Source organism: Paraburkholderia podalyriae (assembly GCF_014397785.1).
In the GTDB taxonomy this organism is placed as follows: Bacteria; Pseudomonadota; Gammaproteobacteria; order Burkholderiales; family Burkholderiaceae; genus Paraburkholderia; species Paraburkholderia podalyriae.
Map to the genome: position 1 here is coordinate 115,344 of NZ_VZQQ01000003.1, position 57,671 is coordinate 173,014.

Consider the following 57,671-nt stretch of genomic DNA (forward strand, 5'->3'; position numbering starts at 1 on the left):
GCACCACGCTGTACGCGCTCGAGGCCTATCAGCGTGCGAGCGGCAAGTCGCTGATCGCGTCAGGCACCGGTGTGACCATCGCCGACGCGGTCGCGGTGGTCGGCGACTCGCAGAACACGACGCCGTCGTCCGGTCCATCGCAGTTCGTCGGGATGGTGGGGCTGCGGCACGCGTTCTAAACGATACCGTTGCCGTCAGTGGCGCGACCGGCGCGACCGGTTCCATCGTGTCGACTCGTTGCGGGTTGCGTTGAACAGCGGTCCGCGTCTTCAGTTGTGGCGGCGCGTCGATCACGCCGTACCTCGCTTGCAGCGGATCGCGCTCGTACGTGCGCAGCGTGCCGAGCGCATCCGACCCGTCGGTACCGATCCGGCTGCCGACGCGATAACCAATCCGCGTCGGCGCCAGCGCTCACGCGTCGTTGGCTGCGACGCGAAAATCCTAAATCGTCCCAAACCAGAACGCATCGGCTTATAACTATTTTTATTGACTAGCTCCGCGAAGGCAGCATGTATTCAAACAACTCGCGGTCGTTGGCAAAGCCGAGCTTTTTCATCCCCTGCTTGCGCTGGGTACTGACGGTTTGCAGGCTCCGATGACTTAATGCCGCGATTTCGCTGATACTCATGCCGCTGACATACAGACGCAGCACTTCTCCTTCACGCGCCGACAGACGTCCGACTTTCCTCGCGTCGAGTTCTTCGCAATGGTTAATACCGGCGATGCGCCGCACCGATGGCGCGACATAGGATTGGCCGCGTGAAACGGAACGCACCGCGCTAACCAGTTCTTCCGGCGTGTCGCTTTTCAGCAGCACGCCATGCGCCCGCGATCTGATTACCGCTCTCAACAACGGAGGATTGGTGAGCGTGGTGACGAAGATGACTTTCGTGGACGGATAGGTCCTGCGCAGCAGTGCCATCAGGGAGGTACCGTCCCTGTATATTTTCCCCGGGATCTCGAAATCGCTGAGCAGCACGTCGACCTCTTTTTCCCGAAGCAATTCGACGATTGCGGTGGAGTTCTCCGCCTCGCCAACCACGCTCAAGCCAGCTTGCCTTCCGAAAATACATCGCATTCCTATCCGCAGAATCGAATTGCCATCCGCGATAGCGATCTTAGTAAGCAAAACTCACCTCCAGACGATGGTTATCGATCACCACTGCATCTTTTCAGACTGACTTCCACATCTCTACTGAAAATCATAACGCCCCTTCATTCATAAAATCAGCATCGACAAATGGATAAAAACACCTTGTTTAGACGACTGGAATTCGAGATGAACTTATGCAATCAGCATCAACATAGCTGATCTTTACTTGCCCGGATAGCTGGATGAAGGTGGTGACCGCCCGCGATGCCCTACTAGCGCGTATTGTGAGGTGCGCCCGGCAAAATGCGAGATAGTATAAGCACGAAATATCTGTCAATAAGTGCAAACGTCGGACTGACATCGATTGATGTACACAGACACAATTTGTGTTCACGCGTTGATATTTGATTGGTGCTGCATCGCAGCTTAAAAATTTATCGCGAAATTTGAATGAACTTGCGGACAGCCGCATTGCGTCCGTAGAGGACTGTGCGTAAAGCAACACCTGCGGGTGCATCGGGAGTCTGCGCAGGCCGGACGGGTAGATGCAGCGTGTAGGTCCGGTGAGTGCGACGCGGCATTTGCGCCACGAGGCGAATGATGCTCGGCGCAACGCCATACAGATGCCACTACCTTTCGAGTTTGTCTGTGGACCGGCTTGGCGCGCCAACGGCGCCACGTATCGATCAGTAGACCTGCATATCAACGCGGGACATAGTCATACGTGGCGGCGAGATCAAAACCCAAAAAAGACCCCGCAAAAACAAAAACCCCGCAGAGCCTAGACTCTGCGGGGTTCCACCGCCACTTCTGGCGGAGACGGAGGGATCGCGATGTTCGAGGCAAACCCATGCTGGGTTTGACTCCCAACTTTTCAGTCGGAGGCCACCCCTACTCACACCCCCACTTCGTCCAGCCACTGATTTTCCCACAATATGAAAAAATCGGACCTGCATGCTCGCTCACACCACGCTTCGCAACCACCTGCCGCAGTCTGGCGCAACACCTTATTTACCAAACGACGAGACTTGGCGGCGACCAAGGGTGCGCTGGCCAACGCCCGAAATAAAACAGCCCGCACATAGGCGGGCTGTCAAAAAGGCGGGGCGGAGAATACTGCGGAACAACGTCCAGGCCAGCAAACCCTGACCCCTTTTTTCTGTCGCTGAAGCGATAAGCCTCAACTGCGAGGCTAGAATAACGCTTTTCTCCAGACCTTGCAAGCCAATGCGTCTTGACCTCCGCATCGCCGCCGCTCACGGACTCACGCGCCGTCAGCACTTCTTCTGCGAGTGCTGGTTCAACCTCGTTCATGAAGCGTCCCTCGACGCATTCCGCGTAAGGGCAATGAACCCGCTCAATGTTCTGCGCGAACTGCTCAAAATGATCAACGTTGATCATGCGGGCGAAAGCGACATAGGCCGGGTGGCCGCCGAAGCACAGGCAATCCTAGCCGAATCAATTGTACTGAAAGACGTAGCGTTTGTTCCGAGTCACACCCACCTGGTGGCCCTGCTTGATGGAGCCAAGCCGGCGAACTTCAACCAGGCAAGCGAGGGCGACGCGAGCAAAGCCTGGGGAGTAGCGTTGATGAAGCAGCGCTCGCTCGTGGACGCCTTCGGTCGAGAGCTTGAGAAAGCGATTGAGATCCACTTCGTTCCGGCCAGCGTAGCGTGGTTGACTCGCGAACTGGCAGTACCGGAAGCCGCCGGCGGACTTGGCACAACCCCGCAGGAATTCGAGAAAATCGAAAGCGTGCTGGGGATGCTCCTCAGTACGCTGATCAACCGGGGCTGGAGCATTGAATCGTTGTTTATGCTGTACCGCCTGATGCTTCTGCCCAATCCCAACAGCAATGATGGTGCGACGCCCTATCGTTTTGATACGGCATTCCAGGCGGTATGCGAGCGGCTCAGCGCCTCCCCCAAGCCTTATCGCATCACGTTTGCGATCAGTAACGTGAGCAAACCGGAACAGTTTCCGGAACAAGTCGGCGACATCGAATTTCAACCTACGCCGCCCGACCTTGGGATCAATTCCAGCAACTACGTGAAGCGCTACGCAAAGTCCGGCGGAGGAAGACTTTTCGCGTCAATGACCGTCCCGGCACAGGATGGGCGCATTGCCGGATCGATTGCGAGCGACCGGATCGGGCAGGTACTGGACGTCGTCCGGTACGACTATGAGCGCAAAAACGTTCAACTCGCGGACAGCTTCCTCGTACAGAAGCAGGACAAGCATATGTTACTGCGTCTGCCCGGCACGGTGCCGAATCCTGACTCGTCGCTCAGCGCGGCACAACTGGACGAATTTATGCGTCGGCTACAGGATCTGGTCGGCAGCGGCACACTGTCCTCTGACGCGAAGGACCGGATCTATTCCGCGTTTCGACTCTACCGCATTGGCGCCGATACGCCGAATTTTGAGAACAAGCTCGTGAACTGGTGGACGGCCGTGGAATTCCTGATCAAGGGAAGCGGCGCAGGCGGAGGAGGCATCGGTGCTGGCGTCGAGCAATCGCTTGCACCGACGGTGACGCTTTCCTACCTACCGAAACACCTGCTCGCCCTCCGCGCGGTACTAATTGACCTCGGAATCGACCTGCGAGACAGCGCTGGACAGCCGATCGAACTCAAGCGTATTGGGCTCGCGAGATTCTATGAGCTGCTTCACGAAAAAGCGCATCGCGATGAGATCGAGCGAATCTGCCGCGATCGGCCATTCATCTGGTTTCGGACAACCCGTTTCCTTGGCGTCGCGCTGGATTGCAAAAAACTGGCTGCAGCTCTTGCGAACCACGAGCGCCGTGTACGCTGGCATGTGCAGCGAATCTATCGTGCTCGATGCGACATCGTTCACAGCGCGCAAAGGATGGTGGATGCAACGCTCTTGTGCGCGAATCTGGAGTTCTACCTCAAGACGGTTCTGTCGACTTTTCTCGAGGCATTACACCGCCATTCCACACTGCGCAGCCCGCGAGAGTTTTTCGACCGGCAGGAATACGCCTATCGGCAAATTGTTACCGATCTGAAGGCCGATAGTACTGCTTCACTGGCAACAATGCTGGCCAACAAAGACGCCGTTAGTGCAGCCACCGCGTAGACTCGCGCTCGACCAAGGCTAGGTTCGCATATTACTTTCAGGAGAGGCTGTGGCACTTGAAGATGACCTCAGGAGTTGGGTGAAGGATACGTTTCGCCTTCAATGGGACGAAGAAACAACCACTGCAGTGCCCAACGCTGAGGATCTCAGGCTCAACACAAACCATGCAAAGGATCTCGAAGAGGCTGTCGTACTCTACGCAGATCTCGACGGCTCAACAGACATGGTCGACAACTATAAGTGGTGGTTCAGCGCGGAGATCTACAAGACGTTTCTCAAGTGTTCGGCCGACATCATCAAAAGTGAGGGCGGCACGATTACAGCATACGACGGTGATCGCGTCATGGCCGTCTATACCGGCGATTCAAAAAATACGTCGGCTGCTCGTACTGCGCTCAAGATCAACTATTGCGTGAGCCAGATCATCCAGCCAGCGCTCGAAGAGCAATACAGCACGACGGATTTTGTGCTCAGACACGTGGTCGGAATCGATCGGAGTCAACTGCGTGCCGCACGAATCGGCGTGCGTGGCGACAACGACATCGTGTGGGTCGGGAGAGCCGCAAACTATGCCGCGAAGCTGACGAATCTTCCGGGAAAGCCCACCCGCATTACGGAAGCCGTCTACAACAGACTGAGCAATGATCTGAAAGAGACGGACGGCCAGAACATGTGGATCTGCGAGTACTGGAAGGAAAAGGACATGAATATCTACACGTCCACATGGCGCTGGGGCAGTTGCTAGGCGGCACTTCACAGCACCCGCCCGCTGGTTTCCACGAGAGCTCCCAAGCCCCGGGGCCAGACAGGTTGCAATCTCAAATTGGGGTAATGCGCCATCACGCCTAAAGTCAGATTCGCGGTCCCATCTGCTGGATATACTTACGCAATTCGTTACACGCAGGGGCAAACCTCGCCTCCGTATCTCGTTTCTGGTCGAACACGTACGGAATGGTTGTGATGCCCTTCATATCACTGGGGAGCTTGACACCCTCCCCGCGCGGCTCCATCAGGATGGCCCGGTTCAAACCCAGTTTCCCCATGGCAAGCCCAAGCTCGAAAATGACGTTGTCACGCGGCGCCGGCCAGTCGACGCCGCGGCTGGTCGTAACGTCATCTGTGTGAGCGATGGCAATCGCGAAATCACATTGCTCGAGTTCGCTTTCCAGAGACGTGAGCGTGTAAAACGTGACCCTGAACACGCCCTGGTGCCAGGGGACGATCACAAACGGATCGTGAGCAAACTGATCCTGTAACGCCCGAGTCACCGGGATAGCCTCCGCCGACGAGATGAGGAGAACGCGAACGAGGTCGCGCTTCTTGCTGACGAACCGGTTGCGCTCGCGCAATCGCTCGGCGAGTTCTTTCGCCATCCGGCGCCAGAGGTCCGGATAGCGGGCACCGAGATCACTTAGCTGTGGCTCCGTGACCCTAGCGACGAGCGAGTCCTCAGCCGCAACTACCGTAGCTGCACGCTTCGCAGTCGGATCGATCGCCGCCATCTCCCCGACCGCGACTCCGGCGGATCGCTGCTGAACGACTGTCGCATTCACGACCACGTCGAGCTTACCCGCGATAATGAAGTAGATGTCGTTATCGAGAGCGTCCTGCTCGATAACGGCCGCTCCCTGCTCCACTGCGAGAAACTCTGCGACATCCGCAAGCTCCGTCGCCAGGGCCTGATCGCCCCCGACCAGCTTCTGCGTCGAAAAAGCCTCAACGCGATGACGCTTTCCCTGCTCCCCTAAAAAACGCTCCAGCATCGTCTATCCTCTCCTGTATCGCCACCCCGGATCCTGGAATCCACCCCCACGCGATCTGTGACCCCAGCCGATCGCCTTCAACCGCCAGACGCGTCCACCGCACGGAACCTCCATCCTGCGCATCACGACGGCTGGCATCGTCGCATTCGGACCCCGCGGGCGCCTTCCAGTTCGTTCAACTCGGCCGTGGGATCCAGCGGCAAAAGCATCAAGCCACCCGCCGTCGTTCCCGGGTTCGCACCGACTATCCGACAATGTAGTGAATGTCTTGCGACTGCAGCACGCCCAGAAATTCGTCCGGCACGCTGGAAAAGATCACGAGGCCATCGATCCCGGCGCTCTCAGGTGGCTCGGAGACAATCGTCCACCCCTGCCCGCGGCGCCACGCTACGAAGATCTCCCGCACCCGCCTTGCCTGACTCGCATCAACGGATATTCTCGACATCACAAGTCCCTCTTCCTAGCCCATCTTGCCCATAACGTCGGCCACAAGCGCGTTGATCCGACCTGCGGCACGCTTCAATGCATTGATAGCATCACCCGGCTGCTGGTTCTCGGCCGCCAGGTGAGCCACCTGCAACTCTGCTTCGGCGTTCGACAGCAACTGCCTACGGCTCTCATCAAGTGCGCCAGCCGCCGCGAATTCACGTTCTGCCCGCACCCACGCGGCTCGAAGCGCCATGTGTATCTGCCCAACATCGGCCTTCTCAACGTTTCCATACAGCTGGTTAAAGACGTCGGCCAGTTCACTGGCCACCGCCACGGCTGATCTTTGAGCAGCACCGTTATACATGTCTTACTCCCTGTCACGTTCATTTCGATAGCGCCGCTGCATCACGCCTTCACGGATGCACAAAATCACGCAACGCGCCAACCTGCCTCTCCATCCTCTTTGCGTCAACACAAGTGACGCCCGCTTGCAGTGGCCATTGTTCCGACCTCGAAAATCGAGCATGACCGCAGCGGAAAAACGGGATAAAGCATAGCCTGAAAGCTCAAGGACTGCCCCCAATGATGCCACGCCCATAGTCGGCAAATTCATCCCGAAAGAGTTGCTCCGAAATCCGGACCGCTTCCGGGTACCGGGATTGAACCTGCCCGCCCAGTTGCCATTCCCCGCCTCGCGCGCTGAACACAGGACCTGTTACATCATTGATACTGCTACTGTTGATTGCACAACAAAATTCCTCGAATGCTTCTACGGAGACGATTGCGTAAGGGACCTCACTCTGGATCCCAGACAACCCCTTCCTTTCGAGCTGCTCTTCAATCCTGGCATGCAGATCAAACCAGGCTTGCGGACTAAGCAGATTCCAGTCTGCCAAAGTGACAACAAGGTTCATCGACGGCAACGCATTTTTCTTCCAATGCGTCTGTCCGTGCAACGCCAGCCGGATATTCCGATAGTTTTGAACGACAGCGCCCGCCAGAACGTCGAGTTCCTCGTCGAGATCGTTCTGGCTCGCGGCCACGCGTCCGCGCAGTGCCAGGCGTTTCGTCTTGCATTCCACAAACACGTTACCCGTAGCGTCGGAAAGGATGAAGTCCGCTCCGTGATTGATTTTCTTTCCGACGAAAAATGGGCGCTCACGATCGACGACAATATGGCCGGACGAGCACGCCCTCTCGATTACCCGACCTGCGTATCCTTCGAACGCACATCCGAACGCATTGCCAAACTCCGGCTGCCCGAGCAGCAGATAAAAAATGCCATCCGTGAATCGGGCCATTGCCCTTTCCGGCTCGGGACAGTACACCCGCTCGGGGTGCAACGAATCCAGGCTGACCAGCGGCTTGTCATCGAGAAAATTGAAGGTGTACTGCCAGGTATGGTCGAAGCGCCGTGCGTCGTCAAGCGACGCACGAGCCAAAGAAAAATGGCCACTCATCCGATCGAAGAACTTGTCTCTTGACGAGTCGCGAACTCCCAGTCGCGTCAGGTCAAGGTTCGTCACGAATCGCGGCCCCTTGGAAAACTGTGTATATGTCACGAAGCCGAGGATCGAGTACTCCCGCGCGGACATCTCTAGCGCTTTTTCAAACATGGGGGCTACTGCAGCATGCTCATAAAGCAGGACATACCGCATGAACTTCGAAACGGAAAACCGTCTCTGCGAAGGCAATTGCTGCTGGCCGATACGGTGCAGTTCGAGCTGAAACGTATCCTGGGTTACGCCCGACACCTTGTCGCTGAAGGCCATGATCGCATTCACCGCGGCGGCAAGATCCTGCCAGCGAGACAGATTCCGACCTTCGCCTCGCAGTGTCCCGTTCAACAGCAGCTCGCGACACAGCAAACTCAACTGAAAAGGAAAGATTTTCGTGCGGAGATCGGGAAAAGGGCATCCGCTGATGCCGTGATCCCCGTAGCCCGACACGTGGCGAGATAGCTGCCAGACGACGGGCAGAGAATCTTCCAGAGGAAATCCCCGCATCAGATGGCGCAGCGGCTCGTATTCGGCGTCCACGACGCAGTGCTCGCCTTCCATCTACAGTGCCCAGCCAATTTCACGCAGAACAAAGCTGGTCGCGTGGACCGCAAGCGCTGCGTCCTCGTCAGAAATTTCGCGCAGACCATAACGATGACGCTCGTTGTCCTTTGCACGCGGATGAAGCGAGTTGACAACCTCCAGCGTCGAGCGCAGCAGCCACCGGCTGTCCTGGCCAAACTGCCGCTGGATGGCCTTGATACAACGTGCAAGGTCCTCGCAGAGCAGCCCACTGTCACCGGAGAGCTGGTACAGCCATCGCGAAACCAGGACAACACAGAGATTCCGGCACTGGTCCACGACCGACGTCGGTAACTCCCGATATGCGGCATTCAGCACGCGTTCGAACGCCTGCTTCACCTGCGCAAGGTTCTCGGGATGAATTTTCGATTCATCCAGCGCGGGGAGAATTCCCATCGCCGACTCGGCGCGCAGCGTGACGAGCACGTCCTGGCTGACCGTCGACTCGGTTTGCAGCACGCGCCACATCGAGAACGATCCGGCATCACCGATTGCCAGTCGCATCCCCTCGCCCCCTCGCGGCCGGCTCAATAGCTCGGAGCAGTGAATGTAGACGCATAATTGCTTCGGGACGCGCCCATCGCTTCGACCTGCCCCGTAGTCAGACGATGCAAAGGGATGGACGTCGACCAGCACCGATTCCCAGCCCGAGTTGCCAAACGATTGAAAGATCCGGCCGCGCCGCACGCGAGAAACTGGATCGAACGATTCCTCCCGGAAGATCCAGGAAAAGGGATCATGGTCCAGGCCCCTGGGCATATTGCCCAGGTCCGACAGGGATTCAATGAGCCTGCATTGCGACACGACAGGCGTCGGTACCGCGAGATATCGTGGCGCGTCCTTTCCCTCGTAGACTTGCCCCGTATTCCGTTCAATCCCCAATCGAGACATGACCGTTATCTCCCCTAGAACTTTGTGTAGCTCGCCAGCGCCAACGCCCATGGAACGATCGCGAAGGCGGACCAGACATACGCCCGACGCAGCGACGCGAATTTCTGCGTCAGGATGACCGAGTTGCGCCAGCTCTGCGAGAGGAGATCCTCCGTCAGGGCAGTTGAACTGAGTCGCGAGAACGCCGCGATAAAGTCCTGTTCGCCACGGGCTGAAATCTCGCGAAAATAGACGAGTGAGCCCGCGCCGCCTGCCAGGTTCGGGAACGAGCCGCGGTACAGATGGTACGAACTGAACCCCAGCAGCATCACGAACAGGACGATCAGCCCCCAAAGCACATAGGGCGGAAACGTCGCAGTGCCGACTGCTGTCACTCGCGTGAACAGCACGCCCAGCATCCCGACATTCGCGCCAAGCACAACCGACAGCTTCGTGTCGACCCGCGAAAAGAAGCTGAGCTGCGTATTTCGGCGAACGTGATCAGCGATTTCGGTTGAACGTGATCAGTGGTTCCGATTGATGGTGATCGGCCGTTTCGGTCGAAGGTGATCGCTGATCACCGGTTTCCGAAACGAGCGATCATCTTGCCGAAACGGGTGATCACGTTCCCGGAATGAGTGATCAGCGAACCGAAACAGCTGATCACGCGACCGAAACGGGATGGCCGTTCCGGCTCGGCGGTGGTGTTGCGCATGTGATCAACGACGGGCGTTAGCCTTGTCTCTTTTTAGGGGGCAGGTTGATGCCGGCACATCGGATGAGCATGCGCAAACTGAAGGAAGTACTGCGGCTGAAGTGGGCGTGCGGCCTGTCGCACCGCCAGATCAGCCGCGCGATCGGCATCAGCGTCGGCGCCATCTCGGCATACGCGGCCCGCGCCAGTGCGGCGGGGCTTGACTGGGCTGCCGTCGAACCGCTTGCCGACGACGAACTCGAAATCAGGTTGGACCTGCCGGAGGAAACAGAGGCCCCGATCCGGCGGGTCGAACCAGATTACGCGGCGATGCACCGCGACCTGCGCCGCAAGGGCGTGACGCTGCAGCTACTCTGGGAAGAGTACGTCGAGGCCCACCCCGGCCAACGCACCTACCGCTATACGCAGTTCTGCCAGCGGTACAAGGATTGGGCCGCGGCGCTGAAGCGCTCGATGCGTCAGCAACACCGCGCCGGCGAGAAGCTGTTCGCCGACTTCGCCGGGCAAACCGTGCCAATCCTCGGCCGCGACGGCGGCGTCGCGTTCAAGGCCCATGTGTTCGTGGCGGTCCTCGGTGCGTCCAACTATACGTTCGCGTGCGCGACGCGCTCCGAGACCATGCTCGACTGGATCGGCAGCCTGATCGACGCGCTGGAATTCTACGGCGGCGTTCCCGAGCTGCTGGTGCCCGACAACCCCAAGGCATTGATCGCCAAGGCGGACCGGTACGAACCGGTGCTGGGCAATACCACGCAGGACTTCGTGAACCACTACGCAACCGCCATGTTGCCGGCGCGGCCGCGCAAGCCGCAGGACAAGGCGAAGGTCGAGGTCGGCGTACAGATCGTCGAACGCTGGATCCTCGCACGGCTGCGCAATCACCGCTTCTACAGCCTGGCCGAGCTGAACAAGGCGATCGGCAAGCTGATCGACGACCTAAACCGGCGTCCGTTCAAGAAGCTCGACGGCAACCGCCGCGAATGGTTCGAGCGGCTCGACCGTCCGGCGCTGCGCCCGTTGCCGACACGCCGATACGAGATTGCGACCTTCGTGAAGTGCCGCGTCAACATCGACTACCACGTCGAAGTCGATCACCACTATTACAGCGTTCCGCACAGCCTCGTACGCCAGGAGGTCTACGCACGCGTCACGCGCCATGGCGTCGAGATCCTGCACCGCGGCAAGCGCGTTGCCGCCCACGTGCGCAGCCGACTCCGGAACAAGCATACGACGTTGCCCGAGCACATGCCGGCGGCGCACCGCGCCCACATGGAATGGACGCCCGGGAGATTGCTGAACTGGGGTGCCTCCGTCGGTCCCGGTGCCGAAGCGATCGTCAAACACCTGCTGACCAACCGGCCGCACCCCGAGATGGGGTACCGCGCGTGCCTCGGACTGCTGTCGCTCTCGCGCAAGTACGGCAAAGAGCGGCTGGAAGCCGCCTGTCAGCGGGCGCTCGTGATCGGCTCACCGACCCGTCGCTCCGTGCTATCGATCCTCGAGTCCGGTCTGGACCGACAACCGATGCTCCCGATTCCCCTCACCGAATGGCATTCGCCCGATCACGAGAACGTGCGCGGGCCCGACTATTACCACTGACCCAAGGAGGTCGCGATGTTGATGCAGCAAACTCTCTCTCAGCTCAAGGCCCTGAAGCTCGACGGCATGGCGCGTGCGTTCGAGGAACAGGCGGCACTGACCGCCAGCACCAGCCTATCGTTCGAAGAGCGCTTCGGCATGGTCGTCGATCGCGAACTCGCCTGGCGCGATACCCGGCGGCTCGAGCGGCTGCTGAAGTCCGCGAAACTCAAGAATCCTCAAGCCTGCATCGAGGACATCGAATACCGGCAGAGCCGCGGCATCGACAAGAGCGTCGTCGCCGCACTCGCCGGTTGCGACTGGATCCGTAATGCACAAAACCTCATCCTGACGGGGCCAACCGGCGCCGGGAAAACGTGGATCGCATGTGCGTTCGGGCAGCAAGCCTGCCGACAGGGCTTCTCCGTGATGTACGTCCGCGTTGCCCGGCTGTTCGAGGAATTGAAGATCGCGCACGGCGACGGCAGCTTTACGCGGCGACTCGCGCAGCTCGCCAAGATGGACGTCCTCCTGCTCGACGACTGGGGCCTGCAGGACCTCGATCAGGGTGCCCGCAACGACCTGCTCGAAGTGCTCGACGATCGCGTCGGCACGCGCTCCACGATCATTACCAGCCAACTGCCATTGGAACACTGGCACGCCTGGCTGCAGGACCCGACGCTCGCCGACGCGATCCTCGACCGGCTCGTCCATCAGGCCCACAAGCTGCCGTTAAAGGGGGAATCGATGCGAAAGACCAACGCCAAGCAGTCCTCCGCATCCTGATCGTGATCACCTTCGCTATAATCCATTGACCGCGCAACACCACCTTCCAAACTGATCACGTTCACCGAAACGACTGATCACCATCACCGAAATCCGCAGCTGAGCACCAGATTCAACTGGTCCCGCGCTGCCTTGAGCTGATCGTCCTCACCCAGTCTTGCAAGTGCTGGTTGACCGTCCTCTGCCATATGGATTCCCCCCGTCACGGCGAATTACTGCCTGCGATTTCAGCCGGCCATTTTCCCCGCTTCGGCCTCGGCGATCGCTGCCTTGAATGCGTCGTAGTTTTCAACCACCAGCTGGTTCGCCGCAGGTGTCCGGTCATGCTCGTACATATCGAACCGCATCCGCTTGTTGAAATAGAAGAGCATCGCCATCCTGACCGGCAGGACCAGCCGCAGTCCGGGCATGCCGTAGTCATGCGCAACGGTCTGCCTCTGCGACTCACTGAGACCAGGATGTGGAGCAACGACCACATCGAACCGGCGATGCCAGTACGTGTCGTCGCTGCCAGTCGCCCCCGGCGGCCCGCTCTTGCCAAGATCCGCGCACCGGGACAGGACGAAATCCTTGAATCCCTCCGTCAGGTGACAGAAGGCGCGGACATGCCAGCGAACCCCGTTGAAGCCGAAGGCAAGCGGGGTAATCCGGCGCCAGAGCTTCTCCGGGCGCGCCACGTTAAACGACTGGTATTCAATTTCAACGGATTCGTTCGCCCGGATCGCCGCCAGCAGGCTACGCAGGATGTCTGGCGCCACCTTTCCCTGCGGAATGATCATGGCGTCCACATCCGGGGCCGCTGAAATCCACGTATCCCCCAAACCAAGGTCGCCGTCCGCCACTGCGCCAACCTGGCTCAGATACCGCTCCGCATCCGGCGACAGGAGATGCGGCCGGAATCCCGGTCCGGCGACGTAGCGCTTCTGGCTGCTGTCATAGACCAGATTGACCGGCGCAAGATTTTGATAAAGGGTCAAATCTGCCGACGCCTGGGGCACCGATACCCCGAACTTCTCGACGATCTCCCCGCGGTTCACCCCCCCTTCCCAATACACGCGGAACTCGATGAATTCGAGCCTGCGTTCAGTGCCCCACCGGATCTTGTCCCTCGTATCTTTGCCCATACCAGAATAGTTACTTGACGGGTTGCGTTTTGCTACCCATAATCAAACTATACGCGTTTCTGTGTTGCTGGCCAATACCGAACAACATTGCTGAGGGAAGAAACCATGTCGCACACTTGGAAGCATGACCACGCGGCAGAACAGATCGACAGGCGCATCAAGGATGTCGAAGCGGTCGAGATTGTCGACTACGTCCGGGACACCGATCTTGAAAGCATCCCTACAGCCAAAGCCTACAAGGTTGACGGTGTGCATCTGTATGCGGACATTCTCAATCTCGAGGACATGCTTCACTGCACCGAAGTCGAAGGCGAAACCTGTCACAAGCGGACGCTGAGATTTCTCAACCAGCACTTTCGCGCCGTCGACCGCATCCTTGCGAGAACCGACGCGAAACGCGTGGACTTCCACAACCAGCGTCTGCACGCGCTCATTTCCAAACCGTACAACACCCAGCCCGGCGCGCCGGCCGCGCGGGTAAGGCGCGCCGTCGCGATCGCCCAGCTCGTTATCGATGTGCTGAAGGTCACCGGGGACAGTGACGAGCATATTCCAGCGGGCAAAGTCCGCGTTGGGATCGACAGTGGTCTCGCGCTCGCGGTCAATAACGGCCGGAATGGTTATCGCGAGCCACTTTTCCTCGGTGAACCAGCGAACCATGCAGCGAAGATCGCGAACGGGCCAGTTTCGGGCATCTTCCTGACCAATGCGGCGCGCGTAGCGATCGGCCTGGACACACTCGACGATCCGTCCAGAACGGCGCTAACCAGGGCGGAAATCGAAGCCTGCGAGAACAAAGCGGCCCTGGGCGTAACGGCGCAGACCATCGTTGGAGAATGGGAAAAGGACATGGAGAATAACCCCATTGGGGTCTTCCAGTTTACGCGCCACACACCGCCCTTCCGGACCATGGACATTGCGACCCTGACCCCAGGGAACTCATGCCGCCAGGAGGCGCTCTCGATCTATGCCGACATCGACGGCTTCACAAGATTCGTGAGTCGGCACATTGACGACAGCCCCGAAGATGTTGTCAAGGCACTGCACGTCATCCGTGCCGAACTTGAACGCGTGTTGACCGGCGACTTTGACGGGCGCCGGATCCGCTTCATCGGCGATTGCGTGCAGGGGATACTGTGCGAAGGTACGGCGCAGACGACTGACGCCCATGCAACCATCAGTACCGGGACGCTGTGTGCTGGTGCCCTGCGCAGCAGCTTCAACCTCGCCCTTGAGAAACTGCGCGACGCCGGTGTCGATACCGACGGTCTGGGACTCGCCATCGGATTTGAATACGGCTTCGTGGCCGTCAGCCGCCTTGGCCTCAAAGGTGACCGCGTCCGCTGCGCGGTGAGCCGCGGGGTGCTTGCGTCCGAGCACGAACAGACGCTGTGCAACGGGACGCAAACCGGAATCGGCAGGGCCGCCTACGACAACGCAACCCAGGCGGTTCGCGACCTCTTCGGCAAAGGCCGTCGTGTTAGCCGCTTCGACTTCAACGAGGCAACAGAAGCCCTGTCCAGCAGTGGCGACGACATTGCCAAAGCCGTCAGATCGGAGGCTATGAAACTGGCGGCACCCGCAGTGCCGAAATCGGTCGCTTTTGAGGTGCGGCCACATTGCGCGAAGCAATGACCGGTTCGACAGATCCACTGGGCCTGCTCACCAGCGAGGCTCAGAGTTTCGGCGCGACGGTCCGCTCGCGCGCAGACCCTGAAATGCAGTTTGACATTGCGTTGCGTCGTGCGGATGGCCGGGAGGTGCAATATCGCATTCTGGCCCGGAACAACGACGCAGTCGTGACCGCCCGTGAATGGGAACCCCGGCGGCTGCCCGCCTTCTGCCCAGAGCGGCACATCAATCACGACGGCACGTTCTGCATGTATTGGGCAAAGCGCCATCGCATCGAGGTAAATGACCGGAACGCTGCCATCGAATGGTGGAACACCCTGGTCGCGTTCCTGTCGCTCCAGGAGCGCGCGTCGAATCTGGGGCGTTGGCCCGACAAACGGGTCTGGGCTCACGGTGACGCTGCGCAATACCAGCATATGGCCACTGAATCGGCGATCCGTCTGGGTAACTTTTTTCCGGAAGCGCTTGCAGATGGGCGCCTCACCGTCGAGCTCTGCCGGGATATGCCGGGTCGCCGCAAGATGCTTCGGCTGCGGCTTGACGCCAGACATCTCTACTCCGTCCTGGTCGACGACCTCCGGGTAGCGAACGGGAAGCAGCCCTGCCTCTGTACGAACATGCCTCGCAGAAAACCGCTACGCGCGTGCAGCGACCACGCAAGCGCAGCCGCGCAACTCGCCTGCGCCCTGCATCTCTGGGACATCAAGGAACGCGAATTCTGGACGGAACTTGCCCACAAGCCATGCTGTGCCCAGATGGCCGGATGTCCGTTGCATAGCTGAAGTGCACATTCAGGGTGGTTCGGCGCGCATCAGACTGCATGGCGGCTGGTGGTTCGGCAATGCTCACCCAACAACCTCACAGACACCCCACGGCGTGTCGAGAATCGTCCCAGTTTCGACCGACGCACCTCCGACCGGCCTTGCCAGAAAAACAACACGGCCTGACCCGCCCTCGCGGACAAACGGGCCGATCGCCGTCACCTCGAGCTCTGCGTCATGGCACATGATGCGCGACCCAACCCGCGTGCTTGCCCGCCTGTTCACTGCGAGGCACGCAGTCTTGCCCGGAAAGCGTCGATCAGGTCCATTCATACTGCATCCAGCACGTGTGCCGGCAGATAGCGACCATGCCGTAACTCTCGAACAACATCCAGGTACCTTGGACACGCGTCCATCCGTCTCGACCTCCATTCGCTGATTTCCGGCATTTTATCGGCACATCCTCCCGGGCGCACAGCTGGCTTATCCGGCGAGACGCACGCGGCGCTGCGCTTCTATCCGCGTTCATATTCGGTCAACGGATGCTCCAAAGCCCGTCATGCATAACCATCCATACAGGCCGGACGCCTCCCGACGCTGACGCACCGGGACCGGGCTTTCGCGCTGCGCGTCGAGCCGCGTCCCGCGTCTCGCCCCTGTCGGGCATCAATCCCTGGCGCAGCAGTCAACCCCGCTCATCGTCTAGTTGGAGGCCTGCCCGGTCAACCCGAGGCACGGCGTGCACCTCGCTCCCAGGTTTCCGCCCTTGACCCGCGACCGTAGCCGATATCGGGCAGGCATCAAGGGGCGAGGGACCGTGTTGCCCGCACCCCTCCCTCGCCTTTCTCCTTGACGCCTGCCCGATATCGGCTCCTTGAGTCGCACGGGCGGAAACCTGGGAGCCTGGCGGCAGCAAAGCCAACCCCGGGTTCCACCGGGAGGTGTCCAGCGCTAACAGCAAGACATATCCCGCCGCCCGGTTCAGGTCCTCAACCCTTTGCTCTGGAGACTGTCATGCAACTCGCTTCTTCCTTCCGTTACGGCTCCCCGATGCTCCGCTCCGACTCGCCGCTGTCGGACGACCAGATCCGCCGTGTTGCCCCTTCCATCTTCGCGGACGGCAAGCATCAAAGCCGCTCCGAGCGCTACACCTACATCCCCACCATCGACGTGCTGCGCGGTCTGCGCAACGAAGGTTTCCAGCCCTTCATGGTCTGCCAGACCCGCGTACGCGATCAGGACAAGCGTGAATTCACCAAACATCTGATCCGCATGCGCCCTGCAAGCGAGATTACCGGCGAGGACGTCAACGAAATCATCCTCCTCAATTCGCATGACGGAAGCAGCGGGTTCCAGCTACTCGGCGGCGTCTATCGCTTCGTCTGCCAGAACGGCATGGTTGCGGGCGAAACCATCGGCGAGGTTCGCGTCCCGCACAGGGGCAACATCGTGCAGAACGTCATTAACGGCGCATTCGACGTGCTCGACGGCTTTGACCTGATCCGCGAACAGAAAGACGGCATGAAGGCCGTCACGCTCAACCGTGACGAGCAGCACGCGCTCGCGCGCTCCGCCCTCGCGCTGCGCTACGACCCGACCGACGCGAAAGCGCCCGCCCCGATCACCGAAAGCCAGCTTCTGAACGTGCGCCGCTTCGAGGACCGCCGTGATGACCTCTGGACGGTTTTTAACCGCATTCAGGAGTCGTTGACCAAGGGTGGCCTGCACGGACGCTCGCGCACCGGACGTTCCATGTCCACCCGCCCCGTCACCGGCATCGACCAGAACGTGAAACTGAACCGCGCGCTGTGGATGCTCGCGGACGCGATGCGCCAGATGAAGGCGTAAGCACGGCACGGGCGGCGGCCCATTGCCGCACGACTTCGGTTCATACCATCAGGATTCCTATCCGGGTCAGGCCTGATGGCAAGCCGCAACATTGTGACCCGGAACCTTCCTTTCTCTATCTGGAGTGAATCATGCAAGCCGAATTCAACACGCAAATGAACGACACCGCAAACGGCGCCGAAGCCCATACCCTTACAGACGCGACGGCCAACGCTGCGCCGCTGCTCGAAACCAGTTTCGGCAACGAGCAGCCGGTCGTGTCCGTGCCGTATTCCGCGCTGCGGCGCTCGCCGCTCAATGCCCGTACGAAACCGCTATCTGGCATTGACTCGCTCGCGACGAACATCAGGGCAAAAGGGCTGTTGCAGAACTTGATTGTTCACGAACTAAAGGGCTCGCGCGGCAAACATCGCAAGCTTGGCGTCTGTGCCGGTCAACGCCGACAGGCCGCACTCGACCTGCTATTCGAGCAGAAACACATCGCCGCCGATTATCCGGTGCCGGTGCGCATCGTCAGCGAAGGCGAAGCCCTTGCCATTTCACTGATCGAGAACAGCGAACGCGAAGGACTCGACCCGTTCGACGTGCTGCGCGCGTACCGGATGTTGGCCGAGGAGGGGCGCAGCGTCGATTACATCGCCGCGCTGTTCTCCGCGTCGCCGCTCACCGTCAAACGTCGCATGAAGCTGGCGAATGTGTCGCCAAAGCTGGTCGCGTTGCTGCGCGAGGACGCCATCACGCTCGACCAGCTTTCGGCGCTCTCGCTCGCCGATGATCACGAAACGCAGGAGCACATCTGGTTCGAAGCAAACGAGTGGCAACGCCAGCCCAACTATCTGCGGCAGGCGATCACACGTACCGAGATCGACGCGAGCCGCAGCCGCTTGGTGCGCTTCGTGGGGCTGGACGCCTATGAAGCAGCGGGAGGTTACGTGAGACGTGACCTCTTCAGTGACGACGAAAACGCGGGTTACATTGCCGCCCCCGAACTGCTGCAACGTCTCGCCGCCGCGAAGCTCGACGCCGCCGCCGAAGAAGTCTGCGTCGAAGGTTGGGGCTGGACCGAACAGCGTATCGAGCGCGACGTGTTCGAACTGAACCGCTACGGCAGACTGCAACCTGTGCAGCGCCCCTTCACCGACGACGAACTGCGGGAAATGGACGCGCTCACCGCACAGCAGGATGAACTGGCCGAAAAGTTCGAAGCATTGTCTGAGGACGATGAAAACGCGTACGAGGAAGCCGAACGGCTCGAAACCGAAATCGACAGGGTGAACGCGGCCATTTTCGCGCTCGAAAGCCGCGCGGAAACATGGGACGTGCAACAGATGGCCGAAGCGGGCGCATTCGTGATGGTCGGCCCGCAGGGCGAACTGATCATCGAGCGGGGTCTGGTGCGCCGTGAAAACAGCGCGGCACTGGATGCGGTGGGCGCGACCGTGACCGGCACGCCGGAAACTGAACGCGCATCCGGCCAGACGCATGAACCCGAAGCAAAGGAGAAGCCGATCCACAGCGCAAAGCTCTGTCAGCGCCTCACCGCGCACCGCGCCGCCGCTGTTCACGCGGAACTGATCGCGCAGCCGACCATCGCCCTCGCCGCCATCCTGCAACACCTGATTCCGGAAGTCTTTCCGGGGGGATATGGGAGGGGTTTCGCACCACATGCGCTGAAACTGTCCTGCACGAGCAACCACGACAGTCTGCTCGGCGCGGCGGACGACCTGCCCGTCAGCACCGCGTGGAGTCTCATCGAGGCGCAGCGCGAGCGGTGGGGACGCGAACTCCCTGCGCGCCGCGCGGACCTGCTGCCGTGGTTGATCGAACAGGACCCCGGCACGACCCTGCTCGACCTGCTCGCCTTCTGCGCCGGCGCGTTGCTTGACGGCGTCGCGGGTGACGAAAAACCTCACGCCATCAACGCACTCGCAAGTGCGCTGAACCTCGACATGACGCGATACTGGACGCCCACACGCGCCTCTTATTTCGATCACGTCAGCAAGGCGCGCATCACGGAGGTCGTCGCCAGCGCCGTGTCGCCGAAGGTGGCCGCCGACCTCGGCAAGATGAAGAAGACCGACGCGGCAGCCGCCGCTGAACTGCGGCTCGTGAAAGCCTCATGGCTCCCGGAAATCCTCACCGATCGCGAAGTCCCGGCCACGCCTTCGTGGGAAAGCCACGACGACGAGGATGAGGACGACAGCGACGATGCCAATACCGGGGACGGAGGGAACGACACGCCGGAAGCTGAGGACGGCGACACGGAACCGATTGCCGGGACCGGCACGGAACGCATCAACAACACACCTGCCGACGCGGAAGCCGCTCCCGGCGCCAGCAGTCCGCTGACGCCGTGGCCCTTCCCCACTGCGGATGGCATGAACGGCACGCAATCTGGCCCGCGCGCGGCCTGACCCTACGCCTCGCCTTGGCAACGGGGCGAGGCAGGCGACAGGCCCATACCCGCTGTCTGCTTCTCTGACGGAGAAAACCATCATGACCAACCGTATCCGCATGACCGTGCTCGCCACCAATGCCGAAGGATCGCCCGACCTCTACCTGACGTTCGTCGAGGTGACCGCCCTGCAATACAACGAGGGGCAGCACTACGACATGGCGCTCGCCCGCGCCGAAGATGAAGGCTACCGTCCACCGATGATTGCCTTCGACCAGAACGACGCGGCAGCAGGCATGCTCCGCCACGCCACCGCGTTCATGGAAGGCGAGACCGATGGAGCGTAGGCCGTGCGGGCGGACGGCGAACCGTCTGCCCGCACAGAATGGCTGCTCGCCCACCAACCTGCCAGCCCTCCAAAGCCACCCGCCAGCATCATCACAACCAGCCCGCCAATTGCCAGCCCGTAACACACCCTCACAAACCGCCGTGCGGCAACCCGTTCATACAACGCCACTGCGGCATCGAGCCGTTGCCGCTGATCGCGTGCCGCGACAGCTATCGCACCCACGAGCCGGTTGCCTGCTGCATAGGCAATCCGGTTCGCGGCCCGTTCCGACAGCAACGTCAACGCCTCGCTGTTCAGTTCCGCGAGCGCGGCCCGATAGCGCGTTTCGTGCTCGCTGATCATCTGCTCCGCCAGTTCAATCGTCGCCTTGCAGCGCGCGAGCGCGTCGCGATGCTGCGCCATCAGCGCATCCACCGCCGCGCCCGTCTCGGCCCGTACCGCATCGAGACTGCCTGCGCCCGCCTGCCGGATGCGTTCCGGCATCGCCTCATAGAGTCGCCCGTAGTATTCGAGCATGACCAGCACAGACCACAGCGCATCGTTATCGCGCAGGTTCAGCGCTCCCGACACCCGCCGCATCCGCAAGATACTGGCGTCGTCGGGTAATTCACCCGTGACGTCGAGAAACATGCGGGCAAGTGCGTCCGGCGGCCTGCCTCGCCTGTTACCCATCGACCGTCACCCTGTCAAACATCGTTCCGCACAGCGCGCGCCATCGCAGCAGCTCCGCCCGTTCGCCGATATGCATCGTCGCGACAGCCTTGCGTATCGACAGACGCTGACCACGAAGTTCGTCGGCAACCCGATCCGCGAGTTCGGGAAAATCAAGCGACTTTCCCTTAGTCTCGATGGTTTTACGAAGCTCCGAGGTCTGATATAGCGTGAACTTGTCCGGCGTGCCGAAGTACCCGTTGCGTACGACGTGTGTTACCGCATCGGGGAAGGTCCGGCTGAAACCATGCAGCAGTTCCAGACTGTCGCGCTGCCGGTTAATCACCCACAGGACGACGAGTCGGCGTTGAAGATCACCCAGCGTACCGGCCAGCATCGCACCAAATCGCGCAACACCCGCCTGGTTGCGCGCCGCCGTGTTGACGATCACCGCCGCGTCACGATGTCCATCGCAGAAGTTGACGAGACCAATCCAGCCGTCTGCATCATCCAGACTATAGGCAACGCAATGAATCTCGTCCTGCACCGCTTTCATGACGTCTGGATTTGAGGTGTCGGTTTCAACCAGCGCGGCATGGATATCCTGACGCTGGAGATAATCGGCCAGCGCAAGCGATACAAAGCTCTTGCCCACACCGCCCTTACTGCCACCAACCAGATAAATCGGGGGAATCGTCGTGTCCATTTGAGCCCTCTACAAGTTTTCAACATCGGGCGTGATCTCGAACGAGAACGCGTCCCGAATCACCATTGACCCCTGCTGACTGACTGCTCTTCCCCCATCCTGCGTTTTCCAGGCAGGCTTGCTGCTGGAATCTGATAACCGTTCCCGACCACCCTTCTTCGCGCGCGTTGCCGTTGTCGCTCCCGGCACTGCGGTCGCTTCCGCCTGCATAGGGCGATTCTCTTTCGCCGCGCGCTGCATCGCGTATCTCAACGTGCTTGCGCTGATTTCGACGCCCTCCTGGGCAAGCTGATAAACGATCTCCTCCAGCGTGTACCCCTTCTTCTGGGCGCTGCTGATCTGGGCCTGCATCGACCTGATTGCATCCCGGACATTGACGCGATGCTCATGCGCAGGCTTTACCGGCAGCGTATCGAGACGGCGCGAGGCGGCGTCCCATTGCGCCTGGGTAAAGCTCTTCACCATCGGCATGATTCGCTCCGGTATTCGGCCTGAATGCCATCTTGCAAACGGCTCCCGGTGATCGTCAAGACCCGGAATCAGGCCTGAAGCAAGGTACGGGAACACGGCGGAATACAGAGGAACTGACCAGAACAGGAGACTTTTTTGCGTCGTTGTGCACGGGCAACACGCAGGGATTCGCGCGAGAAGGCACAACCGTCCAGGCTAACCAGTGGTAGCAATCAATGGTTGCGCGCCGATACAGTTTTGACTGACAGGAACATTGCTCACCGTAGAAATCACGGTCGCGCACGTTGCGCCGGGCAATCGCAGGATTCGATTTAATCCGCTTCGTTACACGGGTTTTTCCTGCGCTGCTCGTCAACACCCAGCATCTTCAAGTTGCAGAAGGGGCTGCTTTCTTGCGTAGGAATCCAACAGGTCATTTGAATTTTGCTGCGCGAAACACCGAGCCCTGCGTTCTCCATATTGCGCCAGCACCTACGATTTCTTTCGTCAACCTCACCAGTCAATTTGCGCGAGTAGAGAAATCTACCCGTACGATGCCACGCGCCTTCCCTCGCGAGTCGCTCAATTTGTTGTGTGCTCCAGATGGTTTTTCTACGGCAGAGGATCGCTTTTCTTGCGCTGGACAATCGTTCTTCTTGCGCGGCAGCGGCTACCTCGCTCACGGGATCTGCGGATGACAACATGAACAACGGAAAAACAAGGGATGGCAGGATAGGCTTGCGCCGGTTTTGGGCGCCCAAGGGGTCAACGCTTGAATTCCAGAGGGTCGTCCGCGCCGCCTCCGCATCGTCATAGTGGTCGTGCGCGTCGTATTCGTCGCCGACGCACTGAACTGGATGTCCAACACTGGGCCTACACGGAACACGACAATCTCATGTTGCAGCTACAAATCAAATTTTGCTCATTCCTTTCATTCAAATTGTGGAGGCACCTCAATCAAAGCGCATCACCGACCGGGGCGTCCCATTCTGCGTTTCAACGCAACACGCGTCACCTCCATCCTTCAAGCCTTAGTGTTGCCCGCACAAGGCGTTGCTCCTCCTGCTCAATTTCATGCAGGCTTTTGCGCACGCCGTTGATGTGATCTGCAGCAGCCCGATACGCCTGCTCGGGCAGCCTACCCGTCACGGCGTTGTAAAGACGCGCGTGCTGCCGGTCGATGAGCTTGCGATGTGGCTGACGATGGTAAAGGTTGTTCACCGACGCGAAAACTGAACTCAGCAGCAGTTCCGTCAGCGAACGCAGCGTGTGCACCAGCACCGGGTTATGCGACGCCTCGCAGATCGCTAGGTGAAATGCATGATCGAGGCGCGCGTGCGTGGCCGGATCGGTTTCGGCATCGTGCGCGGCGAGCATTTCTTCGTAGCGGCGCGTGATCATCATGCAGTCGACGGGGGTGCCGCGCAATGCGGCGAGCCGCGCCGATTCCGCTTCGAGCATGCCGCGCACTTCGAACAGATCGTAGAGCGTGCGCGGCTGCGAAGCGAGCAGATGCATCAGCGGCGACTGCGGCGGCTGTGAAGTCAGATTAGCGACGAACGAGCCCTTGCCGTGCGCCGTTTCGATGATGCCGCGCGCGCGCAGCAGCTTCAGCCCTTCGCGTAGCGCCGTTCGCGATACGCCAAGCTTGTCCGTGAGGCGCCGCTCGGACGGCAGCGCCTGCCCCGACCTTAAAACACCATCGACGATCAGGCGCTCGATGCGCTCCGCGACTACATCGGCGATCTTGCGATCGGGCTCTCTTCCTTCACTTCCCGTGTGTGAAATCACTGGTAATACCACTTGAAATGGGCGGGCTTCGCGTTGTGGTCATGATATCGCCATTTACGTCACTGCACGTGCCTCTAGCCCGATTCAGCAGCAATCGGCGCATGAAAGAAACTGGTATTACCACCTATTCCGTCTATCGACAGGCAAAGATGAAACGGGAACAATCGGCACCTACACGGATAAGCGGCGCGAAAAACACAACCGCGCGCCCACGGAGACACCCCATGAGCTACGCCTACGACGAACGGATCGACGGCCCCCTTCCCTCGCACGACAAAGCCACGCTGGTCGCCGAGCTTCAGCAGTTCGTGCCTTCGATGCAACTGCTGCACGACAGGGAAGACCTGCGCCCATTCGAATGCGACGGCCTCTCCGCGTATCGCACGACGCCGATGATGGTCGCGCTGCCCGACTCGATCGAGCAGGTGCAGGCGCTGTTGAAATTCGCGGCCGCGCGCAAGGTGCCCATGATCGCGCGTGGCGCAGGCACGGGGCTATCAGGCGGCGCGCTGCCGCTCGAACAGGGCATCCTGCTCGTGATGGCGCGCTTCAACCAGATTCTGCACATCGATCCGGAAGCATCGATTGCTCGCGTGCAGCCCGGCGTGCGCAATCTCGCGATCTCGCAGGCGGCTGCCGTTCACGGTCTCTACTACGCGCCCGATCCATCGTCGCAGATCGCGTGCTCGATCGGCGGCAATGTCGCCGAGAACGCCGGCGGCGTGCATTGCCTGAAGTACGGCCTGACCGTGCACAACATCCTGAAGCTCGAAGTGCTGACCATCGACGGCGAGCGGCTGACGATCGGCTCCGAAGCGCTCGACTCGCCCGGGTTCGATCTGCTCGCGCTGTTGACGGGTTCCGAAGGCATGCTCGGTATCGTCACGGAAGTCACGGTGAAGCTGTTGACGAAGCCGCAAAGCGCGAAGGTGCTGCTCGCTAGCTTCGACGATGTCGAGAAGGCTGGCGATGCCGTCGCGCAAATCATCGGCGCGGGTGTGATTCCGGGCGGCCTCGAAATGATGGACAATCTCGCGATCCGCGCCGCCGAAGATTTCATCCACGCGGGTTATCCCGTCAACGCCGAAGCGATCCTGCTGTGCGAGCTCGATGGCGCGGAATCCGACGTGCAGGAAGACTGCGATCGCGTCGGCGAGTTGCTGCGCGAAGCGGGCGCCACCGACATCCGCATCGCGAAGGATGAAGCCGAACGCCAGCGCTTCTGGGCAGGCCGCAAGAACGCGTTTCCGGCTGTCGGCCGCATCTCGCCAGACTACTACTGCATGGACGGTACGATTCCGCGCCGCGAACTCGCGCGTGTGCTGCGCGGCATCACGGATCTGTCGAATGAATATGGCCTGCGCGTCGCGAACGTCTTCCATGCCGGCGACGGCAACATGCATCCACTGATTCTCTTCGACGCCAACGCGCCCGGTGAAATGGAACGCGCCGAAACGCTCGGCGCGAAGATTCTCGAACTATGTGTCGAAGTGGGCGGCAGCATCACGGGCGAGCACGGCGTAGGTCGGGAGAAGATCAATCAGATGTGCGTGCAGTTCAGCAGCGAGGAACTCACGCTGTTCCATTCGCTGAAGGCCGCCTTCGATCCCGACGGCTTGCTCAATCCCGGCAAGAACATTCCCACACTGCATCGCTGCGCCGAACACGGCGCGATGCATATTCATCGCGGCAAGCTGCCGTTTCCCGAGCTGGAGCGCTTCTGATGCGACGCGAATTCGATTCGATGGACGATAGCGCGCGCCTCGTCGCACAGGTGCAGCGAGCGATTGCCAAACACGCGCCGTTGCGCATTCGCGGCAGCGACAGCAAGCGTTTTATCGGCCGCGACGTGCGCGGCGAGGAACTCGACACGCGCTCGCATCGCGGCATCGTCGCGTATGACCCGACAGAACTCGTGATCACCGCGCGCGCCGGAACGCCGCTCGTCGAACTGAACGCAGTGCTCGACGACGCCGATCAGATGCTGCCGTGCGAGCCGCCTCTATTCGATGGCAACGGAACGCTAGGCGGCGCGGTCGCGACTGGCCTTTCCGGTCCGCGCCGCCCGTGGTCAGGCTCGATGCGCGACTTCGTGCTCGGCTGCCGCGTGATCACGGGCGACGGCGATCATCTGCGATTCGGCGGCCAGGTGATGAAGAACGTCGCCGGCTACGACATGTCGCGTTTGCTCGCGGGCAGCTTTGGGACGCTTGGCGTGTTGACAGAAGTGTCGCTGAAAGTGCTACCGAAACCACGCGAGTGCCGCAGCTTCGCGCTCTCGCTCGGTGCCGACGAAGCGATGCGAGAACTGTCCGCATGGCGCAAGGCCGCGTTGCCCGTGAACGGCGCCTGTTATGTCGGCAGCAAGCTCTACGTGCGGCTCGAAGGCGGAGGCGGATCGGTGAAGTCGGCCGTGGAGCGGATCCGCGGCGAAGAGATCGACTGCGCGTTCTGGGATGTTCTTCGCGATCATCGGCTGCCGTTCTTCGCCGACATGCGTCCGTTATGGCGTCTATCGCTGCCGAATGCGACGCCCCTGATGCCGTTGCCCGGCGATGTCGTGCTCGACTGGGCAGGCGCGCAGCGCTGGCTCAAGAGCGAGGCATCCGCCGCTGAAATTCGCCGACTCGCGCACGCGGCGGGCGGTCACGCGACGTGCTTCACGCCGTCGCCCGAGCGCGAGCCGTTCCAGCCGCTCGCCGCGCCGCTGCTGCGCTATCAGCAGCAACTCAAACGACGCCTCGATCCGAATGGCGTGCTGAACCCCGGCCGACTATACGCCGGTCTCTGAAGCGAGCGCGATCATGCAAACGAATCTCGACTCCCACGCGAAAGCCCTGCCCAATGCCGAGGAAGCGGAAAGCATCCTGCGCTCATGCGTGCATTGCGGCTTCTGCAATGCGACGTGTCCGACGTATCAACTGCTCGGCAACGAACTCGACGGACCGCGCGGGCGCATCTATCTGATCAAGCAACTGCTCGAAGGCGAGCCAGCCAGCGAGAAGACGCAACTGCATCTGGACCGCTGCCTCACGTGCCGCAATTGCGAAACGACGTGTCCGTCGGGCGTCACGTATCACCGCTTGCTTGACATCGGACGTGCCGAGCTCGAGCGCCGGGTCGAGCGGCCCATCGGCGAGCGGCTGACGCGCAAGGGCTTGCGCACGGTGATTTCACGTCCCGCTGTGTTCGATGCGCTGCTCAAGACAGGTCGCGCGGTGCGGCCGCTGTTGCCCGCGAGTGTGCAGGCGAAGGTTCCTGCACGTTCCGTCGTGCCTGCGAAACCGCGCCCTGCTCCACGTCACGCGCGGCGCGTATTGATGCTCGAAGGCTGCGTGCAGCCATCGCTGTCGCCGAATACGAACGCGGCAGCGGCGCGGGTGCTTGACCGGCTCGGCATCAGCGTGACACCGGCACGCGAGGCCGGCTGCTGCGGTGCCACCGACTATCACCTGAACGCGCAGGACGCGGGCCTCGATCGCGCGCGCCGCAATATCAATGCATGGTGGACCTCCGTCGAAGCCGGCGTCGAAGCGATCGTGCAGACAGCGAGCGGCTGCGGCGCGTTCGTGAAGGAATACGGGCACCTGTTGCGCAACGATCCGCTTTACGCGACGAAGGCAGCACGCGTGAGCGCACTCGCGCGCGATCTCGTCGAAGTGCTGGCGACCGAACCACTCGACGCGTTGCAGCCCGCCGCCGACGTGATTGCGATGCGCGTCGCGTTCCACTGCCCTTGCACGCTGCAGCATGCGCAAAAGCTTGGGGGCGCGGTGGAGAGCGTGCTGACCCGGCTGGGGTTCGATCTTTCTGCCGTGCCCGACGCGCATCTGTGCTGCGGCTCGGCGGGAACGTATTCGATCACGCAGCCCGAGCTTGCGCAGAAGTTGCGCGACAAGAAGATGGCCGCGCTCGAAAGCGGACAGCCGGGCATCATCGCGACGGCGAACATCGGTTGCCAGATGCATCTGGATCGCGCGGGCAGGACGCGCGTGCGTCACTGGATCGAACTGGTCGAAGAAGCGCTGGGGGTCGCAAACACCCGAGTGCACGCGCGACCAGGGAAAGAGTTGACACAGTCGGCCCTGAACAATTCGTTTCCATGTCAGTAGCATCACACCATCGCGTCGGCGGCGCTGTTGCACTCGAGAAAAGCGGCGAGAACGAAGGCGCAAAGAAGCCGCAGCTTCCTGAGGATCATCCGGAGGTTGTAGCCAGCGCCGCACAACACCGCGTGCATCGCATCACCGAGCGCGCCTTTGAGCCAGTCGCGATCGGGTTTTCCGTCTGCCTTCATGTGGCCGATGGCTGGCTCGATTGCATTGCGCCGTCTGATCATCGCGCGTAATCCGCGTGTGACGCCCCGCCGCAAGCCCGGGTGGTAGATCTTCACGTCGTCGACCGCGACGCCCTTGTAGCCACGTCGACAATGGCGATTTCCGGCGTGGCATCACACAGGATTGTGGCCTGCTCCAGCGCCTCAGCAAGCGTGTGACCGTCGTACGGATTGCCTGGCGTCGAGCGCATGCCAACTACCAGGCCTTCCTTGTGGGTCGTCGTGATCGACACCTTCACACCGAATTCGTACGGTGTGCCGGTTTTGCCTTTCGCCAGACATTCAACTTCCGGTGCGTGCAGCGCATAGAGCTTGTTTTTGTCCTTCGGCTTCTGCGACAGGATCCGCTTCGTGCGGTCCACCAGCTTTTGCAAGGCTGCGCGGTATGAACCTGCTACCTGAGCGACCTGTCGCTCCACATCACGCATCACCCGTCCAACGCGTGAGCGCAACGTGCGCAGTACTTTCCTCATGCGCTTGTACTGCTGCGCGTGAGCGTAGCGGCCAATCTGAAGCCCCCGCCGGGGCGCCTCGCGGTTGTAGTTCTGCCGCAGTTTCAGGCCATGCCGCGCGGCCGCCTTCACCAGATGTTCGCGACACCGCTCGAGCAGACGCGAATCGGTTGGATGGACAATCGCCTTTTCCATGATCGTCGTGTCCACAATCACGCGCTTCACGCTCGAAGCCTTGATCAAGCCGGCACGTTTGGCTGCTTCCTGCTAGCCTTGATGGACCGATACAGTGCATGGAGCGCGAGGAGTTCGAGATGATTGCGGTGGGGCGTGCGTTGCTCGGCGATCCGCGTTGGGTGGCCAAAGTGCACGCTAGTGATCGCTATGGGTTGACGAGTTTCAACCCAGAGGTGTTGGCTGAGTTAGTTTGAATAAGCCCGATGCCACAAAGTCCAGTTTGCCCGCGATAAAGAATTGCACGGTTCGGATGGTTTCGAAGTGCATGTAGCTGCGTGCCTTGCGTTGGGTGGCTCGAGCAGACGCTTGATGGCTTCGACGAAGCCATTGCTCTGGCGGGGTTGAGTCCGGGCAACGTATTCAACTTCCATCGAGCGCGTGATGACCAAGATGCACGGCCAATTTTTCCTGTAACAGTTGCGCGATCAGGGCCAGTTGTGGGCCTATCTCGCGCTCTAGGCGCACGCGCGGGATCCGCGAAGTGCGGCCTATGCACGAGAGCACCCAAGGCGGGCGCCCCGGAATGAGAATCGGCGTACTCGCCGAACTTAGTTCCGGCACCCATTCGCCGGGCGAAATGCAAAACCCGATATGATGCACTTGGGAGATTTTTTCCGCGATGCGCCGTCGCTGGGCAGTCCAGTCACGCCCTGCCCTGCGCGCCAACGTTTCCTGCAAATAAGCGCGCTCTTGCTCCGGCAGCGCCGCCAACAACGCTGCCCCCGCGACCGAGGCGGCGAGGCTCATCCGCGTGCCGGGCATCATGTCCAGCGCGAGCATCGCATGGCCCCCCAAAAAACTCTCCACGACCACCACGTCGAGTCTATCGCGCTTGCCCAGCGTCACATAGGTATCTGTAGTTTCAGCGAACCTGCGCATTTCCTCACCGGCCACACTCTGTATTTCGCCGTCCGCAATAGCCCCGTACCCTAATCCCAGTGCAGCTGCCGCCAAGCGGTATTTGCGCCGTGCAGCATCATGTTGCACATAACCGAGCGCCGTCAGGGAGCGCAGTAGGCGCGAGACAGTCGGAGGCGCTAGACCGGTTAGCAGCGCGATCTCCTTGTTGCCTTTCCAAAGCTGTTCCCGCCCGACGGCCGCCAAAACCGCCAGACCCCGCGCCAGCGGCAAAACCATCGTGTCGCTATCGCCTTCCCGCGCATGTTGCGGCGGCCTCGGCCCGGAATCGCCCGTTTTGAAATGGCTGTGGTGGCCTCTTGGCCGCACGGCGAAAGATGGATGCCCCATTGGATCTCCTAACTTCTGCTTTGTCTCATAGATCAAGTTTGTGCCAGCCTCCGCACCGTGAGCGAGTCGGGTAAGACCGTGCGGAGGCAGCCGGTGCTTTTCGCCGCAAAGCGAAGCCAAGGGACTCCTCCCGACCGAAAGTTGACGCGCAGTTTAGGGGCGGGTTGGCCGTCCTATTGATGTCTTTCGTAGAGCGACATCATTACCTCTATTAAGTCGACGTTGCCCGCTGCCGAAAAGGAGAAAGCACGATCTTTTCCGTACTTTGAATGGAGTTTTCTGCACAAACGGTGGGCAGCGGATGGCGTATACTTTTAGACGCTGACACCCGTTGCAGCCCGTTGTTCTATCCGGATTTCCTTCCGGCGCACCAATCAGCCGTGTACGTCCCGCGCAGCGTGGATCGCATTGACGAACCAGGAAGAGCGATGTCTGATTCCCCTATACCCGCCACTATGACGCTGAAGCGCGGGTTGGATTTGCTGCGCGCCTTCCGCGCCGAGAGGACGCCGCTTACCAACGCTGAACTCGTGCGACGCACGGGCCTATCGCGCTCTAGTGTGTCACGCCTCACGATTACGTTGGTTAAACTAGGCTACTTACGCCGCGTCTCGGGGGGGCGGGCACTCGAGTTATCGGTTGGCGGCTTGAGCATCGGCACCGATTATGCGAGAAGTAACCCCGTCACGCAGCGCGTCCATCCATTCATGCAACGCCTTGCCGATCGGCTCAACGTGACCGTGGCACTTGCAGTGCCCGACAGACTCGATATGCTCTATATCGCCTGCCGCACCAGCGCGCAGATCTCCACGCTGCGGCTCGAAGTAGGCTCGTTGCTTCCCATGGGGCGTACAGCAATCGGGAGAGCTTGGCTCTGGGCGTTGCCCGCATCCGAACGACGACGCTACATGCAGGCCCTGTTAGAGGCCGCCGGTCCGGAGGCTGATGACCTGTGGCAGCGAATCAAACGAGACTTTGACCAGATAGATTCCACCGGCGCGTGCATCACCGTGGGTGAATATCAGCGCAATGCCTACGGCATCGCACTGCCAGTGCGAGTTGGACGGTCCGAGACGCTGATGGCGATGAGTTGTGGCGGGGCAGGACTGGCGTTGGACATTGCGGCGATCCGCAACTGCATTGCGCCGGAACTCAAGAGCGCCGCCCGGGAAATAACGACGCTACTGCGCAATGTGGATGCAGAGCCCTGACCTGCCGTTTTATACGCGGCTCCGCTGAGTACGAGATCCTCATTTCCTCTGTCCCGAAAGCCTACGACGGCGACCACTAGCCGTAACCCGCAGCCTGGAGCGAAGGGGAACACCAAAGCTTGCGCGGGATGCTGGGTTCGCGGCTCCCGCACTTGGGACCGGACATCTTCTTGGGCGGTCGTCTGCATCGCCCCACTTCGGTAATGACGCTCTCGAGTCCAACAGAGCGGTCGGCCCCAAATATCGCCCTCCCGGCTGATTCCCGACCGCTTAAAGCAGTTCATGTGTATTCGCAGCGCCGGTGCGGAGTCCAATAGCCCGGAAGCTCAGCGCCGCATCGGCGGATCGACGTGTGGGGGCCGGGAATGCATGCGCCGCCTCCCGGTAATCTGCCGCTGCCCGACAGGCAATGTACGTCAGGGCGACTTGCGGTTACGTTGCAGGCGCCCGGGCAGCGCGCCCGTGTGCTCGCCATTGCGGTAAGTCACTTGTCCGGCCACAAGCGTTGCCACGTAGCCATCTGCCGTCTGCACCAGGCGGCGGCCGCCCGCAGGCAAATCGAATACCGGCTTCGGTGCGTACAACGTCAATCTTTGGTAATCAATCACGTTGATGTCAGCCTTGAGCCCTTCCTTCAGTTCGCCGCGATCAGTCATTCCAATCGCCTTTGCATTGTCGCTCGTCAGGCGCTTTATGGCCCATTCGAGCGCAACCCGCCCCGATGCGCGGTCGCGGGTCCAATACGCCAGCAGGGTCGTCGGATAGCTGGAGTCACAAACCATGCCATAGTGCGCGCCACCGTCGCCGAGGGCGATCAGCGTATTTTCGTCGGTGATCATCTTGCGCACCGCTTCCAGGTTTCCTTCGACCAGGTTAGACGCCGGGTTCAGCATCAGGGCGTTGCCCTCATCTTGCAATAGCAAGTCGTAGGCGACCTCGGCAGCGGTTGTGCCGGCCGCTTGCGCGATGTCGTTCAGCGTGTGGCCCGGCCCCGGTTCATAATTCGGCGGATTGCCCAACGGGAACGAAACCTCAAAGTTCGACACCAGGCGCACATAGTGCGGATTCGAATGTGTGGGCTGCTCCGCGAGGATGGCCTTGCGGCGCTCGGGCTTGCGCATTTCGGCGACCCGTTGCGCCAGCGGCAGTTCGTGAATCGCCATGTAGCTAGGATGGAAACGGAAGGGATGCAGCGACAGCCCCAATCCGAACAACAGTCCGACTGGACGCGGGAACACCTGCGCTTTGATGGGCAAGCCCTGATCTCGCGCCTCACGCGTAAGTGCGAGCAACTGGTCAGGCAATTCACGGCTCTCAGTCTTGTGCACCAGGGAATAGCTTACCGGCCGCCCCGATGCCGTCGCCAGCTTGCGAATCAGGCGCATGATGTCCTGTGCGGTACTGCCACCGAAGAAGCCATCGGTAAGCAGTTGGAACACTCCGCTGCCGGCCTGACGCAGGCCGGCAGCCAATGCGACCAACTCGTCCTCCTTCGCCTTGATTGAGGGTGCCAGCTGACCCTCGACCGTGCGATGCCCTTCATGCTGCGAAGTGCTGACTCCGAAGGCGCCAGCACGAATGGCATCACGGACGATCGCCGACATCTGACTCATTTCCTCGGGCGAGGCGGGCTGCCCCATTTCTCCACGCTCGCCCATGACATAGACGCGTACAGGGCTATGCCCCACCTGAGTGGCGACGTCGATGTCGAAGTGGCGTTGTTCCAACGAGTCAAGGTACTCGGGGAAGGTTTCCCAGTTCCAGGGAATACCCGCCGTCATTACTACTTCGGGGATGTCCTCCACCCCCTCCATCACGCGCACAAGGGTTTCACGTTCGTGCGGACGGCATGGAGCAAAGCCCACGCCGCAATTTCCCGTGACGACGGTGGTGACACCGTGACTCGACGAAGGGATCAACCGATTCTCCCAGGTCACCTGGCCGTCATAGTGGGTATGGATGTCGACAAATCCGGGAGTCACAATCAGCCCGCGCGCATCTATTTCCTCGCGCCCGCGCTGTGACACCGTACCAATGAACGCAATCTTCCCATCCTTAACTGCTACGTCGGCCTCGCGGGACGGGCCGCCGGTACCGTCGATCACCGTGCCACCACGTATCACCACGTCGAATTCGGTTGACATCACTTGTCTCCTTTCGTGTGCAACACTCAAAGCGACATCTTCGGCAGCACACAGGCGACAGACAACATGCGACAGCGCATCGTTCCGTACTTCAAAGCCATACTCCGACGCAATCAGACTCGTTCCAAAGTACGGGACAGAGCCACGGGTCCTATTGGATTCCTGTGCGGTTTGCTCGCTAATAGGAACAAGACAAAGCCTATGCGGAGACAAACCGATGAGCCTCGACGCTGAAACTCGGACCTTCCTCGACAGGGTTGCCGCCAGCAATACCAAGCCACGCCATCTGATGACGCCAGAGGAGGCCCGCGCCGCCTTTAGCGGTTTGCGCTCCATCGTCGCGCTCGGCCCGTACGTGCGCACTGTGCGCGACCTGAAGATCCCCGTGGAAGGTGCGGCCCTGCCCTGCCGTCTGTTCGTTCCGAGCGCAACGCCACGCGCTTTGCTGGTGTATTTTCATGGCGGCGGCTGGGTCGTTGGCAGTGTCGAGGAATTCGACGCGTTGTGCCGCGAAATCGCGGTGGGCGCCGATGTGGCGGTGGCTCTGGTCGAATATCGCAAGGCGCCCGAACACCGATTTCCCGGCCCGGTGAATGACGCGTGTACGGCTGTCGCCTGGCTGCACGCATCTCGCGCGACACTCCTGGGATCCGAGCTGACGCTGGTTGTCGGTGGGGACAGCGCCGGGGCCAACCTTGCCATTGCCGTGACGTTGCAAACGCGGCGACTAGGCGGCCCCGCGTTGGCCGGTCAGCTCCTGATCTACCCGGTCACCGATTGCCGATTCGACCGACCGTCCTATGTCGATCGCGACAACCAATTGCTAACAAACCGCGACACCATGCAGTGGTACTGGTCGCACTACTTGCCCGACCCGTCCGAGCGGCTTTCTAGTTTGGCATCCCCGTGCCGCGAAGCCGATCTTTCCGGCCTGCCCGAGGCCATCGTCCTCACCGCCGAGCACGACGTGCTGCGCGACGAGGGCGAGGAGTACGCACAACGGCTGAAAGCGGCCGGTGTGGTCGTCCACCATTGGCGCGCGCCGCAACAAATGCATGGTTTTCTGATGATGTTGGGCTTACTGCCCGGCAGCCGTGATGGCCTGCAATTCGTTTGCGGGCAACTTCGACAGCTTACAGCCGCAGCATGAACCCGCATTTAGCGGCTTACCTCTTCACTTCCGATCCAGGAGTAGCCTGATGAGTCAAGAAGTCAAAATCGTCGACGCCGTAGTCATCGGCGCCGGCTTTGCAGGGCTTTATGCCATTAAGCGCCTGCGCGATGCAGGTTTTTCGGTGCAGGCATTCGAGGCCGGCGACGGCATTGGCGGCACGTGGTACTGGAACCACTACCCTGGCGCCCGCGTCGATCTGGAATGCTGGGATTATTCATATTCGTTCTCGTCCGAGCTGCAGGACGAATGGGAATGGAGCCAGCGGTATCCGTCGGCGCAGGAACTGATGGCTTATCTGGAGCACGTGGCCGACCGGTTCAAGCTGCGTCAGCAGATTCAGTTCAACACCCGCGTGGAGGCGGCTGAATTTATCGAAGCGGACAACCTCTGGCTTGTGCGCACTTCAGATGGCAAGACTCGGAAAGCCCGCTTCCTGGTGCCAGCCACGGGAGGACTTTCAGTGCCCAAGCCGCCAGAAATACCCGGCATTGAGACCTTCAGGGGCGAGGCATACCACACCGGCCGCTGGCCGCGGCAAGAACCCACCTACGAGGGAAAACGCATCGGAGTGATAGGCACCGGCTCCTCGGGCGTCCAGGTGGTCCACTCCTTGGCCGGTAAGTGCAAACATCTCACGGTGTTCCAGCGCACCGCGGTATTCGTCGTGCCGGCCAAGAACCACCCGCTCACACCCGAGATGCGCCAGCGCGCGCGCGCTACGTATGCGGAGCGCCGCAGCTTGAGCCGTATCACGCGCTTCGGCATTCCGGCACCAATGGCGAACGAGTCCGCGCTGGACGCTACGCCGGAGGAACGCCGTGCCAAGTTCGAGAACGCGTGGATCAACAGCCAATTGCTTGGGTTCCGCCAATGCTACGGTGACATTCTCGCCAACGACGAATCCAACGAAATGGTGGCTGAGTTTATCCGCAGCAAGATCCGCGAGATTGTCAAGGATCCGGAGACCTCCCGGAAGCTGCTGCCCTATGGTTTCCCTTTCGGCACCAAGCGTCCCTGTCTCAGTGACACCTACTATAGCGTCTTCAATCGCGACGACGTATCACTGGTCGATTTGAAGTCCACCCCCATCGTTCGCATCGTTCCTAAGGGCGTCGAGACCAGCGAGGGACTGATTGAACTCGATATGCTGATCTACGCCACCGGCTACGACGCTTTCACTGGTGCGCTGTCGCACATCGACGTGCGCGGTGTCGGCGGTCGCAAGCTCTCCGATAAGTGGGCTGCTGGTGCCAAGACCTATTTGGGGCTGGTCGCGCAAGGATTTCCCAACCTTTTTACCGTCACCGGCCCCGGCAGCCCGGGCCCGCTGGCCAACATGGCCATGAGCATCGAGCAGCACGTCGATTGGATCGCGGACTGCATGACCTATCTGCGCGCAAACCGTATCACTCGGATCGATGCCGACAAGGGCGCCGAAGAGAACTGGATGCAGCATGTGCAAGACGTCGTGTCGCGCACGCTCTACGAAAAAGCAAATTCTTGGTATCGCGGCGCCAATGTGCCCGGCAAGCCGCAACTCTTCCTACCCTACCTTGGCGGACATGGCAATTACCGAAAGAAGTGCGAGGAGGTTGCCGCTGCGGGCTATCTCGGATTCGTGCTGACCCGTGAGACAACTGCGACGGGTATGGCGGATAAGGCCGCATCGCGAATCGCAGCGGCGGGTCTTGCGGGAGGTGCCGTATGACGGTCGCACAAGCACGGCTGGCCGGCAAAGTTGCCTACATTACGGGCGCCGGCAGCGGAATTGGTCGCGCCGCCGCGCAGCGCTTTGCTCTTGAAGGCGCGCGCGTGGTAATCGCCGAATTCAATGAAGCGTTGGGGCTCAGTTGCGCGGACGCTATCCAGGCCACGGGCGGTCAGGCTTTCTACGTCAATACCGACGTGACGAATGAAGACAGTGTGCGCACCTCGATCATGGCCGCAACCGCGCACTGGGGGCGTCTCGACGTGCTCTACAACAACGCCGGTGGATCCACCTCCGTCGATGCGCAGGTTACTGATTGTCCGGTCGATGAATTCTGGCGCGCGATTCGTCTCGATCTGTTTGGCACGTGGGTGACATGCAAATACGGGATCGCGGCGTTGATGCGCAACGGCGGCGGGTCGGTAATTAATAGCAGCTCGGTCTTCTCATTGGTGGGGACCCGCGGCAAGGACGCCTACACGGCGGCCAAGGGCGGCATTTCGGCCATCACGCGTTCGATGGCAGTGGAATACGCTCCGCACCGCATCCGCGTCAACGCGCTGGCCCCCGCCGTAACAATGACCGAGAGGGTTAAGAGCCTGCTGCAGACCCAGCCAGATCTGCTTAACAAGACCTGCGAGCGTCAACTGCTCGGCCTAACCGAGCCGGAGGAGGTCGCGACGATGGCCGTTTGGCTGGCATCGGACGAATCGAAGACAGTCACAGGTCAGGTGATCGCGATCGATGGCGGCATGTCCGCCTCCTGACCCGACAACAAGTACCGGCAAGAGCAACGAAGGAGGCGTGGCATCAGCAAACCACCGATCATGCTCGTATCGACGGTACGGGCGGCTTACGGCGACATGAACGACGGACGGAGGATCCGCAGCCTACGTTCGCCGGACTGAGCGGGCGCGGCTGCAACATCAGCAATCGACCATAAAGCGGCGTATCGGCGGGTACGTTACCTTGAATACAAGCACGATGACCGCAATCCGCAGCGGTCTCTCTTAAAGCGCACCGGCAATCCCCGAGACGTTTTTTCTGGGGTTATGCTGCAATCGGCCCTCCAGCGAATGCTTATGGTAAGTGGCTCCGGCTCTGCCCGGTGGATCTCTCTTCGGCCCGTGAGATCGTAGGAATCACGCACGACGCTGCCCCTCGGCGCGCGATGCCCGCTTCTGCCAGCAGCTAGGGGTACCGAACATATACCTAACGCGTTCCGCGGCCCGGTTCAATGCACTTGTTGCCTTCAGCATGGTCGCTCTCCATGCAGCGCCCGCTCAGGCGCATTCGACACGAGGTTCGTGCTTGCCCGGTTCAATACCCTCCCGTCAGCAATCCGTCGTGCGACAGTTGATAGTGAAGCCAAGATGGCAGAACAGCGCATCGCACTGACCGTCGTGCCAGTCGACGTGGCTCCGCGATCGGGACGAAGACGGGTAGAACGTCAACCGAGCGATCGACAGCACTGTGCTGATAGGCTCTGCACGATTCATCCGACCGGTGATCATCAATGAAAGCGATCAACACTCTTCTGCGGTCGAGTTCGGCCCGCGCGAAATACGCTGACGCCTTGCCAGCCCGGAAGCGCCCCGGCATTCGAACCTCGTAGTTCTCGACGGACTGTGCGAGCGGTAGAACGTCGAACAATGCGACCAACTGCGTGTACGTCACCGTTACGCGCCCCGCAGATACAACAAAGTATCTCTTATCGAATACGCGAGGGCGGCAATGCCGCGCAGCGCTGCGACAATCTTTTCCTCAAATCTGAATGACTAAGCAGCGTTCAGCGCCCCATTTGCTTTCCGCTCTTCGAGCAGCCTGCGATAATGCTTCAAGCTCGAGAACAGCAACCAGCACGCAATGACCGATGCGATCGGACAGACGATCGCGATCGAAGATCCGACCATCTTCGGATCCTGGAAGACTTTGTCCGTCATGAGCGCGATGGATGTCGGGCCCAGGCCGAATCCGATTGATTGACTTGAGAAGGTGTAAAACGCCCCGACGGTGCCCCGCATGCGACTCGGGGTGGCCAGTTGTATGGTGGTTGGCATGATGCCGGTCGGAAGGCTGAAGAAAAAGACTGCGGCAGCCGTCACCGCCAGAGTACTCGTCACATCCGGCGTGAATGGCACCGCGGCGCAGCAGATCGCCGCAGCGATCATGGACCATGCCGCCGTACGCAGCAATGCGTCACTGCGGCCACGCTTTTCGAAAATCGCAGAGCTGATCCACGGCCCGATCAAGATACCGACGGTGGCGCAGATGATTACCACCACCCCAAATTGGAAACCGATGGTAGCCCGTGCCGCGCCGTGAACGCGAATAAGAAACGTAGGCAGCCACGCGGGCAAGCCCAGAATCACAATTGCGAACATACCGATGCTTAGGTAGAACCGCACGTAGAATCCGCGACGCGTCCAGATGAATGTCGCCGTTTCGCGGACCGTGTAAGGCCGGTCCGCGGCCTTCGGATGAGTTGTCTGCGAGCGAGTGGGCTCACGCACGGTTAAGAAGACGACGGCGGCAACCAGCAAGCCTGGTAGACCGATCAGGACGAACGCCATTTGCCATACGGCGAGCGTGTTCAGGATGGGTAGTAGGGTGCGCACGTTGTTCGCCAAGGCGAAAACAAGGCCGCCGACAACCAGCGAGACCCCGCTACCAACCAGCGGCGCGACGTGGAAGAGGCTTACCGCGCGCGGCATCCGTTGGGCGGAGAAATAATCCGCAATCAGAGAGTAACAAACAGGAATGATGCAAGCCTCGCTAGCCCCGACGAAAAAGCGAAAGGCGAACAGCTCTCCATAGCTTTCAGCGCGTCCGCATAGCGCGGTAAAAACACTCCACGCGCAAATGCCAGCCACAAGAACGTTGCGACGATTCGTGGTGTCGGCAAGGCGTCCGTAGATCGGAACGGCAATCAGATAGGCCGAGACGAACGCCGCGCCCTGCACCAGGCTTACTTGAGTATCGGTTATCTGCAGTGAGTGGCGAACAGGATCGACAAGCAGATTCAGCAGTTGGCGATCAATATAGGACAGCGCGCAAGCTACAGCCATGATGAACAGGGCGTACCAGGAGTAGGCGCTGTCAAGCACGGTGCCGCCTGACGATGCGTGTGAGAGCGGGCTGTCGACCGGACTGCCGGCGGGTAAGGTATGCGTCGAATCTTTCATCGTCTCCTCCGAGCTCAACGGTTATTGTTTCGTGGCTTGAATTTGGCGCACCGGCAGCAGGGATTTGCGTCCCGCAGCGCGAAAAATTTCCCACTCATAAAACGCGATAAACATCTGGACAACTACGCTATGCGATGCGCTATTTCGACAAACCGAACGAGCACCACGGTGTGAAGCGGCGGTTAGCGCTCGTTAGATCCGCCCTGTCACCGGCAGCAGCGCGCCCGTAATGGATCGGGCCGCATCCGACAGAAGAAACGCAATGGCCTGTGCGACGTCCTGCGGCGTCACCCATGCACTGAAATCGGCGTTCGGCATGTCCGCGCGGTTCTGCGGTGTATCGATGATGCTAGGCAGAACGGCATTGACGGCCACGTTGCGGTGCTTTAGCTCGTCGGAAAGCGATTCGGTAAAGCGCGCGACCGCCGACTTGGCCGCCGCATAGGGCCCCATCCCTGTTGCGCCACGAACAGCGGCCGCCGCTCCAACATTGACGATCCGGCCACCGTCCTTCAGCAGGTACGGCAAAGCGGCCATCGATGCGGTCACACATGTCATCGCATTGATCTCGTACATGCGGTGCCATGCAGCTAGATCGCTGCTGCTCTCCAGGGTCTGCCACGTAAAGCCTCCCGCGACGTTTACAAGTCCATCGATCCGACCAAACTCCGCTGCGATCGCGCCCATCGCGATTTGCGTATCCGCGAGCGAGGCGAGATCGACGCGCCAAAAGTGCGCGCGGTTCGGTGCGTCTTCTTCAGCGATGTCAAGCAGCGCGGCTCTCGCCTTTTGACATAGCACTTCGGCCGTCACTGCGCGCCCGAGCTGCCCGAACGCGCCGGTAATGACGATGACTTTATCGTTGAGTGACATTCAATTTGTACCTTTTATCTTTGCAACGCTGTCGATGCGGGTGGATAAACGCATACTCGTTGCTATTCCGGACCCGTACATGCTGTGCTCCGGTCGGGTCGCCTTGCGATACACGGGCAGTTCACGAATTCAACGATGTAGCCGACCGCGGCCTGCACAAGACGCCGGCCACCTGTGGTCGGATCGTGCGCCGCCGGCCCATCGAGCGTTCGATTCGCGTACTTGATAAGGTTGATGTCGGCGACTTTGTGTCCATTACGACAACCTCGATGCCGATGCGACAGTACGCCCGCCGCCGTGGTGGTAAGGGCGCAATGCGACGATGGGCGCCGGCGGTTTTCACGACTGACTTCTACGTCAGAGTGCGCGTGAATGTCGCAGACGCCGGACCTCACCATTTGCCGCGCCGCGGCAATGTCCGCGCTCACACGTCCGGAAATTCCTTCCGGGGCAGACGCGTCTGCAAAGTCGGCTGCGCCGGCACCGCCATTGGCGCTCGCACCGTTCTGACCCGCCACGCCCCGAGAGGGCTCGTCCGATGCGAGGGGCGTATTCATCGTATCGCTACTCCTGTCATTTGCGACTCGTCTCCCAGCAATGATTGAAGCGCAGCAGGGCGATGGTCAAGGAGCATTCTTCTGCCGTTCCGCGAGATGAAATAGGACGCTACAGATGTCGTACTTGGGATTCGAGGCCGTCCATGCAAGGATATGCTGCGATACGCTTGTCTTTTTTTCCTGTCGTGTAGAACCTCACGAGCGCATGAGCGTGCCCCCCCACCTGCTTATTGACTCGCTCGCTACAACGATAACGTCCTTAAAGACGGCTTAGCCGAGGCACGTATCTGAAGATGAAAGGCTGGCAATCCAGCGCGAGCGATGTTGGTGTTCGGGAGTTCAGTTCCACTGTGCAACAGATGCGACAATGCACCGGCAGCTTGATCAAGTCCCTCAGTAAGTCACAACGATTATGATGATTTCCCACTCGCAACGTTTCGGTACCCGGCAAGTGAAAGCACAAACCGGCCTATTCGATTCCGATGCGGTCTCGGTAGGAAAGCCAGTAACCGTAAGACCGCGGCCACAAATGCCATTCCGGATCTGCCGACAATGCTTGTGCCGCATGCAGCGCCCAATGGGGATCGGTCAGCGCCTCGCGCCCGATCGCGATCAAGTCTGCGCTCCCATCTTGAAGGATCTCCTCCGCTTGCGGCCCGTCGAGGATAACGCCCACCGCCATCGTCGGAATGTCCGCCTTGCTGCGAATTGCTCTCGCATAGGGCACTTGAAAGCCTCGCCTTAGCTTGGATCTGTTCTTCGCAACATCCATGACAGAATTCGCCGAGCGGATGCCGCCCGAGGAACAGTCAATGACATCGACGCCGCGGTCTTTGAGCTCACGTGCTAGCACGCAACTGTCCTCTAAAGTCCACATCGAGCCGCCGTTGGGCGGCTCCGTAGCATCCACCGCCGACAGGCGAAAGAAAAGCGGTTTGCCAGCCGGCCATCGGGTGCGTACCGCCTCTGCAATTTTCAGCGCGATTCGCATGCGGCCTCGCATACCGCCTCCGTAGTCGTCCTGCCGGAAGTTAGTAAGCGGAGATAGGAATGAATGAATCAGGTATCCGTGCGCCGCGTGGACCTCCAGCACGTCGAAGCCGGCCCGATCAGCGCGCTCGGCCGCCGCTGCGTACTTCTCGATGATCACGTCGATCTCGGCAGCCGTGAGTGCTCGCGGTTGCTGCCAACCCTGCAGTGTGGCGGTGGCCGAGGCGCTCACCGGCTGCCACGGAGCTTCCCCGCGCGCTGCCTCGGCCTCGCCAAGGGGACCGAGACCTTCCCAAGGTCGCTGACGGGATGCCTTCGGGCCGGCGTGATGAATCTGCGCAAGCGCGAGCGATCCGCGCTCATGGAGGAAATCAGTGATGCGGCGAAGCGGAGCGACGTGTTCATCTCCCCAAATGCCGCAATCCCCATAGGTGTTGCGCCCCACCGGGTCAATCATCAACGCCTCAGTGGACACCGTCCCGAACCCCCCGAGTGACCATTTCACAAGGTGCTGAAAGTGCCAATCCGTAGCAATGCCGTCTGGCCCAGTCATGTACATTTGCATGGGCGAGACGACGAGACGGTTGCGGAACATCACATCGCGCAGCCGGTATTCGGAGAACAGCGTGGGCGTTTTCGATTCCACTCGGGCATTCATAGGATCTGTTCGTCGGTAATTGGGGGATGTGTGATCTGCTCGCTTTCGCGTGCCGATCGAAATCTTTCGAATCGCGAGGGACCGGCGCCAGCTCATTGGCCGCGCTAAACGACCGAATCCGAGCGCAGAACAGCATGCGCAGGACGCCGTATGCTCCGCTATCAACGCTTGCTCTTCTCTCTCGAATTCCGTTGCAAACATCGTGAACATTGTGGCCGATATCGTCAACGCGGCGCATTGCATTGTTCCGTACGTCAGAACCGGGCTCTCGCTGGAATGTGACGCACGTGCGTCAAGGCCGTGCCCGATGGTTGGTTGCCAAGTAATCGATAGCCGTGACGGGAAGCCTCCACCTAGGACACTGACCAAGGGCGCCGCCCTCCTACTCCCGTGGCCGCGCGTGCCCGACACTTCCCTAACATCGCGAACGCGATGAGACGTCCGCTACCAGTCGCGGAATGTCGCCGAGGCACGGCGGCTCACCAAGTTCAGTAGGACTTGGGCAAACCCAGCACTTTTTCGGCGATAAAGCACATAATCATCTGAGGGCTCACGGGCGCCAACCGAGGGATCATGCATTCCCGAAGGTATCGTTCGACATGGTATTCCTTCGCATAACCCATTCCGCCCAACGTAGCGATCGCTGTCTGGCAGGACTGGAAAGCCGCCTCGGCAGCGAGGTACTTAGCGCTATTTGCCTCGGCACCGCAGGCCTTGCCTGCGTCGTAAAGAGTCGCCGCTTTCAACACCATCAGGTTGGCCGCCTCCAGTTGCATCCACGCTTGTGCCAGAGGATGCTGAATTGCCTGGTTTTGCCCGATTGGACGGCCGAATACGATCCGCTCCTTTGCGTACTGAGTAGCGCGACGCAATGCCGCTTGCCCGAGACCAATGGCCTCGGCTGCAATCAATATGCGTTCGGGGTTCAGCCCGTGCAGCAAGTACTGGAAACCTCGTCCCTCGACACCGATCAAGTCGGCCTTCGGAACCCGCAATCCGTCGATAAACAACATATTGGAATCGACGGCCTTGCGGCCCATCTTTTCGATTTCGCGCACCTCCACGCGACTGCGGTCGAGGTCGGTGTAGAAGAGACTCAACCCGTCCGTCGGTTTCGCTAGCTGGTCGAGCGGGGTCGTACGCGCGATGATCAGCATTTTGTTGGCCACTTGGGCGGTGGAAATCCAGATTTTTCTTCCCGTGATGACGTAGTGATCGCCGTCTCGCACCGCCTGGGTCTTCAGGTGTGTTGTATCAAGTCCAGCGTCCGGCTCGGTCACTGCAAAACAGGCTTTGTCCTCTCCTTTGATGAGCGGCGACAAGAACCTTTGCTTCTGCTCGTCGGTTCCGAACACCTGTACTGGGTTAAGACCAAAGATGTTGATGTGTACGGCCGAAGCTCCCGATAGGCCGGCCCCTGACGCGCTAATGGTTCGCATCATTAAGGCCGCTTCCGTCATCCCCAATCCCGCACCGCCATAGTCAGGGGACATCGCAATGCCGAGCCAACCATTTTCCGCGAGCGTTCGATAAAAGTCATGAGGGAAGCCGCCATTGCGGTCGCGCTCCAACCAGTAATCGTCGTCGAATTTCTCACAGATCTTTTCGATTGACGACTGAATCGACAACTGATCTTCATTGAGATCGAAGTTCATAAACTAAAAGTCCCTAGATAGTGTCGGGGCCGTTTGTGTATGGCCCGCTTGAAAGGTCATTCCCAATAAAAGCTTCGAGGCCGAAAAATCAGCGCGTCGGATGCGCTTGCGAGAGACCTTTCCAGTTTTCGTACACTGTCGGCTGGCACAACATGAGTGCGCGAATCATTTCGCTTTCCTTCTCATCATCGCAGCACGAATGCATCGACATACTGCGTCCCTTGTTGAGAACGTGTGCGCGAAGCATTCCTGCCGATTTGCCATCTCGCACCTTGATGAGCGGTTCAGTTTCTTGCAAAAGATGATGTCTTTCTTTTGAGGAAGCGTACCAACGCGCTGCGACTGAGTCCAGACTGCGCACGCCCATTTTCAGGCCAAGGTGCTTGTCGTCTTTCGCAAAAATGCGACGCAGTTATTGCGACGCAGCAATCCACAGCCGCGGGAGGTTCCGCGTACGTTTCCCAACATCGCGTCGCGCGCAGCGTATCGGCGAACTCCCGCCGTTGATGCCCCGCCCGCGATCGTGGTAGCGAAGGCGTCTTGCCGGCGTGGCACGAATACAGCGAGGATTGTCTCAGCAAGCGTTCCGATCAGGACGCATCCAAACCAAATGACGCACTCGAACCTTTCGTCATACCTGAGGTGATATGTATGCCAAAGGCGTCGCGGGTGCAGATCACCGACGCTCCCCGGGACGGCTCCGCGTATAGGGAGAGTCCTCGTTGACAACGCGCGACGATCAATGTCTGCTGTGGAATTGCAGGTAAATCGGGAACGCTTTCGCTCGCGAGTACGCTTCGCTGGCAAGAAATCTCTTCAAAATAGGCATCCGGGTTGGATGATGGACGACTTCACGCGCATTCAAACGTTTATTAAGGTGGTCGAAGCCGGCAGTTTTTCGGCTGCAGCCCGTTGCACCGACTCCTCCATTAGTGCGGTAGCAAGACAAATTCAGTCGCTCGAAGAAGAGCTTGGCATACGGCTCCTTAACCGCAGCACACGTAGCTTGTCGCTGACTGAGCCTGGCAGACTATTTTTTGAGCGGGTTCGCACCATCTCAAAAGAGCTAAGAAACGCGAAATCAGAAGCCACGTCCTTCCAGGATAGCGTCAAGGGAGTCCTGAGGGTGTCGCTGCGAGTCTCAACAGGCACAACGATTATCGTTCCGGCGCTCCCCCGTCTTGTCAATCAGTACCCAGAGTTGGGTTTCGATATCTCGCTGACGGATGAGCGCCCCGACCTTATAGCAAATAATATAGACGTCGCTGTCTGGATGGGCCATATACCCGACACGGAGATTGTCGCAAGGCGCCTGACTCGCAGTGAACGGATCGTCTGTGCCTCGCCCGGCTATTTTGAGGGCCACGGCGTCCCCGTGACCCCACAAGACCTACGCCACCATAACTGCTTGCTCTACGCAGCGCGTTCTTACGGCAACATCTGGGAGTTTACAAAGAACGGCACGCGGGAGGATATCGAGGTCAACGGTAACCTCCGCTCGGACAATGGCTTAGTTCTGATTTCCGCGGCAATGGCGGGCATCGGTATCCTCGTAGCCCAAGAATGGACGGTCCGGCTTCCAGTCTCTCGAAATGAACTTGCCAGAACAATGAGCGAGTATACCGTGCGACCGAGAGCAGAAGATTCCGAATTGTATGTGGTGTATCCCAGCAGCCGCGGTCTTTCACGCAAAGTTCGAATTTTTGTCGACTTCCTTGTGAATTTGTTTCATGGCGAAGAGGCTTCAACCGACGCCCCCTGCTTATTGGCCGACGTGCCGCCAAACTAGCGCAACGCGCGTTGCGGATTCACTCCTCATCGGCAAATGTACGGATCTGCAGAATCAATTCCACAACGTATGAAAATGCGAGCCCATCGCTCACGCGAATGTTCGCAGGAGTGGCTTGCCGTTGAACAACACGGCACGCGGCCAAAAATAATTGCGCAAGACCAACCATCGATCGGCTACTACGGTTGCCAGTACTCGAAGTTTTGACAACGAAGAGACCATATTCGCAAGGAAAGTAAAGCGATCCGCGCGCATGGGCGACTGGGTCGATTAGTCGCTTCCGTCCAATCGGCGGCTTTTGCATTGGGGACAAAGAACCTTGCCGCCTTAACGACAGCCCACGCGGACTGGACACGCCTAGAATCGAAGCATGTTTGTTGTCTTAAGTCGCGAAGCGCAGCGGACCCTTAACAAATTACTTTGCTCCCGAAATACTCAGAGAAATCGTCTTCCGGGAGCATACGAAAGGATGGAATACCAATGACTAGTGCATATGTAGTGGGCGTCGGAATGACAAATCTCGGGAAGTTCGTGGACAAGTCGGTCAAAGATCTGGTTCGCGAAGCAGTCAATTTGGCACTGCGGGACGCCCGGTTGGAACTCAAAGATGTGCAAGGCGCGTGGTTCACCAACGCACGTCAAGGTCAGATGGAGGGGCAAAATTCCATCCGTGGGCAATGCGCCTTGAAAGCTATTGGAGTTCAAACCATTCCCATTATCAATGTGGAGAACGCATGTGCCAGCGGCAGCACGGCTTTCAACCAGGCCATGACGAGCATCTTGGCCGGCCAGCATGACATCGTGCTCGCTGTGGGTGCGGACAAGCTCTTTTATCCGGAAAAAAAGGAAGCAATGTTCAAGGCATTCAATGGCGGAACGGATGTCCACCTCGTCAACGAGACGTTTGAGCGCCTGGCGAATCTCGGCAAGTCGGCTGTGCCACCAAGCGTGGAGGACGACATGCGAATCGGCGCACCCGGACGCAGTTTTTTTATGGATATTTACGCCGGCCTGACGCGTCAGCACATGGCAAAATTCGGTACTACTGCTGAGCAAATCGCGGCAATCGCTGCCAAGAATCACCGCCATTCCGTTCATAATCCGCACGCGCAGTATCGCAAGCCCATGACAACCGAGCAGGTTCTGCACGACGCTCCTGTCGTGTGGCCCCTCACGCGCTCAATGTGCTCACCCATTAGCGACGGCGCCGCCGCCGCTGTGCTGATGAGCGAAAAGGCGCTGAAGCAACTCGGTTCACGGCGCGCGGTCAAGGTGGCGGCTTCCGTAATCGTAAGCAGTTCAGATCGCGACCCGGACGACTACGAACGACATTCGGGACTGATCGCCGCGCGCAAAGCTTATGAGCAAGCCGGGGCAGGTCCGGATGAGATGAGTCTGGCCGAATTACATGATGCAACGGCGTTTGCCGAGGTGTTGCAATCCGAAAACCTGGGGTTTTGCGCCCGTGGCGATGGCGGACCAATGGGACTTTCCGGTGAGACCTCACTCGGCGGGCGAATCCCGATCAACGTATCGGGTGGCCTCATCTCGAAGGGGCATCCGATCGGTGCTACCGGGTTGGTAATGATCCACGACGTAGTGACACAACTTCGGGGTGAAGCGGGATCCGGACAGGTGGCAGGCGCCCGCTTTGGCATTATCGAAAACGGGGGTGGACTGCTTGGCGTTGAAGATGCCGCCACGGCTGTTCACGTGCTCGGGCCTCTGATCAACTAGCCAGCTCCGCAACCAGCATCGCTCCAATCAGCGAGCGTCTAAGACCTACTGACCCGTGCCACGAAAGTTGGCACGCTCAACCTCATGATGTGCGGGCGTAAGCAAGATTTTGCGGTTGAACTCTTCAAGGCTCTCCGTACCTCCCATGCGTGCAGCCCGGCTCCCGGACAGCGGCTGCTCCGGCAGCCACCTCTTCTGGCTGGAACAATTCGATCAAGAAGTGGATAAAGATCCTCCGTGAAAGACCGCGACCACTTGGATAAACGGCATGCATCTCCGAGTCTGCAGCGCGTGGGACTGACGACATAGTCATCCAACACCCGCATCAGCTGACCGCCTAGTATTGGCAGCCGGACCATCCACTCATGGACCATGATAATGCCGGTGCCTGCCAACGCGGCGGAGAGCAAAACCAGGCCATTATCGGACCGCAGGTTCCCGTGGACGGCAACGTCCTGTCGTGCACCATTCCTCGAGAATGCCCACATATTGCCGTACGACCGCGCTGCATAGAGCAGACAGATATGGTCCCGCAGGTCGTCAGGTGTCTTCGGAATGCCTCGCCGCCTGAAGTATTCTGGCGAGCCGCAAACAATCCGGCGGATTGGACTAATAGGTCTCGCGACCAGTTCCGCATCGGGTATGTCGCCCGCCCAGATGGCCACGTCGATATTGTTCGAAACGAGGTCTACCCGCTCGTCAGTCAGTGAAATATCAAAGCCCAGGTCCGGGTATCGCTGCAGCAGGTGAGGAAGTGATCTGGTCCCCGAAACGAGGCCGCCTCCGATTTGGCATTGCTGAGTTCCCTTGCGATCGTACTGACGCGATCATGAAACACTTGTCCCGGCTCAGTCAACGCCAGACTGCGAGTAGTGCGATTCAGAAGCCTGATACCCAGTTCAACTTGGAGCGCCTGAATCTGTCTCGCAATCGAACTGACCGAAGAGTTCGTGCAACGTGCAGCCGCCGAAAAACTGCCGTCCTCGACGACCTTTATAAACGTCTGGATTTGCGCGAACTCGTCCGTTGCGAAACTGTTCCCGGGATTCGCCGATTGGACAGCCGTCATGCGCTGCCGCACCTGCGGCATACCGTGACGACGGGGGTACGCCCTGGCTAGGAGTGCTTCACGGCTGCAGTCGTTGGCTCTTCCTCGCCCCTTGCATGCGACAGGCAGATCGAAACCGCGTACACGGCCCCCCCAGCCAATAGCGTCGGCGCGGCAAGCAGGCCAAACACGTCTGCCGCCCGCCAACCTAGCGTGAGCAGTTCACCGCCCAGGAACGCGCCGGCGACAGCGCCGGTTCGACCGACGCCAAGAACCCATGCAACGCCCGTCGCGCGCGCCTGCGTCGGATAGACCCTGGCCGGATAAGCAGATGTAGAAGTCGCCGCGCTGGTGAGGACCATCCCACAAAGGAAAATCAGAACACCAAAGAACACCGGTGCGCTACCGACGCTCCGCCCCACGATGAATACCAGCAAGGCCGCCAACACGTATGCGAACGTTATCGTGCGGTTCGCGTCGAAACGATCCATTAACCAGCCGGTAATGACGGTGCCGATCACCCCGCCAAGCGGGAACAAGGACGTCACCAAGGCACTGCGCGACGCGTCAAAGCCCGCATCATGGAAAAGTGTCGGCATCCAGTTGACGAGCAGGTAATAGACGACCAGCGTCAAAAAATATGCAGCCCAGAGCAGCAACGTGCGCGGCAAATAGCGCCGGGACAATACTAGCGCAAGCGCCGCGCCGCGCGCGGGCTCGCCGCGCTGGCTGGCAACGAACCTGCAGTTGTCGAACTGCTGTTGCGGCGCGATCCGCTTAAGGATGCGAGCGATGCGTGCATGCGTGCCTTGGCGCACCGCAAGAAATTGGGCTGATTCCGGCATTGCGACAGCGACCAGCAACGCGATCAGGCAGGGGCCGACGCCGCCCGCGATTAACACGCTCTTCCAGCCTGCATGCGGTATGAGCCACGCCGACGCTGCGCCGCCAATGACCATTCCGCAGGAGAAACCGCAGATCATGCTGTTGACCACGACACCGCGTATGCGCTCCGGAGCGTATTCCGACGTGAGCGTTATTCCAGTCGGCATCGCGGCACCAAGCCCCAACCCCGTCAGGAAGCGGAACATAAGCAGGACACCAATGGTATGTGCCTGTGCCGCCGCGAGGCTCCAGACACCAATACAAGCAATGGACAAGACCAGCACCGTCTTGCGGCCAACGCGGTCGGCCAGCGGACCGGCGGCGAGCGCGCCAATCCCGACGCCGAGCAGCGCCGCGCTCATGACGGAGCCCAAGGCGTCACGTGCCACCCCCCAATCGCGGATCAGCGCCGGCACGATGTAGCCGATTGCCGCGTTGTCAAAACCGTCGGCGGCGAACGCGAGAAAACATAGCGTCAGTATCAACCACTGGCAGGGTGAAAATCGCTCACCATCGATAAACGACTGAACGTCGAGCGTGCGAGTAGGCTGATTCATCTAGCGTGTCTCCTGTTTCAGCTTTTCGGTGCCTGGAATCGAGACATTTTCGCCTGAATCCGAGACTAAGCGTGGTATAGGTGCAGTGAAAAACGGTCAGTGTGATCTGGCATTAAAGGCGTCAGGCGTTACCTCCCGATATTGCCATCGCCCGCGCTTCCCGGCGAACGACTTTGCCCACCGCGCTCCGTGGCAGCGATGTGACGATTCTCATATGCTTCGGCGTTTTGACGGACCCAACGCGCTCCTTGCAGAATGCGATGAGTTCATCCTCGGTGGCGATCTGGCCCTCACGGAGTTCCAGGGCGGCCTCGACGCGCTCGCCCCAGTGGTCGTCGGGTACCCCGAATACCACTACCTCAGACACCGCCGGGTGCTGGGCGATTACAGCTTCGACATCCGACGGATAGACGTTGAACCCGCCGCTGATCACCACGTCACGTATCCGGTCCTTGATGTACAGAAATCCGTCTTCATCGACGAGACCCACGTCGCCCGTGCGGAGCCAACCGTCACGGATCGCCTTCGCCGATTCTTCCGGCATATCAAGGTATCCGCTCATCAGCAGATCTCCGCGCGCACAAATCTCTCCCGGTTCATTGGGGCCGAGCCGGTTTCCCTCTTTGTCCTGGATCGTGACATCCACCAGAGGTGCGACTCGACCAACCGACGTGAGCCGCCTTTCGTCCGCCATGTCGCTCGCGCGTGCGGCGGACAGAATCAGAGGCGCTTCCGTCTGGCCGTAGGCAGTTTCGATCACTGGACCGAACACTTGTAGCGCTTCGCGCAGGCGGGCGGGTGATGCAGCTGCTCCGCCCCAAATGAGGTGGGCCAGGCGGGACAGCTCGCGCGGCCGCGCCTTCTGCTCGTCAATCAGCTTATAAAGTAGCGTCGGCGGAATCCAGGTACTCGTTACGCGCTCGCGCTGCATGAGGTCGAGGAGGTGCCCGGGCGCCGCGTTCGATGTCAGCACCACACGTCCACCTTTGGATAGCGTCGGCAGGATGAACGCCCCCGCCCCATGAGTCATCGGTGCAGCGCAAAGATAGCGATCGTTCGGTGTCAGCTCGAACGTCATCACGACCGCACTGACTAGCGCGTTGATGCATCTAAAAGACTGCAACACCCCCTTAGGCACGCCCGATGAGCCGCCTGTAAATTTGATGGCGTTGATGTCTGTAATGCTGGCACTCCATTCAGCGCGTTGCCCCCAATGCTTGCGCTCGAGTAGAGTCATGGCCCGCGCGTCGGCCGGGTATGCATCGACGACCGACACGTGGCGATCACCAGCGGTGAACTTGTCCAGATAGGCTCGATGAACGACGACCACGTCCGGTTTGGCACGGCCGATCTGCGCATCGAGTTCAGGCGGGGCGTTACGCCCATTGAGCGGCACCAGAATCGCTCCGCAGGCATGGACCGCCATCAACGCTACCAGCATCTCGACACTGTTGGGTCCCAGCAGCGCGACAGTCGGCCGTGTTTTGCCTGCCAGGTTCTGTAGCCCCGCTGCCAAAGCATCACTTCGATCAATCAATTCCTTATATGTCAGACGACAATCACCATCGACCGCCGCCACGGCATCCGGACAGACGAGCGCCGAGTGGCGCAGGAAGTTTATGGGAAACATCAGTTATCCAGATTAAATGTGTTGTGGTCCGACATCACGTGCTTCTCTGCAGTCATCCGCGCTTGCCAATGCGACGCGCCACGAAGAGGTCATGTCCAATCGGAGACGATAGAACCGCGTCGCGCTTCGCCAAAACAAATCGGCCTTCTCCTCGGCGCTCGCACTGGAGGCGATCCGCTTGACGCCATTTAGTCCGACGCCGAAGCTATAGCTTCCCTTATCGACAGGGAAATTGCTACCGTACATGCATCGGTCCGCACCGAAAGCCTCGATACACGTTTCAAACCAGGGGCGCCACGCATCGGCGAGGTCTGCTGACGACGGGGCCCGGTCCCGATCCTCGAAGCGGAAGCCGGATAACCGCATACCGAGACCACTGAGCTTGACCATTACGTTGGGGCATTTGGCAAGGTCATGGAGCGAAGCCTTCCATTCGGCGAGCACCTCCTGCTGCCTACCTGCGAAACGCTCGATGCCCAGCACTCCCCCGCAATGGTTCAGCACGATGGGCGTCTCTGGAAAGGCGCGCGCCAGCGACGTTAGTCGCGGTATCTGAGGAAAGAGCAACCAGGCATCGAAACTAAGGCCAAGCTCACCCAGATGCGCAAAACCAGCCCGAAACGGCGCGCTATCCATCATGTCTTCGGTGGTCGAATAAGCTGCCGCATTGAATAGGGCGGCGTCGCCGTCCCAAGCGAGAGACTGGCGAATGCCGCGGAATCTGCCGCCTTCCGACGCTGGGCCGCCCCCCGCTGTGATATGGCGTTCCAGCACAGGACGGACGTCGTCGCCGAGAAGCAGATCCGCGAAACCCACAATGGCCGCGCACATTCGCACATCACCATAAAGCCCGCTGGCGCTCATTGCTGCCACTCCGTTGGCAAATTCGGTCTCGCCGACCGGGCTCATCGCCGGGGAAACGTCGGCCCGATACATCGTCCGCGCCTGCACATACACTGTTCCGCGCACGTCATGACCGCATCGCAGGTCGGCAAGCATGTCATCGAATAGATATTTGAGACCCGGACGTTGATAAAGGTGATGGTGCGAGTCGACGACCGGGAGTGCGGGATCGAGTGGCGCTTCGGTTCGCGCGGCGAGCCACTCTGGCCTGATCGGATTGTGCTGAAAGGCACCATGAGTCATCGGGTCCTCCTTGTCGCCGCGCCTACCTGGCCGCTGTCACGCCGCCATCCACGACGAGTTGCGTCGCGGTGATGTATTTCGCCTCGTCGCTTGCGAGAAACACTATGGCATTCGCAATGTCCCACGCGTCGCCCATGAAACCCATAGGAATCGCGGCGTTGCGGTTGGCATTCAATTCGTCGGCGGATACGCCCAATTGCTTGGTGATCCGTGTTTTGACGGTCGGTGTGTCCATCATCCCGACCACGACTGTGTTGACCCGTATGCCCTTCTTCACGTAGGCAATGGCAGTCGAGCGGCTGAACGCCATAAGTCCAGCCTTCGAAGCCGCATAAGCGACGTGCACGCGTCCGCCGACCTGATGGCTCATGTGCGCGATGCTTGAGACGTTAACGATTGCGCCACCTTTGCCTTCAGCCTCAAACTGCCGCAGCATGATGGGAAGCACATGCTTGCAGCCGAGAAACGCCGTCTTGAGATTCAGGTCCATCTGCGCATCCCACGCGTCGACGCCGAGCGACACGGGATCACCCGGGACACTCCCTCCCACAACGTTGACCAGGATATCAACCCGACCGAACTGTTCCACGCACGCGTCGATCGCCGCCTTGACGTCATCATTGGACGTCAAATCGCATCTTTGCCACGCCCAGTTCTTGTGACCTTCCCGCTCCATGATCGCCGCAGTGTCAATCAATGCCTGCTCATTGATGTCCACACCGAACACTTTGGCGCCCTGCCGAGCCATCAGCACCGCCGTGGCCCTGCCGTTGCCCCACCCCTCACCCAATGAACCCGCGCCTGCGACGAAAGCCACTTTACCAGTCAGATCCAGCATGTCTCGTATCCTCGTTTTTGAGTCGGTAAGCGATCAGGGCGGCAATTGTTAAGAACGTGTCACCCTTGTCCGCGAACTCGTGGGCCCGTGCGGTCGTGGCTCAGGTAATGAGCCCAATCTCGCGGGCCTTGATTTGCAAGGCGACGTAATGTGAGTAAATGCGTGCCTGCGATAGGCCGCTGCCGAGAAACCATAGCCCCTTTTGCGCCGTGGGCCTGTACATGTTGTTGAGTTCGCCGTCCTTCGCGATTCCCCAAATGGGACCGACTATCTCGGCAACCGCGGCACCCAACAATTCCCTCACCACGTGCTGCTGGCTTTGATAGCCCGTGGCGGTCACCAACAGGTCCGCCTTCTCCACGCGCCCGTCCTTCATCAGCGCACCGTCCTCGACAAAGCGTTCGATGTCCTCGAAGTGCAGCAGGCCGACCTGCCCATTGACAATCAATTCCGAGCAGCCGCAGTTCAGATAGTAGCCACCGTGCGTACGGCGCACCTTCATCATGTACCCGGTTCCGTCCTCGCAAAAATCTAGCTTGAAGCCCCGTGCGCGCAGACCGTCGAGCAGCACCTTGTCCAATTCCTGCTGCCGCTTCGTCACAGCCTGCGCATTTCGCACCGCAATGGGGTAGGTAGCGGACAATGCCAGCAGGTCGCAATCCTCAATAGGCAAGCCGTCATCGTAGTAGGTGGTATAGGTAACGCATGCGGCGTCAAGGCTCGTGACTGCGATCGGACCACGCTGGATTAGCTTGACGTTTGCGCCGTGGCCATGCAGGTCCTGCGCGATGTCGTGGCCGCTCGTGCCTGCGCCGAGCACCAGCGCATTCCTTCCGCGCCAGGGTGCCCCGTCCTTGTAGTCGTGCGTGTGCAGGACCTCGCCCTTGAAGTCCTCGAGCCCTGCCAGCCTAGGCCGCTTGGGCGCACCAACGATGCCATTAGCGAACACGATATGCCTTGGCCGAAGCACACGCTCGGACCCGTCGGCGCGACGCACCGTCGCATGCCAGTGGCCAGCTGCCTCATCATATTCCCCGCCCACAAACGCCGTGCTTGTCCAGACATTGCACTCCATCGCCCATGCGTAGTTCTCGATCCAATTGGCCAGCATGTCCTTCGCAAGGTACTTCGGCCAGGTTGGTGGAAACGGCATGTATGCCATGTGGTTCAGCGCCACCTGATTATGCAGCGCTAACGAGTGATACCGCTGGCGCCACACGTCTCCCACCCGAGGCAGCTTCTCCACGCATAGCGCGTCCACACCAATCATCCGAAGCCGAGCCGCTGTGGACAAGCCCGTCTGGCCAGCGCCAATGATCAATACGGCAGGCTCGCGATCTTCGAACGCTTGCTCCTTCGCACGACGCTCCGCCCAGTTCTGGCTGCCGAACTGGCGAGAGTATTCCGCGCCCGATGGACGCCGCTCCCCCACCGCCGGCTCATGGCCCTTCAGCTCCTGCAGCGACGTCATGAAAATCCAGGCCCTCTCGGGCTCGCATTCCAAGAGCCGCACGACGCCACTACCACGGCCGTCGGCTGTCTCGAAATTAAAAATAGCCTCAGTCACTGGAATCCCGATACGCTTGACGCGACGCGGCGGCGTACGATTTTCCGCAATCTCGAACCGATGCGCCTGGATTTTGTGCTGTCTGCTTATGAGCTCGTTAACGATGCTCTCGCGCCCCTGATGCGGTGTAATGCTCCAAGTGAACGCCAGCAAATCACGCCAGTGGCATTCGTCGGCAAAAAGCTGACCCAGGGCGTCGCGGTTCAGCGACTTCAGCGCCTGCTCGAGACGAGACAGCCACCTTTGAACCAGATGCGCCTCACTATGCACACTCTCAGCGCTGCTGGAGATAGAGATAACTTCTTCCATAACGTTCGTTCCTTGTTTGTGCCTGGCAAAGCAACCTTTCGAGGTTTGCCCGTGTGAACAAATTCTAGTAGCGGTGTTAGCCATCGGCTACCCGCGGACGCGGTTAGGAGTCTTGCTCCGGCCGCAAAAATCGTCGGCCCGCGCGCATCTACCGCGGTACGACGCCAACCCGACTTTTTCTGTCTGGCGCAAATGAGCTTTGCTTAAGACACGCTGGATGCGCCTCCAGTCACACGTCTATTCTTTTTCTACAACCATGCGTGGCACGGCGTTCCCGCTACCTTCACGTCCTGCGGCATGAACTGACCGCGATACCTTCCAAAGCGGGCGGCAACCCCAACTGCGACCGCGGTATTCGCTCCATCAATAGCTAGCCCGCCGGCGCACCCGGCGTAAGGAGGCGATGTGCACTATGACCAGGACCAACTCGACGGCACTTTCGATGACCCGCGCGTGCCGGAACGTCTGCGCCTGACGGCCCCGACGTCATTTGAAGCCGCCGCCCGGTTCTGGCGCGTCGCTATCGGCGACGAGCATCTTTCACCTAGAATGAAGGAGCTCGTGCTGCTTGCGCTGCATGCATCGGCGACGGCGCTGAATGAAAAGGCTATCAGGCGGCACGTCGAACGGGCCAGAGTGGCCGGCGCATCGGAGCACGACGTGATTGACGTCCTGTTGTCCATCGTCGGCTTGAGCAACCATGCGCTTTACTTCGCCGTGCCGATCCTCCTCGAGGAGCTGCGAGCGACGCGTGGGCCGGATGCCGCCGAGCTACCATCTACGCGCTCCGATATCGAAGAAATACGAGAGGACTTCGTGAAGACGCGCGGATTCTGGAACGAACAGCGCGATACCATCGCGCGGCTGCTTCCGGATTACTTCAAGGCGCTGTCGGGACTATCGACTGAACCGTGGAAGCATGGTTCGCTGACACCCAAAGAGCGAGAATTGATCTACATTGCCATCGACTCTTCCGTTACTCATATGTATGGAACGGGCCTTGCGCTTCACATACGCCATGCGCTGCAGCACGGCGCTACACGAGAAGAGATCCTGACGATCTTTCAATTGGGCGCGCTAACGGGCCTCGAAACCTTCATCCTGGGTTCGGAAGCCTTATTCGGCAGAAATTGACGGACCGCGTGGCGACCGACGACCGACGACCAGTCGCTGCGTTGCACGGTGTGGTGTCGTTGCCGGTGGCGTCTGCGCCGGGTTTGTCTATAAAAGACACCGGCGCAACCCCGACCACCCGGAGCCGGAATCTCCAGATTTTTTACGCGCAGCGATGGTCATTCCACCCACGCGACGACGTCGTCGATCGGTGCCCGCGAGGTGCGGAACCTGTTGGCGACGTGCTCCTTGTCTTCGAATCCGAAGGAGATGCCGCAGATGATGCGATTCTCGGCGCCAATATCGAGGTGCTTGCGCAAGAGATCAGGCCATGAGGCCAGTGCGGCTTGTGCGATTGCACTGACGCCTACTGCGGTGGCTGCCAACATGAAGTTGGACACCCAGGCGCCGCAATCCATGACCCCGTGAGTGCCGAGGAAACCGTCACTGCATACGACCGCGAGGTGCGGAGCACCAAATAACCGGAAGTTCTCTCTCCC

At 60.0% G+C, this 57,671-nt stretch carries 48 protein-coding genes and 2 pseudogenes (2 of these 50 cut by a window edge); 22 read left to right on the forward strand and 28 right to left on the reverse strand.

Annotated features, from left to right (window positions below; all coding sequences use genetic code 11):
- A protein-coding gene (locus F6X42_RS04410) for a porin (RefSeq protein WP_187633043.1) crosses the window boundary here: on the forward strand, window positions 1-179 show its end. Its footprint begins 1,006 nt before the window's first position; only the last 179 of its 1,185 coding nucleotides appear in the window; the start codon falls outside the window, past its left edge; the stop codon is at window positions 177-179.
- A gap of 311 nt (window positions 180-490) precedes the next feature.
- Here the strand turns inward: F6X42_RS04410 and F6X42_RS04415 are convergent, their stop codons facing one another.
- On the reverse strand, window positions 491-1,129 hold the full coding sequence (locus F6X42_RS04415) for a response regulator (RefSeq protein WP_187633044.1): 639 nt from the start codon (window positions 1,127-1,129) through the stop codon (window positions 491-493).
- A 1,191-nt stretch (window positions 1,130-2,320) separates the two neighbouring features.
- On the opposite strand from F6X42_RS04415, the gene F6X42_RS04420 reads away from it, so the two are divergent.
- Window positions 2,321-4,195, forward strand: a complete 1,875-nt coding sequence (locus F6X42_RS04420; protein WP_187633045.1) for a hypothetical protein — start codon at window positions 2,321-2,323, stop codon at window positions 4,193-4,195.
- 49 nt (window positions 4,196-4,244) lie between these two features.
- On the forward strand, window positions 4,245-4,940 hold the full coding sequence (locus tag F6X42_RS04425) for an adenylate/guanylate cyclase domain-containing protein (RefSeq protein ID WP_187633046.1): 696 nt from the start codon (window positions 4,245-4,247) through the stop codon (window positions 4,938-4,940).
- A gap of 106 nt (window positions 4,941-5,046) precedes the next feature.
- On the opposite strand, the gene F6X42_RS04430 is transcribed toward F6X42_RS04425, so the two are convergent.
- The 7 genes from F6X42_RS04430 to F6X42_RS04460 all read right to left on the reverse strand — a co-directional run bounded on the left by F6X42_RS04430 (window position 5,047) and on the right by F6X42_RS04460 (window position 10,053).
- On the reverse strand, window positions 5,047-5,958 hold the full coding sequence (locus F6X42_RS04430; RefSeq protein WP_187633047.1) for a TIR domain-containing protein: 912 nt from the start codon (window positions 5,956-5,958) through the stop codon (window positions 5,047-5,049).
- 244 nt (window positions 5,959-6,202) lie between these two features.
- Window positions 6,203-6,403: a hypothetical protein gene (locus tag F6X42_RS04435; protein ID WP_187633048.1), complete on the reverse strand. Its 201-nt coding sequence runs from the start codon at window positions 6,401-6,403 to the stop codon at window positions 6,203-6,205.
- Between the two features lie 15 nt (window positions 6,404-6,418).
- Entirely contained in the window at window positions 6,419-6,751 is a 333-nt protein-coding gene (locus tag F6X42_RS04440; RefSeq protein WP_187633049.1) for a hypothetical protein, read from the reverse strand.
- 202 nt (window positions 6,752-6,953) lie between these two features.
- Window positions 6,954-8,447 (reverse strand): hypothetical protein, encoded by a 1,494-nt coding sequence (locus tag F6X42_RS04445; protein ID WP_187633050.1) that lies wholly within the window; start codon window positions 8,445-8,447, stop codon window positions 6,954-6,956.
- The gene (locus tag F6X42_RS04450) at window positions 8,448-9,359 is read right to left on the reverse strand and encodes a hypothetical protein (RefSeq protein ID WP_187633051.1); all 912 of its coding nucleotides are present in this window, start codon (window positions 9,357-9,359) and stop codon (window positions 8,448-8,450) included. It lies immediately after the preceding gene.
- A 14-nt stretch (window positions 9,360-9,373) separates the two neighbouring features.
- Window positions 9,374-9,847, reverse strand: a complete 474-nt coding sequence (locus F6X42_RS04455; RefSeq protein WP_512699617.1) for a Pycsar system effector family protein — start codon at window positions 9,845-9,847, stop codon at window positions 9,374-9,376.
- Between the two features lie 68 nt (window positions 9,848-9,915).
- Complete coding sequence (locus F6X42_RS04460; protein ID WP_175891702.1) at window positions 9,916-10,053, reverse strand: hypothetical protein; 138 nt, start codon at window positions 10,051-10,053, stop codon at window positions 9,916-9,918.
- A 48-nt stretch (window positions 10,054-10,101) separates the two neighbouring features.
- On the opposite strand from F6X42_RS04460, the gene istA reads away from it, so the two are divergent.
- Complete coding sequence (gene istA / locus F6X42_RS04465) at window positions 10,102-11,652, forward strand: IS21 family transposase (protein ID WP_187633053.1); 1,551 nt, start codon at window positions 10,102-10,104, stop codon at window positions 11,650-11,652.
- A gap of 15 nt (window positions 11,653-11,667) precedes the next feature.
- The gene (gene istB, locus F6X42_RS04470) at window positions 11,668-12,417 is read left to right on the forward strand and encodes an IS21-like element ISBmu3 family helper ATPase IstB (RefSeq protein ID WP_187633054.1); all 750 of its coding nucleotides are present in this window, start codon (window positions 11,668-11,670) and stop codon (window positions 12,415-12,417) included.
- Between the two features lie 227 nt (window positions 12,418-12,644).
- On the opposite strand, the gene F6X42_RS04475 is transcribed toward istB, so the two are convergent.
- Window positions 12,645-13,541, reverse strand: coding sequence for a BrxR family helix-turn-helix transcriptional regulator (locus F6X42_RS04475; protein ID WP_187633055.1), 897 nt, complete (start codon window positions 13,539-13,541; stop codon window positions 12,645-12,647).
- A 105-nt stretch (window positions 13,542-13,646) separates the two neighbouring features.
- Between F6X42_RS04475 and F6X42_RS04480 the strand changes: the two genes are divergently transcribed.
- The 5 genes from F6X42_RS04480 (at window position 13,647) to F6X42_RS04500 (ending at window position 20,524) form a co-directional block, all read left to right on the forward strand.
- A complete protein-coding gene (locus tag F6X42_RS04480) occupies window positions 13,647-15,176 on the forward strand; it encodes a nucleotidyl cyclase domain-containing protein (protein ID WP_187633056.1) in 1,530 nt (509 codons plus the stop codon).
- Window positions 15,173-15,955, forward strand: a complete 783-nt coding sequence (locus F6X42_RS04485) for an E2 domain-containing protein (protein ID WP_187633057.1) — start codon at window positions 15,173-15,175, stop codon at window positions 15,953-15,955. The genes F6X42_RS04480 and F6X42_RS04485 overlap by 4 nt, the downstream gene beginning before the upstream one ends.
- Window positions 15,956-16,948: 993 nt before the next feature.
- Entirely contained in the window at window positions 16,949-17,782 is an 834-nt protein-coding gene (locus F6X42_RS04490) for a DUF932 domain-containing protein (protein ID WP_187633058.1), read from the forward strand.
- A gap of 131 nt (window positions 17,783-17,913) precedes the next feature.
- The gene (locus tag F6X42_RS04495; RefSeq protein WP_246529956.1) at window positions 17,914-20,196 is read left to right on the forward strand and encodes a ParB/RepB/Spo0J family partition protein; all 2,283 of its coding nucleotides are present in this window, start codon (window positions 17,914-17,916) and stop codon (window positions 20,194-20,196) included.
- Between the two features lie 82 nt (window positions 20,197-20,278).
- Window positions 20,279-20,524 (forward strand): hypothetical protein, encoded by a 246-nt coding sequence (locus F6X42_RS04500; RefSeq protein WP_187633059.1) that lies wholly within the window; start codon window positions 20,279-20,281, stop codon window positions 20,522-20,524.
- Here F6X42_RS04500 and F6X42_RS04505 read toward each other — a convergent pair.
- From F6X42_RS04505 to glcC, 4 genes are all read right to left on the reverse strand, one after another.
- Window positions 20,425-21,198 (reverse strand): hypothetical protein, encoded by a 774-nt coding sequence (locus F6X42_RS04505; RefSeq protein ID WP_187633060.1) that lies wholly within the window; start codon window positions 21,196-21,198, stop codon window positions 20,425-20,427. The genes F6X42_RS04500 and F6X42_RS04505 overlap by 100 nt on opposite strands.
- Window positions 21,191-21,883: a nucleotide-binding protein gene (locus F6X42_RS04510; protein WP_187633061.1), complete on the reverse strand. Its 693-nt coding sequence runs from the start codon at window positions 21,881-21,883 to the stop codon at window positions 21,191-21,193. Before F6X42_RS04510 ends, F6X42_RS04505 begins: the two co-directional genes overlap by 8 nt.
- A gap of 9 nt (window positions 21,884-21,892) precedes the next feature.
- Window positions 21,893-22,354, reverse strand: a complete 462-nt coding sequence (locus F6X42_RS04515; protein ID WP_187633062.1) for a hypothetical protein — start codon at window positions 22,352-22,354, stop codon at window positions 21,893-21,895.
- A gap of 990 nt (window positions 22,355-23,344) precedes the next feature.
- Window positions 23,345-24,121, reverse strand: a complete 777-nt coding sequence (glcC, locus tag F6X42_RS04520; RefSeq protein WP_312892490.1) for a transcriptional regulator GlcC — start codon at window positions 24,119-24,121, stop codon at window positions 23,345-23,347.
- A gap of 227 nt (window positions 24,122-24,348) precedes the next feature.
- Here glcC and glcD point away from each other — a divergent pair, with 227 nt between their 5' ends.
- Genes glcD through glcF form a run of 3 tightly spaced genes read left to right on the forward strand, consistent with a single transcriptional unit; the run spans window position 24,349 to window position 28,236 of the window.
- Window positions 24,349-25,848: a glycolate oxidase subunit GlcD gene (gene glcD / locus F6X42_RS04525; protein ID WP_187633064.1), complete on the forward strand. Its 1,500-nt coding sequence runs from the start codon at window positions 24,349-24,351 to the stop codon at window positions 25,846-25,848.
- Window positions 25,848-26,915: a glycolate oxidase subunit GlcE gene (gene glcE, locus F6X42_RS04530; RefSeq protein WP_187633065.1), complete on the forward strand. Its 1,068-nt coding sequence runs from the start codon at window positions 25,848-25,850 to the stop codon at window positions 26,913-26,915. The genes glcD and glcE overlap by 1 nt, the downstream gene beginning before the upstream one ends.
- 13 nt (window positions 26,916-26,928) lie before the next feature.
- A complete protein-coding gene (gene glcF / locus F6X42_RS04535) occupies window positions 26,929-28,236 on the forward strand; it encodes a glycolate oxidase subunit GlcF (RefSeq protein ID WP_246529957.1) in 1,308 nt (435 codons plus the stop codon).
- Window positions 28,237-28,238: 2 nt separating this feature from the next.
- On the opposite strand, the pseudogene F6X42_RS04540 reads toward glcF, so the two are convergent.
- Window positions 28,239-29,176: pseudogene (locus F6X42_RS04540) on the reverse strand (IS5 family transposase); the annotation flags it as partial.
- A 29-nt stretch (window positions 29,177-29,205) separates the two neighbouring features.
- Here F6X42_RS04540 and F6X42_RS04545 point away from each other — a divergent pair.
- On the forward strand, window positions 29,206-29,343 hold the full coding sequence (locus F6X42_RS04545) for a hypothetical protein (protein ID WP_187633066.1): 138 nt from the start codon (window positions 29,206-29,208) through the stop codon (window positions 29,341-29,343).
- Window positions 29,344-29,509: 166 nt separating this feature from the next.
- On the opposite strand, the gene F6X42_RS04550 is transcribed toward F6X42_RS04545, so the two are convergent.
- A complete protein-coding gene (locus F6X42_RS04550) occupies window positions 29,510-30,397 on the reverse strand; it encodes an IclR family transcriptional regulator (protein WP_187633067.1) in 888 nt (295 codons plus the stop codon).
- A 455-nt stretch (window positions 30,398-30,852) separates the two neighbouring features.
- Here F6X42_RS04550 and F6X42_RS45550 point away from each other — a divergent pair.
- Both F6X42_RS45550 and F6X42_RS04555 read left to right on the forward strand, forming a co-directional pair.
- Window positions 30,853-30,996: pseudogene (locus tag F6X42_RS45550) on the forward strand (helix-turn-helix domain-containing protein); the annotation flags it as partial.
- Between the two features lie 48 nt (window positions 30,997-31,044).
- A complete protein-coding gene (locus F6X42_RS04555) occupies window positions 31,045-31,608 on the forward strand; it encodes an IclR family transcriptional regulator (RefSeq protein WP_312892491.1) in 564 nt (187 codons plus the stop codon).
- Window positions 31,609-32,024: 416 nt separating this feature from the next.
- On the opposite strand, the gene F6X42_RS04560 is transcribed toward F6X42_RS04555, so the two are convergent.
- A complete protein-coding gene (locus F6X42_RS04560; protein WP_187633069.1) occupies window positions 32,025-33,752 on the reverse strand; it encodes an N-acyl-D-amino-acid deacylase family protein in 1,728 nt (575 codons plus the stop codon).
- Window positions 33,753-33,969: 217 nt separating this feature from the next.
- On the opposite strand from F6X42_RS04560, the gene F6X42_RS04565 reads away from it, so the two are divergent.
- The 3 genes from F6X42_RS04565 to F6X42_RS04575 are packed head-to-tail and all read left to right on the forward strand — an operon-like array spanning window position 33,970 to window position 37,401.
- Window positions 33,970-34,902 carry an alpha/beta hydrolase gene (locus F6X42_RS04565; RefSeq protein ID WP_187633070.1) on the forward strand — a complete coding sequence of 311 codons (933 nt, stop codon included), beginning with the start codon at window positions 33,970-33,972 and terminating at the stop codon, window positions 34,900-34,902.
- 49 nt (window positions 34,903-34,951) lie between these two features.
- Window positions 34,952-36,634 carry a flavin-containing monooxygenase gene (locus F6X42_RS04570; protein WP_187633071.1) on the forward strand — a complete coding sequence of 561 codons (1,683 nt, stop codon included), beginning with the start codon at window positions 34,952-34,954 and terminating at the stop codon, window positions 36,632-36,634.
- Window positions 36,631-37,401 carry an SDR family NAD(P)-dependent oxidoreductase gene (locus F6X42_RS04575; protein ID WP_187633072.1) on the forward strand — a complete coding sequence of 257 codons (771 nt, stop codon included), beginning with the start codon at window positions 36,631-36,633 and terminating at the stop codon, window positions 37,399-37,401. The genes F6X42_RS04570 and F6X42_RS04575 overlap by 4 nt, the downstream gene beginning before the upstream one ends.
- Before the next feature lie 1,011 nt (window positions 37,402-38,412).
- Here the strand turns inward: F6X42_RS04575 and F6X42_RS04580 are convergent.
- The 4 genes from F6X42_RS04580 to F6X42_RS04595 form a co-directional block, all read right to left on the reverse strand.
- The gene (locus F6X42_RS04580; protein WP_187633073.1) at window positions 38,413-39,819 is read right to left on the reverse strand and encodes an MFS transporter; all 1,407 of its coding nucleotides are present in this window, start codon (window positions 39,817-39,819) and stop codon (window positions 38,413-38,415) included.
- A gap of 192 nt (window positions 39,820-40,011) precedes the next feature.
- Window positions 40,012-40,692, reverse strand: coding sequence for an SDR family NAD(P)-dependent oxidoreductase (locus F6X42_RS04585; protein WP_187633074.1), 681 nt, complete (start codon window positions 40,690-40,692; stop codon window positions 40,012-40,014).
- Window positions 40,693-41,718: 1,026 nt separating this feature from the next.
- Window positions 41,719-42,897, reverse strand: a complete 1,179-nt coding sequence (locus tag F6X42_RS04590) for an oxidoreductase (protein ID WP_187633075.1) — start codon at window positions 42,895-42,897, stop codon at window positions 41,719-41,721.
- 488 nt (window positions 42,898-43,385) lie between these two features.
- Window positions 43,386-44,552, reverse strand: coding sequence for an acyl-CoA dehydrogenase family protein (locus F6X42_RS04595; RefSeq protein ID WP_187633076.1), 1,167 nt, complete (start codon window positions 44,550-44,552; stop codon window positions 43,386-43,388).
- Window positions 44,553-45,294: 742 nt separating this feature from the next.
- Between F6X42_RS04595 and F6X42_RS04600 the strand changes: the two genes are divergently transcribed.
- A complete protein-coding gene (locus F6X42_RS04600; protein ID WP_187633077.1) occupies window positions 45,295-46,341 on the forward strand; it encodes a LysR family transcriptional regulator in 1,047 nt (348 codons plus the stop codon).
- Window positions 46,342-46,821: 480 nt separating this feature from the next.
- Complete coding sequence (locus F6X42_RS04605; protein WP_187633078.1) at window positions 46,822-48,078, forward strand: thiolase family protein; 1,257 nt, start codon at window positions 46,822-46,824, stop codon at window positions 48,076-48,078.
- Window positions 48,079-48,116: 38 nt separating this feature from the next.
- Here the strand turns inward: F6X42_RS04605 and F6X42_RS45825 are convergent, their stop codons facing one another.
- The 7 genes from F6X42_RS45825 to F6X42_RS04640 all read right to left on the reverse strand — a co-directional run bounded on the left by F6X42_RS45825 (window position 48,117) and on the right by F6X42_RS04640 (window position 56,058).
- Window positions 48,117-48,866 carry a substrate binding domain-containing protein gene (locus F6X42_RS45825; protein WP_187633214.1) on the reverse strand — a complete coding sequence of 250 codons (750 nt, stop codon included), beginning with the start codon at window positions 48,864-48,866 and terminating at the stop codon, window positions 48,117-48,119.
- On the reverse strand, window positions 48,782-49,168 hold the full coding sequence (locus F6X42_RS45830) for a LysR family transcriptional regulator (RefSeq protein WP_376776318.1): 387 nt from the start codon (window positions 49,166-49,168) through the stop codon (window positions 48,782-48,784). The genes F6X42_RS45825 and F6X42_RS45830 overlap by 85 nt, the downstream gene beginning before the upstream one ends.
- 26 nt (window positions 49,169-49,194) lie before the next feature.
- The gene (locus tag F6X42_RS04620; RefSeq protein WP_187633080.1) at window positions 49,195-50,568 is read right to left on the reverse strand and encodes an MFS transporter; all 1,374 of its coding nucleotides are present in this window, start codon (window positions 50,566-50,568) and stop codon (window positions 49,195-49,197) included.
- Window positions 50,569-50,689: 121 nt separating this feature from the next.
- Window positions 50,690-52,198, reverse strand: a complete 1,509-nt coding sequence (locus tag F6X42_RS04625) for a class I adenylate-forming enzyme family protein (protein WP_187633081.1) — start codon at window positions 52,196-52,198, stop codon at window positions 50,690-50,692.
- Between the two features lie 12 nt (window positions 52,199-52,210).
- A complete protein-coding gene (locus tag F6X42_RS04630) occupies window positions 52,211-53,344 on the reverse strand; it encodes an amidohydrolase family protein (protein ID WP_184057084.1) in 1,134 nt (377 codons plus the stop codon).
- A 22-nt stretch (window positions 53,345-53,366) separates the two neighbouring features.
- Entirely contained in the window at window positions 53,367-54,182 is an 816-nt protein-coding gene (locus tag F6X42_RS04635; protein ID WP_184057087.1) for an SDR family NAD(P)-dependent oxidoreductase, read from the reverse strand.
- 100 nt (window positions 54,183-54,282) lie between these two features.
- On the reverse strand, window positions 54,283-56,058 hold the full coding sequence (locus F6X42_RS04640; RefSeq protein WP_187633082.1) for a flavin-containing monooxygenase: 1,776 nt from the start codon (window positions 56,056-56,058) through the stop codon (window positions 54,283-54,285).
- Between the two features lie 405 nt (window positions 56,059-56,463).
- Here F6X42_RS04640 and F6X42_RS04645 point away from each other — a divergent pair, with 405 nt between their 5' ends.
- On the forward strand, window positions 56,464-57,192 hold the full coding sequence (locus tag F6X42_RS04645) for a carboxymuconolactone decarboxylase family protein (RefSeq protein WP_184057091.1): 729 nt from the start codon (window positions 56,464-56,466) through the stop codon (window positions 57,190-57,192).
- Between the two features lie 158 nt (window positions 57,193-57,350).
- Here F6X42_RS04645 and F6X42_RS04650 read toward each other — a convergent pair whose 3' ends face one another.
- On the reverse strand, window positions 57,351-57,671 hold the 3' end of the coding sequence (locus F6X42_RS04650; RefSeq protein WP_187633083.1) for a nitroreductase. It continues 381 nt past the right edge of the window; the window shows 321 of its 702 coding nt (coding positions 382-702); its start codon lies beyond the right edge, outside the window; the stop codon is at window positions 57,351-57,353.

Bases quoted from the DNA above. Each gene is read 5' to 3' on its own strand.
- F6X42_RS04490 (WP_187633058.1), top strand. From the start codon at position 16,949: ATGCAACTCGCTTCTTCCTTCCGTTACGGCTCCCCGATGCTCCGCTCC.
- F6X42_RS04505 (WP_187633060.1), bottom strand. From the start codon at position 21,198: ATGGGTAACAGGCGAGGCAGGCCGCCGGACGCACTTGCCCGCATGTTT.
- F6X42_RS04600 (WP_187633077.1), top strand. From the start codon at position 45,295: ATGTCTGCTGTGGAATTGCAGGTAAATCGGGAACGCTTTCGCTCGCGA.
- glcE (WP_187633065.1), top strand. From the start codon at position 25,848: ATGCGACGCGAATTCGATTCGATGGACGATAGCGCGCGCCTCGTCGCA.
- F6X42_RS04565 (WP_187633070.1), top strand. From the start codon at position 33,970: ATGAGCCTCGACGCTGAAACTCGGACCTTCCTCGACAGGGTTGCCGCC.
- glcF (WP_246529957.1), top strand. From the start codon at position 26,929: ATGCAAACGAATCTCGACTCCCACGCGAAAGCCCTGCCCAATGCCGAG.
- F6X42_RS04460 (WP_175891702.1), bottom strand. From the start codon at position 10,053: ATGCGCAACACCACCGCCGAGCCGGAACGGCCATCCCGTTTCGGTCGC.
- F6X42_RS04430 (WP_187633047.1), bottom strand. From the start codon at position 5,958: ATGCTGGAGCGTTTTTTAGGGGAGCAGGGAAAGCGTCATCGCGTTGAG.
- F6X42_RS04570 (WP_187633071.1), top strand. From the start codon at position 34,952: ATGAGTCAAGAAGTCAAAATCGTCGACGCCGTAGTCATCGGCGCCGGC.
- F6X42_RS04560 (WP_187633069.1), bottom strand. From the start codon at position 33,752: ATGTCAACCGAATTCGACGTGGTGATACGTGGTGGCACGGTGATCGAC.
- F6X42_RS04550 (WP_187633067.1), bottom strand. From the start codon at position 30,397: ATGGGGCATCCATCTTTCGCCGTGCGGCCAAGAGGCCACCACAGCCAT.
- F6X42_RS04620 (WP_187633080.1), bottom strand. From the start codon at position 50,568: ATGAATCAGCCTACTCGCACGCTCGACGTTCAGTCGTTTATCGATGGT.
- F6X42_RS04420 (WP_187633045.1), top strand. From the start codon at position 2,321: ATGCGTCTTGACCTCCGCATCGCCGCCGCTCACGGACTCACGCGCCGT.
- F6X42_RS04435 (WP_187633048.1), bottom strand. From the start codon at position 6,403: ATGTCGAGAATATCCGTTGATGCGAGTCAGGCAAGGCGGGTGCGGGAG.
- istB (WP_187633054.1), top strand. From the start codon at position 11,668: ATGTTGATGCAGCAAACTCTCTCTCAGCTCAAGGCCCTGAAGCTCGAC.
- F6X42_RS04475 (WP_187633055.1), bottom strand. From the start codon at position 13,541: ATGGGCAAAGATACGAGGGACAAGATCCGGTGGGGCACTGAACGCAGG.
- F6X42_RS04625 (WP_187633081.1), bottom strand. From the start codon at position 52,198: ATGTTTCCCATAAACTTCCTGCGCCACTCGGCGCTCGTCTGTCCGGAT.
- F6X42_RS04515 (WP_187633062.1), bottom strand. From the start codon at position 22,354: ATGCCGATGGTGAAGAGCTTTACCCAGGCGCAATGGGACGCCGCCTCG.
- glcD (WP_187633064.1), top strand. From the start codon at position 24,349: ATGAGCTACGCCTACGACGAACGGATCGACGGCCCCCTTCCCTCGCAC.
- F6X42_RS04590 (WP_187633075.1), bottom strand. From the start codon at position 42,897: ATGAATGCCCGAGTGGAATCGAAAACGCCCACGCTGTTCTCCGAATAC.
- F6X42_RS04595 (WP_187633076.1), bottom strand. From the start codon at position 44,552: ATGAACTTCGATCTCAATGAAGATCAGTTGTCGATTCAGTCGTCAATC.
- F6X42_RS04545 (WP_187633066.1), top strand. From the start codon at position 29,206: ATGGAGCGCGAGGAGTTCGAGATGATTGCGGTGGGGCGTGCGTTGCTC.
- F6X42_RS04440 (WP_187633049.1), bottom strand. From the start codon at position 6,751: ATGTATAACGGTGCTGCTCAAAGATCAGCCGTGGCGGTGGCCAGTGAA.
- istA (WP_187633053.1), top strand. From the start codon at position 10,102: ATGCCGGCACATCGGATGAGCATGCGCAAACTGAAGGAAGTACTGCGG.
- F6X42_RS04605 (WP_187633078.1), top strand. From the start codon at position 46,822: ATGACTAGTGCATATGTAGTGGGCGTCGGAATGACAAATCTCGGGAAG.
- F6X42_RS04585 (WP_187633074.1), bottom strand. From the start codon at position 40,692: ATGTCACTCAACGATAAAGTCATCGTCATTACCGGCGCGTTCGGGCAG.
- F6X42_RS04580 (WP_187633073.1), bottom strand. From the start codon at position 39,819: ATGAAAGATTCGACGCATACCTTACCCGCCGGCAGTCCGGTCGACAGC.
- F6X42_RS04495 (WP_246529956.1), top strand. From the start codon at position 17,914: ATGCAAGCCGAATTCAACACGCAAATGAACGACACCGCAAACGGCGCC.
- F6X42_RS04510 (WP_187633061.1), bottom strand. From the start codon at position 21,883: ATGGACACGACGATTCCCCCGATTTATCTGGTTGGTGGCAGTAAGGGC.
- F6X42_RS45830 (WP_376776318.1), bottom strand. From the start codon at position 49,168: ATGCCGCAGGTGCGGCAGCGCATGACGGCTGTCCAATCGGCGAATCCC.
- F6X42_RS04640 (WP_187633082.1), bottom strand. From the start codon at position 56,058: ATGGAAGAAGTTATCTCTATCTCCAGCAGCGCTGAGAGTGTGCATAGT.
- F6X42_RS04445 (WP_187633050.1), bottom strand. From the start codon at position 8,447: ATGGAAGGCGAGCACTGCGTCGTGGACGCCGAATACGAGCCGCTGCGC.
- F6X42_RS04575 (WP_187633072.1), top strand. From the start codon at position 36,631: ATGACGGTCGCACAAGCACGGCTGGCCGGCAAAGTTGCCTACATTACG.
- F6X42_RS04480 (WP_187633056.1), top strand. From the start codon at position 13,647: ATGTCGCACACTTGGAAGCATGACCACGCGGCAGAACAGATCGACAGG.
- F6X42_RS04450 (WP_187633051.1), bottom strand. From the start codon at position 9,359: ATGTCTCGATTGGGGATTGAACGGAATACGGGGCAAGTCTACGAGGGA.
- F6X42_RS04485 (WP_187633057.1), top strand. From the start codon at position 15,173: ATGACCGGTTCGACAGATCCACTGGGCCTGCTCACCAGCGAGGCTCAG.
- F6X42_RS04630 (WP_184057084.1), bottom strand. From the start codon at position 53,344: ATGACTCATGGTGCCTTTCAGCACAATCCGATCAGGCCAGAGTGGCTC.
- F6X42_RS04635 (WP_184057087.1), bottom strand. From the start codon at position 54,182: ATGCTGGATCTGACTGGTAAAGTGGCTTTCGTCGCAGGCGCGGGTTCA.
- F6X42_RS04500 (WP_187633059.1), top strand. From the start codon at position 20,279: ATGACCAACCGTATCCGCATGACCGTGCTCGCCACCAATGCCGAAGGA.